This is a genomic window from Desulfobulbus rhabdoformis, assembly GCF_016919065.1.
Taxonomy (GTDB): domain Bacteria; phylum Desulfobacterota; class Desulfobulbia; order Desulfobulbales; family Desulfobulbaceae; genus Desulfobulbus; species Desulfobulbus rhabdoformis.
This window is the reverse complement of the sequence record NZ_JAFFQA010000012.1, coordinates 1-57,671: the sequence shown is the minus strand read 5'-3', so window position 1 is coordinate 57,671 and position 57,671 is coordinate 1. Positions and strand designations below refer to the sequence as shown.

The 57,671-nt window shown below is 50.7% G+C and carries 56 protein-coding genes and 1 other RNA gene (1 of these 57 running past the window's edge); 27 read left to right on the top strand and 30 right to left on the bottom strand.

Annotated features, from left to right (window positions below; all coding sequences use genetic code 11):
* Positions 1-937, top strand: the 3' portion of a protein-coding gene (locus JWJ90_RS08460) for a radical SAM family protein (RefSeq protein WP_338032306.1). 350 nt of this gene lie to the left of the window's left edge; the window shows 937 of its 1,287 coding nt (coding positions 351-1,287); the start codon falls outside the window, past its left edge; it ends in the stop codon at positions 935-937.
* On the opposite strand, the gene JWJ90_RS08455 is transcribed toward JWJ90_RS08460, so the two are convergent.
* Entirely contained in the window at positions 879-1,931 is a 1,053-nt protein-coding gene (locus JWJ90_RS08455; protein ID WP_205226778.1) for a tRNA dihydrouridine synthase, read from the bottom strand. The two genes, JWJ90_RS08460 and JWJ90_RS08455, sit on opposite strands and share 59 nt — an antisense overlap.
* 224 nt (positions 1,932-2,155) lie before the next feature.
* Here JWJ90_RS08455 and JWJ90_RS08450 point away from each other — a divergent pair, with 224 nt between their 5' ends.
* Positions 2,156-2,560 carry a Fur family transcriptional regulator gene (locus tag JWJ90_RS08450; RefSeq protein WP_205226777.1) on the top strand — a complete coding sequence of 135 codons (405 nt, stop codon included), beginning with the start codon at positions 2,156-2,158 and terminating at the stop codon, positions 2,558-2,560.
* Between the two features lie 274 nt (positions 2,561-2,834).
* Here JWJ90_RS08450 and tyrS read toward each other — a convergent pair whose 3' ends face one another.
* The 6 genes from tyrS to JWJ90_RS08420 form a co-directional block, all read right to left on the bottom strand.
* Entirely contained in the window at positions 2,835-4,049 is a 1,215-nt protein-coding gene (gene tyrS / locus JWJ90_RS08445) for a tyrosine--tRNA ligase (protein WP_205226776.1), read from the bottom strand.
* 9 nt (positions 4,050-4,058) lie between these two features.
* Positions 4,059-5,624, bottom strand: a complete 1,566-nt coding sequence (gene rny, locus JWJ90_RS08440; protein WP_205226775.1) for a ribonuclease Y — start codon at positions 5,622-5,624, stop codon at positions 4,059-4,061.
* Between the two features lie 502 nt (positions 5,625-6,126).
* A non-coding RNA gene (gene ssrS, locus JWJ90_RS08435) (6S RNA) lies at positions 6,127-6,298 on the bottom strand.
* A gap of 58 nt (positions 6,299-6,356) precedes the next feature.
* Positions 6,357-6,647, bottom strand: a complete 291-nt coding sequence (zapA, locus tag JWJ90_RS08430; RefSeq protein ID WP_205226774.1) for a cell division protein ZapA — start codon at positions 6,645-6,647, stop codon at positions 6,357-6,359.
* A 4-nt stretch (positions 6,648-6,651) separates the two neighbouring features.
* A complete protein-coding gene (gene zapB, locus JWJ90_RS08425) occupies positions 6,652-6,972 on the bottom strand; it encodes a cell division protein ZapB (protein WP_205226773.1) in 321 nt (106 codons plus the stop codon).
* Between the two features lie 513 nt (positions 6,973-7,485).
* Positions 7,486-7,992: an NUDIX domain-containing protein gene (locus tag JWJ90_RS08420; protein WP_205226772.1), complete on the bottom strand. Its 507-nt coding sequence runs from the start codon at positions 7,990-7,992 to the stop codon at positions 7,486-7,488.
* Between the two features lie 231 nt (positions 7,993-8,223).
* Here JWJ90_RS08420 and JWJ90_RS08415 point away from each other — a divergent pair, with 231 nt between their 5' ends.
* The 7 genes from JWJ90_RS08415 to JWJ90_RS08385 all read left to right on the top strand — a co-directional run bounded on the left by JWJ90_RS08415 (position 8,224) and on the right by JWJ90_RS08385 (position 16,537).
* Positions 8,224-9,432, top strand: coding sequence for a lytic transglycosylase domain-containing protein (locus JWJ90_RS08415; RefSeq protein ID WP_205226771.1), 1,209 nt, complete (start codon positions 8,224-8,226; stop codon positions 9,430-9,432).
* Positions 9,433-9,630: 198 nt separating this feature from the next.
* Positions 9,631-9,993 (top strand): molybdenum cofactor biosynthesis protein MoaE, encoded by a 363-nt coding sequence (locus JWJ90_RS08410; protein WP_205226770.1) that lies wholly within the window; start codon positions 9,631-9,633, stop codon positions 9,991-9,993.
* Positions 9,994-10,037: 44 nt separating this feature from the next.
* A complete protein-coding gene (locus JWJ90_RS08405) occupies positions 10,038-10,883 on the top strand; it encodes an HDOD domain-containing protein (RefSeq protein WP_205226769.1) in 846 nt (281 codons plus the stop codon).
* A gap of 9 nt (positions 10,884-10,892) precedes the next feature.
* Positions 10,893-13,046 carry a response regulator gene (locus tag JWJ90_RS08400; protein WP_205226768.1) on the top strand — a complete coding sequence of 718 codons (2,154 nt, stop codon included), beginning with the start codon at positions 10,893-10,895 and terminating at the stop codon, positions 13,044-13,046.
* Between the two features lie 75 nt (positions 13,047-13,121).
* Entirely contained in the window at positions 13,122-14,477 is a 1,356-nt protein-coding gene (locus JWJ90_RS08395; RefSeq protein WP_205226767.1) for a YihY/virulence factor BrkB family protein, read from the top strand.
* Positions 14,431-16,164: a ParB/RepB/Spo0J family partition protein gene (locus JWJ90_RS08390; RefSeq protein WP_205226766.1), complete on the top strand. Its 1,734-nt coding sequence runs from the start codon at positions 14,431-14,433 to the stop codon at positions 16,162-16,164. Before JWJ90_RS08395 ends, JWJ90_RS08390 begins: the two co-directional genes overlap by 47 nt.
* Positions 16,165-16,369: 205 nt before the next feature.
* On the top strand, positions 16,370-16,537 hold the full coding sequence (locus tag JWJ90_RS08385) for an ankyrin (protein WP_205226765.1): 168 nt from the start codon (positions 16,370-16,372) through the stop codon (positions 16,535-16,537).
* Between the two features lie 214 nt (positions 16,538-16,751).
* Here the strand turns inward: JWJ90_RS08385 and gap are convergent, their stop codons facing one another.
* From gap to JWJ90_RS08370, 3 genes are all read right to left on the bottom strand, one after another.
* A complete protein-coding gene (gap, locus tag JWJ90_RS08380) occupies positions 16,752-17,756 on the bottom strand; it encodes a type I glyceraldehyde-3-phosphate dehydrogenase (protein WP_205226764.1) in 1,005 nt (334 codons plus the stop codon).
* A 330-nt stretch (positions 17,757-18,086) separates the two neighbouring features.
* On the bottom strand, positions 18,087-19,706 hold the full coding sequence (locus JWJ90_RS08375; RefSeq protein WP_205226763.1) for a glycogen synthase: 1,620 nt from the start codon (positions 19,704-19,706) through the stop codon (positions 18,087-18,089).
* Positions 19,707-19,751: 45 nt separating this feature from the next.
* Positions 19,752-20,309 (bottom strand): shikimate kinase, encoded by a 558-nt coding sequence (locus JWJ90_RS08370; protein ID WP_205226762.1) that lies wholly within the window; start codon positions 20,307-20,309, stop codon positions 19,752-19,754.
* A gap of 393 nt (positions 20,310-20,702) precedes the next feature.
* Here JWJ90_RS08370 and JWJ90_RS08365 point away from each other — a divergent pair, with 393 nt between their 5' ends.
* From JWJ90_RS08365 to JWJ90_RS08325, 9 genes are all read left to right on the top strand, one after another.
* Positions 20,703-21,647 (top strand): DnaJ C-terminal domain-containing protein, encoded by a 945-nt coding sequence (locus tag JWJ90_RS08365; protein ID WP_205226761.1) that lies wholly within the window; start codon positions 20,703-20,705, stop codon positions 21,645-21,647.
* Between the two features lies 1 nt (position 21,648).
* Complete coding sequence (locus JWJ90_RS08360; protein WP_205226760.1) at positions 21,649-21,954, top strand: chaperone modulator CbpM; 306 nt, start codon at positions 21,649-21,651, stop codon at positions 21,952-21,954.
* A gap of 3 nt (positions 21,955-21,957) precedes the next feature.
* On the top strand, positions 21,958-23,334 hold the full coding sequence (locus tag JWJ90_RS08355) for a DNA recombination protein RmuC (protein WP_205226759.1): 1,377 nt from the start codon (positions 21,958-21,960) through the stop codon (positions 23,332-23,334).
* Positions 23,331-23,771: a glycine zipper domain-containing protein gene (locus tag JWJ90_RS08350; protein WP_205226758.1), complete on the top strand. Its 441-nt coding sequence runs from the start codon at positions 23,331-23,333 to the stop codon at positions 23,769-23,771. The genes JWJ90_RS08355 and JWJ90_RS08350 overlap by 4 nt, the downstream gene beginning before the upstream one ends.
* Positions 23,772-23,783: 12 nt before the next feature.
* Positions 23,784-24,185: a secondary thiamine-phosphate synthase enzyme YjbQ gene (locus tag JWJ90_RS08345; RefSeq protein WP_205226757.1), complete on the top strand. Its 402-nt coding sequence runs from the start codon at positions 23,784-23,786 to the stop codon at positions 24,183-24,185.
* Positions 24,186-24,210: 25 nt separating this feature from the next.
* Positions 24,211-24,426 carry a cytoplasmic protein gene (locus JWJ90_RS08340; RefSeq protein ID WP_205226756.1) on the top strand — a complete coding sequence of 72 codons (216 nt, stop codon included), beginning with the start codon at positions 24,211-24,213 and terminating at the stop codon, positions 24,424-24,426.
* An 81-nt stretch (positions 24,427-24,507) separates the two neighbouring features.
* A complete protein-coding gene (locus JWJ90_RS08335) occupies positions 24,508-26,280 on the top strand; it encodes a UbiD family decarboxylase (protein WP_205226755.1) in 1,773 nt (590 codons plus the stop codon).
* Between the two features lie 29 nt (positions 26,281-26,309).
* On the top strand, positions 26,310-27,053 hold the full coding sequence (locus JWJ90_RS08330; protein WP_205226754.1) for a pseudouridine synthase: 744 nt from the start codon (positions 26,310-26,312) through the stop codon (positions 27,051-27,053).
* 263 nt (positions 27,054-27,316) lie between these two features.
* Complete coding sequence (locus tag JWJ90_RS08325; protein WP_205226753.1) at positions 27,317-27,601, top strand: HU family DNA-binding protein; 285 nt, start codon at positions 27,317-27,319, stop codon at positions 27,599-27,601.
* 2 nt (positions 27,602-27,603) lie between these two features.
* On the opposite strand, the gene rimO is transcribed toward JWJ90_RS08325, so the two are convergent.
* The 7 genes from rimO to hemL form a co-directional block, all read right to left on the bottom strand.
* The gene (rimO, locus tag JWJ90_RS08320; protein ID WP_205226752.1) at positions 27,604-28,962 is read right to left on the bottom strand and encodes a 30S ribosomal protein S12 methylthiotransferase RimO; all 1,359 of its coding nucleotides are present in this window, start codon (positions 28,960-28,962) and stop codon (positions 27,604-27,606) included.
* Positions 28,962-29,672, bottom strand: coding sequence for a nucleoside phosphorylase (locus tag JWJ90_RS08315; RefSeq protein ID WP_205226751.1), 711 nt, complete (start codon positions 29,670-29,672; stop codon positions 28,962-28,964). Before JWJ90_RS08315 ends, rimO begins: the two co-directional genes overlap by 1 nt.
* Positions 29,673-29,749: 77 nt before the next feature.
* Positions 29,750-30,010 (bottom strand): ATP synthase F0 subunit C, encoded by a 261-nt coding sequence (atpE, locus tag JWJ90_RS08310; protein WP_205226750.1) that lies wholly within the window; start codon positions 30,008-30,010, stop codon positions 29,750-29,752.
* Positions 30,011-30,083: 73 nt separating this feature from the next.
* Entirely contained in the window at positions 30,084-30,806 is a 723-nt protein-coding gene (gene atpB / locus JWJ90_RS08305; RefSeq protein WP_205226749.1) for a F0F1 ATP synthase subunit A, read from the bottom strand.
* Positions 30,807-30,820: 14 nt separating this feature from the next.
* Positions 30,821-31,264 (bottom strand): ATP synthase subunit I, encoded by a 444-nt coding sequence (locus JWJ90_RS08300; RefSeq protein ID WP_205226748.1) that lies wholly within the window; start codon positions 31,262-31,264, stop codon positions 30,821-30,823.
* Positions 31,257-31,484 carry an AtpZ/AtpI family protein gene (locus JWJ90_RS08295; RefSeq protein ID WP_240194826.1) on the bottom strand — a complete coding sequence of 76 codons (228 nt, stop codon included), beginning with the start codon at positions 31,482-31,484 and terminating at the stop codon, positions 31,257-31,259. Before JWJ90_RS08295 ends, JWJ90_RS08300 begins: the two co-directional genes overlap by 8 nt.
* Before the next feature lie 84 nt (positions 31,485-31,568).
* Positions 31,569-32,858 (bottom strand): glutamate-1-semialdehyde 2,1-aminomutase, encoded by a 1,290-nt coding sequence (gene hemL, locus JWJ90_RS08290; protein ID WP_205226746.1) that lies wholly within the window; start codon positions 32,856-32,858, stop codon positions 31,569-31,571.
* A gap of 263 nt (positions 32,859-33,121) precedes the next feature.
* Here hemL and trxA point away from each other — a divergent pair, with 263 nt between their 5' ends.
* From trxA to JWJ90_RS08275, 3 genes are all read left to right on the top strand, one after another.
* Complete coding sequence (gene trxA, locus JWJ90_RS08285; RefSeq protein WP_205226745.1) at positions 33,122-33,451, top strand: thioredoxin; 330 nt, start codon at positions 33,122-33,124, stop codon at positions 33,449-33,451.
* Positions 33,452-33,523: 72 nt separating this feature from the next.
* On the top strand, positions 33,524-34,486 hold the full coding sequence (gene trxB, locus JWJ90_RS08280; RefSeq protein WP_205226744.1) for a thioredoxin-disulfide reductase: 963 nt from the start codon (positions 33,524-33,526) through the stop codon (positions 34,484-34,486).
* 9 nt (positions 34,487-34,495) lie between these two features.
* Positions 34,496-35,368 carry an outer membrane protein assembly factor BamD gene (locus JWJ90_RS08275; RefSeq protein WP_205226743.1) on the top strand — a complete coding sequence of 291 codons (873 nt, stop codon included), beginning with the start codon at positions 34,496-34,498 and terminating at the stop codon, positions 35,366-35,368.
* A 195-nt stretch (positions 35,369-35,563) separates the two neighbouring features.
* Here the strand turns inward: JWJ90_RS08275 and JWJ90_RS08270 are convergent, their stop codons facing one another.
* Both JWJ90_RS08270 and JWJ90_RS08265 read right to left on the bottom strand, forming a co-directional pair.
* Positions 35,564-36,151, bottom strand: a complete 588-nt coding sequence (locus JWJ90_RS08270) for a P-loop nucleotide/nucleoside kinase family protein (RefSeq protein ID WP_205226742.1) — start codon at positions 36,149-36,151, stop codon at positions 35,564-35,566.
* The gene (locus JWJ90_RS08265; RefSeq protein ID WP_205226741.1) at positions 36,144-37,160 is read right to left on the bottom strand and encodes a hypothetical protein; all 1,017 of its coding nucleotides are present in this window, start codon (positions 37,158-37,160) and stop codon (positions 36,144-36,146) included. The genes JWJ90_RS08270 and JWJ90_RS08265 overlap by 8 nt, the downstream gene beginning before the upstream one ends.
* 541 nt (positions 37,161-37,701) lie before the next feature.
* Here JWJ90_RS08265 and secD point away from each other — a divergent pair.
* Genes secD through JWJ90_RS08245 form a run of 4 tightly spaced genes read left to right on the top strand, consistent with a single transcriptional unit; the run spans position 37,702 to position 42,341 of the window.
* Positions 37,702-40,266 (top strand): protein translocase subunit SecD, encoded by a 2,565-nt coding sequence (gene secD, locus JWJ90_RS08260; RefSeq protein ID WP_205226740.1) that lies wholly within the window; start codon positions 37,702-37,704, stop codon positions 40,264-40,266.
* On the top strand, positions 40,263-41,006 hold the full coding sequence (locus tag JWJ90_RS08255; protein ID WP_205226739.1) for a YkgJ family cysteine cluster protein: 744 nt from the start codon (positions 40,263-40,265) through the stop codon (positions 41,004-41,006). Before secD ends, JWJ90_RS08255 begins: the two co-directional genes overlap by 4 nt.
* A 25-nt stretch (positions 41,007-41,031) precedes the next feature.
* Positions 41,032-41,700: an HD domain-containing protein gene (locus tag JWJ90_RS08250; RefSeq protein ID WP_205226738.1), complete on the top strand. Its 669-nt coding sequence runs from the start codon at positions 41,032-41,034 to the stop codon at positions 41,698-41,700.
* Positions 41,701-41,711: 11 nt separating this feature from the next.
* Complete coding sequence (locus tag JWJ90_RS08245) at positions 41,712-42,341, top strand: HAD family hydrolase (RefSeq protein WP_205226737.1); 630 nt, start codon at positions 41,712-41,714, stop codon at positions 42,339-42,341.
* A 14-nt stretch (positions 42,342-42,355) separates the two neighbouring features.
* Here the strand turns inward: JWJ90_RS08245 and JWJ90_RS08240 are convergent, their stop codons facing one another.
* The gene (locus JWJ90_RS08240) at positions 42,356-42,988 is read right to left on the bottom strand and encodes a DUF4388 domain-containing protein (RefSeq protein ID WP_205226736.1); all 633 of its coding nucleotides are present in this window, start codon (positions 42,986-42,988) and stop codon (positions 42,356-42,358) included.
* A gap of 453 nt (positions 42,989-43,441) precedes the next feature.
* Here JWJ90_RS08240 and JWJ90_RS08235 point away from each other — a divergent pair, with 453 nt between their 5' ends.
* Entirely contained in the window at positions 43,442-45,826 is a 2,385-nt protein-coding gene (locus JWJ90_RS08235) for a hypothetical protein (RefSeq protein ID WP_205226735.1), read from the top strand.
* Between the two features lie 76 nt (positions 45,827-45,902).
* Here JWJ90_RS08235 and JWJ90_RS08230 read toward each other — a convergent pair whose 3' ends face one another.
* From JWJ90_RS08230 to JWJ90_RS08185, 10 genes are all read right to left on the bottom strand, one after another.
* Entirely contained in the window at positions 45,903-46,874 is a 972-nt protein-coding gene (locus JWJ90_RS08230; protein WP_205226734.1) for a KpsF/GutQ family sugar-phosphate isomerase, read from the bottom strand.
* 2 nt (positions 46,875-46,876) lie between these two features.
* Complete coding sequence (locus tag JWJ90_RS08225; RefSeq protein WP_205226733.1) at positions 46,877-47,881, bottom strand: YhdH/YhfP family quinone oxidoreductase; 1,005 nt, start codon at positions 47,879-47,881, stop codon at positions 46,877-46,879.
* A gap of 57 nt (positions 47,882-47,938) precedes the next feature.
* Complete coding sequence (locus JWJ90_RS08220; RefSeq protein WP_205226732.1) at positions 47,939-48,676, bottom strand: biotin--[acetyl-CoA-carboxylase] ligase; 738 nt, start codon at positions 48,674-48,676, stop codon at positions 47,939-47,941.
* Between the two features lie 71 nt (positions 48,677-48,747).
* A complete protein-coding gene (locus JWJ90_RS08215) occupies positions 48,748-48,975 on the bottom strand; it encodes a dissimilatory sulfite reductase D family protein (RefSeq protein ID WP_205226731.1) in 228 nt (75 codons plus the stop codon).
* Between the two features lie 81 nt (positions 48,976-49,056).
* A complete protein-coding gene (dsrB, locus tag JWJ90_RS08210) occupies positions 49,057-50,199 on the bottom strand; it encodes a dissimilatory-type sulfite reductase subunit beta (protein ID WP_205226730.1) in 1,143 nt (380 codons plus the stop codon).
* Positions 50,200-50,252: 53 nt separating this feature from the next.
* Positions 50,253-51,539, bottom strand: coding sequence for a dissimilatory-type sulfite reductase subunit alpha (gene dsrA / locus JWJ90_RS08205; protein WP_205226729.1), 1,287 nt, complete (start codon positions 51,537-51,539; stop codon positions 50,253-50,255).
* A 209-nt stretch (positions 51,540-51,748) separates the two neighbouring features.
* Positions 51,749-53,359, bottom strand: coding sequence for a glucose-6-phosphate isomerase (locus JWJ90_RS08200; protein WP_205226728.1), 1,611 nt, complete (start codon positions 53,357-53,359; stop codon positions 51,749-51,751).
* A 204-nt stretch (positions 53,360-53,563) separates the two neighbouring features.
* On the bottom strand, positions 53,564-54,226 hold the full coding sequence (gene rpe / locus JWJ90_RS08195) for a ribulose-phosphate 3-epimerase (RefSeq protein WP_205226727.1): 663 nt from the start codon (positions 54,224-54,226) through the stop codon (positions 53,564-53,566).
* Positions 54,227-54,431: 205 nt separating this feature from the next.
* Complete coding sequence (gene dprA / locus JWJ90_RS08190; RefSeq protein ID WP_205226726.1) at positions 54,432-55,562, bottom strand: DNA-processing protein DprA; 1,131 nt, start codon at positions 55,560-55,562, stop codon at positions 54,432-54,434.
* Between the two features lie 9 nt (positions 55,563-55,571).
* Positions 55,572-57,173, bottom strand: coding sequence for a sigma-70 family RNA polymerase sigma factor (locus JWJ90_RS08185; protein ID WP_205226725.1), 1,602 nt, complete (start codon positions 57,171-57,173; stop codon positions 55,572-55,574).
* Positions 57,174-57,475: 302 nt separating this feature from the next.
* Between JWJ90_RS08185 and JWJ90_RS08180 the strand changes: the two genes are divergently transcribed.
* Positions 57,476-57,671: transposase (locus tag JWJ90_RS08180; RefSeq protein WP_205226724.1), on the top strand; the 196-nt coding region annotated here is incomplete at its 3' end.

Genomic DNA, 57,671 nt, shown 5'->3' with positions numbered 1-57,671 from the left:
TACAGCTGTTGGCTGGGCCGATGGAAAATTCTGGGTCGCAGCCTTTCGTAGCGATGCGGACTGCCGTCAGGATGCCAACCAGTTCGATTTTGACCTGCTGGAGCGTCGCACCCTGACGCACTTAAAAAAACACCGTGACAACCGTTTGATTCAACATCTTGGCAAGTGCTGCCTTACCTACGGTTGCCCGGCTGCCCGTAACTACTTTCTTGGCAGATGGGAGGCCCCACTACCAAGTTCCCCGGTGTGTAACGCGGCCTGTGTGGGCTGCATTTCCCTGCAACCCTCTGGCTGTTGCCCTTCAACCCAGGATCGCATAGCCTTTGTGCCCACTGAAAAAGAGTTGGCCGAGATAGCCATTGATCATCTGCAAACGGCACCACTGCCCATTGTCAGCTTTGGACAGGGCTGTGAAGGAGAACCGCTTCTGCAGGCAAAGGTAATGGAGAAAGCTATCCGACTGATGCGTAAGCACACAGACAAGGGTACGATCAACCTCAACACCAACGGCAGCCTCCCGGATGCGGTGGAGCGGCTGGCAACAGCTGGCCTTGATTCTATTCGTATCTCCCTGAACTCCGCCCAACGGGAAAAGCACCGTCTCTATTACCAGCCTAACGGCTTTTCCTTAGACGATGTCTGCAATTCTATTGCGGTGATGAAAAAACATGCTCGCCATGTTTCCCTGAACTATTTTATTCTGCCAGGCTTCACCGACGATCCCGATGAATTTGAAGCGCTGGCAGCCTTAGTCGAAAAATATCGCCCGGATTTTATTCAACTGCGTAACCTCAATATGGACCCAGAGTATTACCTTGAGTCCATTCAACATCAGCCATCCCGTCCTCCGCTGGGTATTGCCAGCTGGTTTGCACAACTCAAGGCTGCCTTTCCCTTTCTCGGCTTTGGCTATTACAATCCTCCTCTTCGCTCGTAAGCCCCGAAAGAGGGTAGGGAAGTACAAAGTCCGGATCACTCTTTGCAAAAAATTCGCTGGCTCGCTGCCAGGCCTCTGCAAAGGACTGACTCGACTGGACCCGTGTGGCAAGATGATGCCCAAAAAAATAGTTTTTGGCAAAATAGTGGGTGAATTCCTTAAGTCGTCCTAATCGACGCTCCGGTCGAAACCGCTCACACAAAGCTCGGGCAAAGGTTGCATACATCAGTGGCAGCTCGGGCTCTGGAGTAGCAATCTCCAATCCATAGATTTCTCGGGCGATCTCTGCAAAGATCCAGGGTTTTATCGCCGCCGCCCGCCCGATCATCAGGCCATCGGCACCACTTTGCTCAAGACAGAGCCGGGCTGATGCCACCGAATCAATACCGCCATTGACGACAACCGGTATATCGAGCCACTCTTTTACCTGCCCCCCCCACTCCCAGTGCGGTTTTCTCGAAAAAGACTCTCCCCGCAGGCGGGCGTGCACCGTCAGCATGTCTATCCCCTCGCCAGCAAGCATCAGGCAAAAATTTTTCAGTCTCTTTGCATCAAAGCTTTCGCCTAAGCGAATTTTTGCGCTCAACGGCCGAGAGGTCTGCTGCCGACTGATGGCCATGATTCGTTGCAGACGTTTACTATTTTCGGCAAGACTACTCCCGGCCCCCATACGCCTGGCCTGTGGCGCCGGGCAGCCCAGATTAAAGTCGATACAGTCTGCCTGGAGCCGATCCAGACGGCCAATAGCCGGGGATACATGCTTTTCCTGACCAACGAGTAATTGATAAGAAAGTGGCTGTTCTTCAGGTGTTTTAACCAAGTACGGTGAAATCTGTTCGTTTTCCACCGGCAAACGGGAGGCCGAGAGCATCTCGGTGGAGAGCAAACCAACTCCACCGTAGTTAAGAATGGTGGTTCGCAGAGCAGAATGGGTGAGCCCGGCCATGGGCGCAAGCAATAACGGGGGCCAGATATCAAGGGTAGAGATGCGCATCTTCTTTAAACGACAAGGTCTTCAGCCAAAACAAGCCACTTCTTGCTTGACAGTGAATTACTGTTCATGTTAATTGATGATGATTATCATTTAGTAATATATTTTCATTTTTGCTTGCAGATAAAAGCAAAGAGGCAATATTTCTCGTCCACGCCCATATCATCTTGACCGCGCAGGAGTTTTGCCTCTTCTTTAAGAACAGAACAACTACGTATGAGATGACCATGAACGCACCCGCATCAATGATTCGGCTGACCACCCAACGCCAGATCATTCTCGAAGAACTCTCCAAAGTGACCTCCCACCCTACTGCCAGCGAACTCTACGACATGGTTCGTAAACGGCTGCCACGTATCGGCCTGGGGACGGTATACCGTAATCTTGAGCTCATGGCCGAAAGCGGGATGATCCTCAAAATCGAAGTGGGGGGAACACAAAAACGTTTTGACGCGACCACGGATGAACATTACCATATCCGCTGCTCTGTCTGCGGCCGAGTCGACGACATCGATGTACCGGTGGTCAAGGAACTGGTCGCCCAGGCCAAGGAATCATCGGCCTACATGATTCAGGGACACCACGTGGAATTCACCGGAATTTGCAGCGACTGCCAAAAGAAACAGCACTGATTCGTTCTTTTACAGAAGAATCCTAGAGAAACAGCCAGGCAGCACTAGCCGACAGTTCAGCTGCATACAAAGGGACTCCAAAAAAAGAGCGGCTTCCCCTAGCCCCAAGGGAAGCCGCTCTTTTTTTATCTACGCACCGTCTCTTACTGCTCGGCTATCACTCTAGGGTGTCTTGAACAATGAGCTTTTTCAATCAAGTTTCGAAAGAGCAGCCTGCTTTAAAACGACCAAGCCCGATCTCGCAAAGTTGAGCAGAAGCTGCGATCTTACACACTTACTCAAAGACGACGCGACAAAACCTTCGTTTTCCCACCTTAAGCAGGACACTTCCGGAGGCGGGCACCGTGGCATCGACATCATCCACCTTTTCGCCTTCCAGGCTGACAGCCTTTTGCTTAATCATACGGCGTCCCTCGGAACTTGATTTCACCATGCCAGCGTCGTGCAGCAACTTGGGCAACCAGATGGGCTCATCTGCGGCAGCCATTTTCACCTCCTCGATCTCATCGGGGAGCTCATGGCGGGCAAAGACCTGCTCAAAATTCCGCTCTGCATCATCGGCCGCCTCGAAGGAATGAAAGCGGGCAACCATCTCTTTGGCCAGCTGTACCTTGACCTTTTTGGGATGCACCTCCCCCTGAGCCATACTTGCTTTCAGGGCTGCGACCTCGTCCATGGGGAGATCACTGAGCAGCTCGTAGTAACGAAACATGAGCTCATCACTGACCGACATGATCTTGCCAAAGATACTGTCCGGAGTCTCGGAGATGCCGACGTAGTTCCCCAGGGACTTGCTCATCTTGTTGACCCCGTCAAGCCCTTCCAAAAGCGGCATGGTCAGGACAACCTGAGGCTCTTGGCCACGACTTCGCTGGAGGTCACGCCCCATGAGCAGATTAAAGAGCTGGTCAGTTCCCCCAAGCTCAACATCTGATTCCATGGCCACCGAATCGTAGCCCTGCATCAGGGGGTAGAAAAACTCATGGATGGAAATCGGTTGGTTCGATTCAAATCGTTTTTTAAAGTCATCGCGCTCAAGCATACGCGCCACGGTCAGCTCGGAAGCCAGACGAATCATGTCATAAGAACTGAGCTCCCCCAACCAGGCCGAGTTGAACACGACTTTGGTCTTCTCGGGATCAAGAATCTTAAAAACCTGCTCCTTATAGGTCTCGGCATTCTGCTGAACCTCTTCCGGGGTTAAGGGAGGCCGGGTCGCAGATTTCCCTGTGGGATCACCGATCAGGCCGGTAAAATCACCGATCAAGAAATTAACCTCATGCCCCAACAACTGAAAATGACGCAATTTCTGAATCAGAACCGTATGACCCAGATGCAGATCTGGAGCGGTCGGATCAAACCCGGCTTTAATCGTCAAAGGTTTGCCCGTTTCCAGAGATCTCGTCAGTTTCTTGACAAGATCCTCCCGTGAATGGAAATCAACCGCGCCCCGTTCGATCAGGGCTATCTGCTCTTCAACCGACTTCATTCTCTCCCCCTACTTCGCGTATTCTACTGCTCTGGTTTCTCGAATGACCGTCACCCGAATCTGCCCGGGGTAGGTCAACTGTTCTTCAATCGCTTTGGCAATATCTCGACTCAGGAGCGTTGCCTCATCGTCGGTGACTTTTAAACTGTCGACAATGATACGCAGGTCACGGCCTGCCTGGATGGCGTAGGACTTATCAACACCTTTAAAGTTATTGGCTATATTTTCAAGATCTTCAAGACGCTTCACATAACTCTGCAGCATCTCTTTACGGGCTCCTGGCCGAGCACCGGAAAGAGCATCTGCCGACTGGACCAGTACATCCAGCACCGATTTGGGGGGCTGGTCTTCGTGATGCGCCCCAATGGCATAGACGATATCGTCGGGTTCACCGTATTTCTTCGCCAGATCCCGACCGATAATAGCATGCGACCCTTCGACTTCGTGATCAACCGCCTTGCCAATATCATGCAACAGGCCCGCACGTTTGGCCTTTTTCACATCCAAGCCAAGTTCGGCAGCCATAACCCCGCAAAGGAAAGCCACTTCAAGTGAGTGCTGTAAAATGTTCTGCCCATAGCTGGTACGGTATTTCAGGCGGCCTATCAGATTAATCAACTCGACATGCATGCCGTGAGCCCCGACATCAAAGGTTGCCTGTTCACCTGATTCGCGAATACCGACTTCCAGGTCCTCGGAGACTTTCTGGACCACCTCTTCGATACGGGCCGGATGAATGCGGCCATCTGAAATCAGATGCTCAAGGGCCAATCGCGCGACCTCACGCCGAATGGGGTTAAAACCGGAAAGGATGACCGCCTCCGGGGTATCATCAATGATGATATCAATACCGGTAGCCGCCTCAATGGCGCGAATATTGCGACCTTCGCGGCCAATAATGCGTCCCTTCATCTCCTCGTTGGGCAAGGGCACCATGGAAACAGTCTTATCGGCAACATAATCACCGGCATAGCGGGCAATGGCCAGAGCCAGAATATTTTTGCCCTTGCGATCAGCCTCAATCTTCATTTCATTTTCAATCCGGGAAAGCCGTTTGGCACACTCCATACGAGCCTCGCTCTCAATGGATTGCATCAATTGAACTTTGGCTTCTTCCCGGTCAATACCGGCAATTTTTTCTAATTTATACCGCTGTTCATCAACAAGAGAATTGAGTTGTTTATGCTGCGCCTCGACATCCGCTTCATTGACCTCAAGACGCTCTTCGCGATACTTCAGGCTGACCTGTTTTTCTTCAAGGATTTGAAATTCGCGCTGAATCTCGTCAAATTTACGGTTCAGCCGACGCTGATCATCTTTGAGCTCCTGCCGACTGACCTTCAGTTCACGGTCGGCTTCTTGTTTGATTTGAAAAGCTTCTTCTTTGGCCTGAAGCAGAGCCTCTTTTTTTATCTGCTCAGCTTCACTAATGGCATTTTCAATAATTTGTCGCCCCTGCAAGGCGATATTTTTTTGGTTGCCTTCGACCAACCGTTTACGAAGCAGGATACCAACAGCAAGCCCGGCAACAAGGTTGACCAAAGCCAAAAGTAATGTTGTAACGTTGAGTTCCATAGAACACACCTATCCTTTCCTATATAAAAGTAAGAGCCGTGACCGGAAAAAAACGCAGGTCAAAGCTACCTTGAACAAGAGTAGAGGTGGTTAAGAAAGGTGTGCGACAGCACAACAGGACGCCGCTTGGACAAGCGACAGGAGAGTTCTGCGCCATGAACAACGCGCAAAGCACCCCGGTGGTCTTCAGCTTGAAGAAGAGCAAGAGATGTATTGGGATCAACGACCTGGCATCCTGAAGGGCCTTCTTTTCTGCCAATTTCAGGAAAGTACGTCCCCCTGATCTTGACTGAAAAATCTCGCGCCCTGCGACACCTCACGAAGGTATGCCCGATATTTTCCCTGGTACCATCCTAGACTAAAAGATGACTCGTCTATCGTAAACCTGATCGCATCAGTGTAGTTATTCTCACTGGACCAACAACGTCCGTTTTTCAACCAGCCACCCTCTTTTATGCACGAAAATGGCACTCTATGCAAACAGCGGTGTTCCCGCTGGAAAGAGCCCCCCGCGCTGCCGTGTCAGAGAAATGATTAAACCTAATTAAATTAGGTGGGCAATGCCTTTGCCGTCTTCAGGGAATCAAAAAAGGCCCCCATCGTCCAACAAGTAGGCTACCCTTTTTTCAAGAGTTGGCTCAATCTTTCACTGATCACCAACAGAGCAGGGGGTATCTGAGTTTTTAAATAGTATAGCAGATGTTGGGCCTCTGCCACACCAGATTTTTACACTTACGGCTCGACTGTACGTAATATTTTTTCGATCAGGCCAGCCGTGAGCTGCTCCTGCGCCTGACAATAGCGTTCATGCTCGCGTTGCAGATGCATATATTTTGCTGCCATCCGAAGACAGCCAAGCACGAGAACCTTTGTTGATGGGACAGCGCTTGGCATGAACTCTTCGCCCCTCTCAAGTTCTTCGCGCAACAGTTCAAGAACAGCCACGACCTCTTCCTCTGGGGCATCAGAGTAAAAGGTATACTCTTGCCCAAAAAGAAAAAAACTGACCAGTCGTTCTTCCATGATCTTATCGGAGGGCCCCCCCGTCAGGGGGTACGGCCGAGACATCCTCTGGGCCGAAGTCGGTGTTCGCTTCCCCTTCCGTTTCTTGCGGTAGCTGGTCCTTCTCCCACTGCTCTATACGATCTAAAAGCCCGGTAACTTTTTGCCCAACCTCACGACGTTCGGCACTGAGCTCAAGAACCTGATTTTTGAGCTCAGCGCATTCATTTTCACGCTTGTGGGCGAGCTCCTGGAGAGCATGATAGTCTGCTTTTAATTGATTGTATTTCTCCAGCAATGTATCGACAAACTGCTCTAATCGAGCCATCTCCGCACTGTATTCCATATGTGATACTCCCAGGCAAAGGCGAACTGACAAAAAATGTCAGGGTATCTGCATCACTTTGGACAAACAAGCAGCTCCGGTCCCTCCCGTTGTCACCAATTCAACTATAACAAAAAACATGAAAAATGGCCGCAAACGATTTTCTTAAACCTGAATCCGTGAGCATTCATCGGGGCGTCAGTTTCGTTGTTTGTGACGTACCGATTAAAGTACACTTTATCGGTATGTTGCAGGCAATGAAAGTGACGTGCTGATGGATGCCCCAAGGGGCGGCGGGTGAAGCTGAAGGGAATCTTGAATAATTGCTTTTTCTGCCAATCTCTGCGTTATGCGAAAAATTTTATCCTCGGAATATCATGTATATGCCTGCGGTAAATTTTTTTGCATGCCTTGACCTTGATTGAAAAATCTAATTATTCAAGACACCCTGAACAACAAATGAATTAATTTAAAAATCTTTGCCCCATTAATTGGATATGCTGTTCAGTGACCACCCACCGTCACGGATTCAGGTTAAAGACGATGGTAGCTCCAGCCAGTGGGCTTGCCGTTGTCATAGGGCATATATCCATGGAAGATGCGGGGATCATCGTCAAAAACCAGGGGTAAGAAATGTCGATCCCCTTCCCACATGGGCAAATCCATTATCTCGGTAAGCGGAAACCAACTCAGTGAGCCCTCTTCATTCTCCGTGAAAGGAATCCCGGAAAAATCGGTAATGAGAAAAATGAACCCCAGCCAGTTTTCCCCATTTGGGCCAAATCCTGTCCAATTAATGGTCCCCCGCAACCGCATCCGGGTACATTCGATACCTGCCTCTTCGTAAATCTCCCGCCGCATGCAGGCGAGCACATCTTCGCCTGGTTCCATTTTTCCGCCCAGACCGTTATATTTTCCAAGATGCTGATCATCCAATCGTGCATTTCGATGGACCAGCAGTGTTTTTTGACCATCTGGAGAAAGAATATACCCCAATGTTCCGATTATAGGCTGATATAGCTGTCCCTCTTCACCGCTCACAACAATTCTCCTCCCGGGCCACAATCTGGTACCACTTTCCTCTTGTACCCTTTATAGTAGATTCCATAAAAATACCTTTGTACCTTTTCCGTGCTTGGGACCAACTCATCACCACATGCCTCTTCTCCCGCTTGAGCCCCCTACATAATTCGGAGAGGACCAGACGCATAGTCAAAAAGCATCGTCTCAAATTATCTCTTCTCCAGCTCTTTCTTGCGCCCTAACGCTCAAATGCTCAACACAAGATTTCTCTTCTCTATCAATCGTTTTATCCTGCCCACAAGTGTCGGCCGCGTGCTCTTTTTCTGCTGGCTCGGGTTCTTTCTGGCAGCTGAAGCCCAGGCGCAAACAAAAGACCTGTTTCCCCTCTACCCCTGCATTCAAGATAACGTCCAGTTTTGGGAATCCATCTACGGGAACTATTCAACCCGTCAGGCTGTTTTTCACGATGCCGAAAACCTTGGGCGCGTCTACAGCATTCTTGCACTGACCGATTGGAAATATCCCTGGGCTTCATGGCTTAATCGTGAGCGGATTCAAGCGGAAAGAGAGAGAATATCCACCCTGCTGGGCACTCTTGCTTCAGGGACTCCTCCACAAACCAAGGAGGCTCTGCGCATCGCAGCTCTTTTTCCCCCAAAAAAACCAAGTCTTCTGCGACAGGCACAGAAAACAATTCGAATGCAACTTGGCCAAAAAGACCGTTTTATGCAAGGTGTTCAGCGTTCAACCCGCTACATAAAAAATTTTCGTGAAATTTTTCGTCGCTATGGCCTTCCTCAGGAGTTAGCCTATCTGCCGCATGTGGAGTCCTCATTTACCCCAACCGCATATAGCAAGGCCGGTGCTGCCGGTTTATGGCAATTTACCCAGGCCACCGGCCAACGCTACCTCATGATCAACGCCCAAGTCGACGAACGGCTCGATCCCTTACGGGCTACAGATGCTGCCGCCCGTTTTTTACAGGAAAACTATGCAGTCCTTGACTCCTGGCCCCTTGCCCTTACGGCGTATAATTACGGCAGGGCAGGCATGGTCCGCGCAGTACAAAAACATGGAAGTTACCCCCAAATTTTCACTCACTATTCTCAGGGATATTTCAAATTTGCAGCTCGCAATTTTTACTCTGAATTCCTGGCGGCAGTACGAGTAGCCAATAGACTTGAAAATACATTGGATCTTGCGCCTGCAACACCATTCCCCCAACCAGGGTACCGTCTCTCTGAACCAACAGAGTTGCCCCTGCTGCTCTTTCATACAGGGTTGGACAAAAAGGCCTTTCTTCATCTCAACCCTGCCCTTCGCTCACCTGTCATCTCAGGGAAGATGCCAGCTCCAGCTGGCTATAGGGTTCGAATGTCGGCATCAGGGATCAATAAACGTGCCCACATTGCACCTTCTCCCAATCGTCCCATGCCACAGATCAAGCTCCAGGAGTAACCAGAGGCCAGAATACACTTTCCAAAGAGTTCTGTTGCACACTCAACAAGAGCTATTGTATGCATTAACCTAGGGTCATAAAAAACACACAATGTGGTCTTGGCTTGCGAAGACGCACATTAGGGATCATTTTTATACAATCTCTATTTTTTTCTTCCCTGACTAAATCCCACCCAACCTTAAACCGAAGAGGAACAAATGGATATCTCCAAAACTATCGCTGAAATGAAAAAAAGGCCGGATTTTACAGAAAATGTCGGCATGATACTTATTCATAACGGTACGGTTCGCGCGTGGTCTCGCGGTGATCATTCCGGTGTTACCGGCCTTGAAACGACGGTCAATGATGCAAAAGTTGAACAATTACGCCAGGAATACCTTGAACGTCCTGGAATCTATGACATAATAATTGAAACACACTCCGGCTCATTTAAACCCGGTGACGATCTCCTCTTTATCATTGTCGCCGGTGACATTCGTGAAAACATCAAACCGGTCCTTGCAGAGTTGCTCGACCGCGTCAAGGCCGAGGCTATAACCAAAAAAGAAATCAAGGGATAAGTGGGCAACACTTTTCTCTGCATCCTGTCTCAAGGAGCCTCTTCATGTCGCCAGCCGAAAAACTGATTGAGAAATTCAAAAAAATCAGAACCCTTCCTCATATAGTCACTCGGCTGGTTCAACTGGTGAATGATGAAGAATCGACCTTGCAAGATTTTGAAGAAGTTATTCGCATGGACCCGGCCCTGGTCGCCCGGTTGTTGACCCTGGTGAACAGTTCCTATTTTGGCCTCACCCGCAAAGTCGATTCCATATCTCGAGCAGTTGCACTTTTAGGTATGAAAAATCTGCATAACATCGCAGTCACCGATGCCATCCAGGGCATGTTGGGCTCCCATTCAAGTGCCCTGGAGTTTTCCCCAGAACGATTATGGCTCCACAGCGCCGCCTCTGGAATCTGCTGCAAGATGATCGCTGAACGCATCTTCTCCATCAATGGAGATGACGCATATCTATGTGGCATCCTTCACGATATTGGACTTATTGTTGAGATGCAGGCGGAACAGGAAAAGTTTCTTCAACTTATCGAGCAACTGGTTCCGGGAGGACCGTCAATAACTGAACTCGAAGAAGAAATTTTTGAAACGGACCACAGCAAAATCGGCTACACCTTAGCCAAAGAATGGCGTATTCCAGATGCAATAGCCGAGGCTATTCGTGACCATCATGCCATCAATGGGGAGTCTACACCTCAATCCCCCACTGGTATTCTCCAGATGAGCGAATACATTATACAGCAACTCAATTACCCTGCGGTCAAAGAAGACCTGCCTCTCAACCTGACTCCCAGCCTGGCGGCTCACATTCACGAAAATGTGGAGGAGTACAAGGTTTTGGCCGAGGACCTACCAGAAGAGCTTGAAAATACACAAAAAATGTATGGCGGTTAAGGAGCAACCATGGTCATGTCATCGCTGTTTGCAGACCTTGTTGATCCAACGGGGGAACTGACAACCCTCCTGACTCACCTTGAACAGGAGACTCAGGATATTCTCTATTTCTGCCTGAACCAGACAGGCAAACATACCTCCTCTACAGACTTTCCCCTTTCTTCGGACGCCGCGATTACTGCAATAGGCGCCCATGAGGCCCAATCTTCCGAGGTCAGCTTTTCCCTTGAAGAACGCCCCTACTTTTTCCTTGCTGTCCCTGATCTTCAGGGGTTTGTCCTGGCAACCACCAATCGCCAGTGCTTGGAAATCACACCTGAAATTTTAAGTACTCTTGTTCAACTCTCGGTTCGTCTTTTTCTCTCCCATCGCGAGACGACTGAAACCGTGAACCGCCTCCGAATTCAAAAAAAACAGTTTGATCGGAAATCCGCAGTCTTGGAAAAAAAATTCCAGAACATAATGGCGGAAAACGAGCAAAATTATTTAAAGATACAGGAGCAGCAACGAAGCTATTCCGAGAGGCTGCAGGCAGAAATACAGCAGCAGACTGCAGAGTTGTGGACAGCCAAAAAAGCCGCCGAGGCGGCAAACGTCGCCAAAAGTGAGTTCCTGGCTGCTATGAGCCATGAGATCCGCACTCCCATGAATGGCATCATCGGCTTCACAGATATGCTGCTTGATACCGGCCTGGACCTGGAGCAGGAAGAATTTGCCCAGACCATCAAACGCAGTGCCGATGCCCTCCTTTCTCTTATCAACGATATCCTTGATTTTTCAAAAGTAGAGGCAGGAAAGCTTGACCTTGAATGCATAAATTTCGATCCGGAAATCACAGCCCAGGATGTCTGTGACCTTGTCCGGCCGAAGGTAGCCTCACGTCCTATTGAGGTCCTATGCCGCATTGATGATGCGCTTCCTGCAAACGTGATGGGTGATCCTGGACGGTATCGACAGGTTCTGGTGAACCTCATGGGAAACTCGGCCAAGTTTACCAAAAAAGGTGAGCTGGAACTCTCCATTGATGTCGACACAGAAACTGACGCAACAATTACCCTTCATGCCCGCATTCGTGATACCGGCATTGGTATTCCAGAAGAGAAACTCGAGTCTATTTTTGAGGCATTTAGCCAAGCGGATGGTTCTACCACACGCGAATATGGCGGAACTGGCCTGGGACTTTCCATCTGCCGGAAAATTGCCGGACTGATGGATGGAAATGTCTGGGCTGAGAGTGAAATCGGCAAGGGAAGCACCTTTCACTTCACAGCCAACCTGCAAAAATCCCCGGAAGAAAAGAAGAAAAATTTCAAAAAAGTTTCTCTGGTGAACAAGCGCATTCTGGTCGTCGATGATAACCCAACAAACCTCAGTATCGTCAGTCACATTTTAAAAGCTGCCGGATTGAAAGTTGAGGCTATTGAAGACAGTTCCCAGGTCGAGGCGATGTTGCAAAAGGCCATCGCCAAGGGAACCCTGCCGGATCTCATTATTCTCGACATCCAAATGCCTGCTCCTGATGGGTATGCCCTGGCCGAACTCATCCGGCACCGAACAAAGCCCACAGCTCATATTCCGCTTTTAGCCTATACCTCAACAACTGAGCGGAATGCACAGAAATGTAAAGACGCTGGTTTCGATGCATTTCTCACCAAACCGACCAGGCGAGAAATTCTTTTTAAGACCATCGAAAAACTCATAGCCAATGAGACGCCCCCCTCCACCAATGCTGAAAACGAAAAATTCATTACTCAGTACAGTGTCCGTGAGGAAATCAAACAGTCGATCCGCATTCTCTTGGCCGAAGATAATCCGGTTAATCAAAAGCTCGCAGTCCTCATTCTCAATAAAGCCGGCTACCAGGTCGAAGTAGCCAACAATGGACGTAAGGCTGTGGATACCTTTACTGCTCAGCCAGAATCCTTTGACCTTATCTTGATGGATATTCAGATGCCAGAGCTTGATGGCCTGGAAGCCACCAAAGAGCTTCGCTCGCGCGGATATGATAAAATCCCCATTATCGCCATGACAGCCAACGCAATGAAGGGTGATCGTGAAATCTGTCTGGAAGCGGGCATGAATGATTACATTACCAAACCAGTCAAAAGAGAAATCATTTTTGAGATAATTGAAAAATGGTTACACCGGGAACTCGGGCGATAGGTTTGTGAAACATGCTGATTTCTGTCCTGTTTTTTGGAGTTTTTCTCAGTCTCTTAACGGGCAATGTCTGAGCCAATGAAACCAACCTCTCGGGAGGCCGGTTCTTCCATAGGCTCATCCCTCCTTTGCCTGCTGCGTATTTTGTACAGGGAATTTTTTCTTCACCACATCCCCATGCGCGCAGCTGCGCTCACCTTTTCCATTATTCTCTCGATGGTCCCAATCCTTGCCCTGAGTACCTCCATCGTCAAGGGGCTTGGCAACGACCAACAACTCAAAACAGGCATCAGCCACCTGATTGACCAATGGGAGCCCATTGACGCCCCCTCCCTCCCTGCAGACTCAAAAGACAGCGGAAACCTTATTCCTCCCGAGGCCGTTTTACATCGTGCGACAGCCTTCATTTTTAACTATGTCGATCAGACCAATTTTGCAGCTCTTGGCCTTTTCGGCGTTTTTGCCCTGCTCCTCGCGACGTTTTTTGTTTTCTCAGCCATTGAAGATGCCCTGAATACAATCTGGCACACGCTCAACCGACGTGAATGGCACCGAAAAATTGTCGACTACCTGGCACTCCTGCTCTTTCTTCCCCTGTCTTTCAATCTGGCCTTTGCTCTTGAAGCGCTCTTCACCAGCGAAGATATCATGCACCGCCTGAACCAGATTTTTCCAAACACCATGGTGCAACTCCTGCTGTTTCAGGTTGCCCCTTTTCTCTTTATCGTCACGACACTCACCCTGCTCTATCTCTTTGTGCCCCAAAAAAAAGTCTCGATCTGGGCCGCACTTGCCGGTGGAGCAGTGTCATCACTACTCTGGATCATTATCCAAAAAATATATTTTGTTCTCCAATTGGGCGTAGCCAACTATAATATCATTTACGGTTCTTTCGCCTCCATCCCCCTCTTTCTTATCTGGCTGTACCATGGTTGGCTCTGCATCCTTCTCGGAGCACTGCTCTCCTATGCCCTGCAGCACAGGCACGACTACCAGTTCATCGCAAATGAGGGGGCGCTTCAACATCGGCTTTCCCTGGCAACAGACATTTTGCTGTTCATTTATCAAAATTACGGACAACGTATATCGACGACGGCTCAGTCTCTGCAAAATTGCCTGCCAGCAGCCTCATTGCAGGAAATTGAATCCGTACTTCAACTCCTCATTCAAGGCAGGTATATTACAGGTGATGGTGATGGTGAAGCCACCCGTTTTTTGCCCAGCGTTTCTGCCGAGCAACTCATGGCCTCGGAAATAATCTTTTTTCTTTTAGGAGATGAAAAAGCTCCATGGACGACAGAGGGAGAAAAACTGACTGCGGGCTGGCTCAATACTCTTCAGGAGTCGTCGCATATCCCTTTCTCCCAATTACTCAGGAGTGCCACCCATGACACAAGCGCTGCCCCAAACCATTCATCGGGTACTTGGCAGTAACAACCTTTTACTGCTTGTCCCGGGCGGATATAATCCCCCCCAATCAGATCAGGCCGCAAATTATATAGCGGATCTCGCTCTTTCCCTGACCAAGCAGTTAGAGTGCTACGGTGTCATCAACACAAAATACAAAGAGCAGATCATGGATCTGACAGATCTGCAGGTCGTAGAAAATAGACCACGGGTTAAAGAAGATTTTCTCTTACCCATTATTCGCTTCCAAAAAGAAATCAGCGGTAATGGGCTCCCTCCCCTCCTGCTTATGCTGCACCCCTTACCTGCAGAAGAGCGCCCGGAGAGCATGCTGCTGCTCGGTTACGGTCAAGGGGAGAGAAGCTCCCCTCACAGACCCCATCGCCCGACAATACCAGCCTCATTACTCTCAAAAATTCGCATATCTCTCGAGGATAACCATCTGAGCACCGCTCTTGTCGATGCAGAATCTCCACGATGCGGACACCAAGACAACCACCTGAATCAACTGTTTCGCAGCCAAAGCCGACCGGATCTTTTTAATCCGGAAGTCAACTCATTGATTTGCTACCTTCGACACGACCTTATCAGCGAGCAGCAGACAGCTCTCTCCATTGCGACCATTCTCGGAGAAAGCATCAAACCGTTTCTCACGACCATGTCCCTTGTGCGCACCGTTGACATTAACAGTATCGATACGGGGAGCAGTGAGGATCTACAGTTTATTTTCCGCCTCCAGGGGGATAGCCGCTATGTCGAGCTGATGCGGGAATCCTACATTGAGGAACTCGCCCAGTCAATTGATCGCAATGGCCTGCTGCACCCTCTGGTCCTGTTGAAAAAAAATAATGGCCGCTACAAAATCCTCTGTGGCTATCGTCGGTACCAGGCACTGAAACGACTGGGAAAACATGAAGTTGAAGCCAAAGTGTACCAGGAATCGGATTTTGCCGTTGAGGATTTTTTCAATATCTCACTGGCGGAAAACACCAAACGGAGAAACCTTAACCCCATAGAAATAGGAAATTTCCTTGAATCAGCGGCCTCTTCACTCGGGCTCAACAACGCTGAACTTGCTGAACAGTTTGGCGCAACCCTGGGCATTGGCAAGCCCGGACAAAAGGTTTCCCACTCAACCATACATAAATATCGCAAGGTCAACCAGATTCGTCTTCGAGGTGAATCCCCTGAAATCATCTCCGACGTTGTGAATGAAAAGCTTCAATTCTCCATAGCCTCTGAAGTCCTTGCACCGCTCAAGAACAGCAAAGATCGTGATGCACTCTATCTCGAGGTAATCAGGCCTTTTGGCCCCACTCGCCCCCAACTGACAAAGATCATCTCGCTCCTTCGCGATGTTGATCCAGAGCTCCACCTCGCCCTTGCCCAGAAAAAGGTGCAACAGAGCCTCGCCAAAAGCCTTGAAAATGCCCAGCCTGTTATAGCTCTGCTCAAATCTCTGGCGAGTCGTTCACTCCCCTCTAAAAATGTGGCAAGAAGTGCACTTGAAGACCGGGTTTCAAATCTCCGCAGCACTATTTTCGGTGAAAAAGCGACTAAACGGGATTTCAATGCAACAGCAAGCTCTAAGACCAAAAAGGATGAGCTGATTATTCAATTCCGCCTGAAAAAAGGCCAGGAGCAGGACACTCTGCTCCGTCTTCAAAAAGCTCTCCAGCAAAATGATTTGTTTGACGAGTCTGTCTCAAAATAAACAACAAAATGACTATTTTTCGCCTGCGAAAAGATCAACAAAACAGAATCTTTTCTGCGAGAAATAATTATACAACTCTCTGTTATTTCTTTTTTTTGCGCTAAGTAAAATAATTCTCATTTTCCACTTGCCTTTTCCTCGATGACCCCTATTATTGAAGAATAGCAATTGATAACGATTATTATTTATAAAAAAAGGAGCCCCCATGAGCGAGAACGAAAAACAGCACACCTGCCCCACCTGTAATGGAAACAAAGTCATCGAGGGTATTTGTGAGACCAGTAGTGAATGGCAAGGGAAATCCCAGGACGGCCAGCTCTGTACCCCTGACCAAACCTGCCCCACCTGCAACGGATCGGGTGTTGTAAAATAAGTCTTTATTCGGCATGTACTTGAATAAAAAAGGGGGCAATCAAATGATTGCTCCCTTTTTTTGTTTTTTTTGAAGTTCTCAAAAGCTTTAGAGTGTCTTCAATACTTAGATTTTTCAATCAAGGCCAGGTAAGCGTAGACTCCGAGGATTGTGAGAAAAAGCAATTATTCAAGATTCCCTAAAGTAGATGGCGTCGCCTGGGCTGACCAGTGAGTTAGACCAGTTTATTTGCCTCCATATGCAGGACCAAATCCAGCATGCGGTTGGAATAGCCCCACTCATTGTCATACCAGCTCATCACTTTCACAGTGGTCCCCAAAACTTTGGTGCACTGGCCATCAACAATGGAAGAATGCGGATCTCCCTGAAAATCAATAGAGACCAATGGCTCATCGGTATAGCCCAAATATCGACCGGCAGCGGCCTGAAGAGCTGCGTTCACCTCTGATACGGTCGTTTCCCGCTCCACCTCTATCACGACATCCACCAGAGAGACATCGGGCGTAGGAACTCGGACAGCAAGCCCGTCAAATTTATTTTTCAACTCCGGAATCACCAAAGCCACAGCAGCTGCAGCCCCTGTCTTTGTCGGTACCATGGAAAGGGCAGCGGCTCGTGCTCTACGTAGGTCGGAATGGGGGAAATCCAGAAGGCGTTGGTCACCGGTGTAGGCATGCACGGTGGTCATGAGCCCTCTTTTAATACCGAAATTATCGAGAATAACCTGGGCAACCGGAGCTAGGCAATTGGTCGTGCAGGAAGCATTTGAAACGACATGATGCGTGGTAGGGTCATACTCGTCTTCATTAACCCCCATGACAATGGTTTTCACCTCACCCTTTGCAGGTGCGGAAATAATCACCTTTGATGCCCCCACATCAATATGAGCTTTTGCTGATTCGAAATCTCGAAAATGGCCACTGCATTCAAGAATGTACTCGGCCCCCAGTGTTCCCCAGGGAATATCCCCGGGATTGCGGTGGCTTGACAAAGGGATTGATCTACCATCCACAATGATTGCATCATCCGTATTGGAAATTTCCTGCTCAGCCCTGCCCATGACCGAATCATATTTCATCAGATGAGCGATTGTTTTCGCATCTGTCAGGTCGTTGATACCCACAATTTCAATATCAGCAAACAGTGGGTCCGTACCCAACGCACGAAAAATATTCCTGCCAATACGACCAAACCCGTTAATTCCTACTTTTATGGCCATGATGTATCACTCCTCTCGTTAAGTTGTTGTTCTTCCCAGATAGACTACTTTCAAGCAGTTGGGCCAACATCGAGTACAAAAACATACAGTACTCGCTCTTGGGATTATCCATTGAATGTGTTTGCAAAAAGTGTTCGTCCAGAAACGAGGATTTTTGTTCAAGTTCAAGGCATGTGAAAAATTTTACCGCAGGCATATAGATGATATTCCGAGGATAAAATTTTAAGCATAACGCCGAAATTGAGCAAAAAAATCGTTTCTGGATGGGCACTAGATAACAATGGAGTTTTGGATTGGGAATATACCTGTGAACTTCTCATGCCAACTTGTTTATTCAATGAGCGTGAGCGCTTGTTGGTACAACGCTCTATACGCATCCATAACCTGTTGCCAGGTATGTTTTTGGTCAATACGACGTACAGCAGCCTGCTGAATCCCACGAAAACGTTCTGGCTCTTCTCTATACATGGTCAGGGCACGCATTAAGGTGAGCGTCAAAGCCGCAGCCTTGTCCTCGTCATAGCAAAACCCTGTTTCTTCATCAATAACCTTCACCAGCCCACCAACGCGGTGCACAACGGGAACGTTTCCCAGAAGCTGTGCCATATAGTCCGTTAATCCGCAGGGTTCATACTGTGATGGTATCAAAAACAAATCGCCAGCTGCATAGATGGCATTTGCCAGCAAAGGATCAAACCCCTTGAGAAAACACACCCTGTCATAGCCCTGCCGGGCAAGTTTCTTCAGTTGCTCCTCATAGATCGCTTCGCCGGAACCAAAAACCAGAAAACGGCAGGTCGCATCGGTTGCGAGTATATTTGAGATCGATTCTATTAAGGTATCCACCCCTTTCTGAGCAGTCAACCGACCAATAAATGTGCACAGGGGTTCTCCTGGAAAAAAAGAGAGGCTTCCAAACTGCTCGACTCCCTTCCAGCCCAGCCGATTGTTCAGCCGCTCGAGCAAATCTTGTTTACACTGTACTTTTCCTTCAAAATGCCCCTTGCGGACATCAAAACCCGCCTTGAGGTGTAACTGTTCCGGCCTGGTAGGATCGAAGGTTTCCGGATCTATTCCATTGGTAACGCCAGCAAGAGTCACCCCTTTTGCAAGCAAGGCATGCCCAAGCCAACCGGTCCGTACATCTTCATCACTTTGCTGGAGTTCTCGAGCATAATTTTCACTGACGGTATTGAGAATAGCGTACGAGGCCGCCGCAATAAATGGATCAAATTTTCCCGCCAGCAGCGAATTTTCCACTACTTTTCGAGGTAAGGAGGTAATGGCCTGGGCGAAAGGTAAATCAGCGACTTCCTGATGATACCCCACGCCAGCATTGTGCATCGTCACGACGGCCGCACTTGTATGAAAATATTGGCGATACCCACTGTTTTCCCGCATCATGGCAGGTAAGGTCGCAGTATGACCATCTTGGCAGTGAATAATGTCCGGGTGCTCCCCCAACAAAATCATGGTATCCAGGGACGCCTTTTGCAGAAGAATATTCATGGCAAAATAATCGTAATGACCTTGCCCCTGCTGCCTCCAGACCTGTGCCTTTGCCTCCTCTGCGGTGTAGGTGTAGACGCCCATTTTTTCAGCAAATCGTTCCGACTCGACCAGATAGACCTGAACCCCGTTCATGTTCGCCTGCCACAAAGCCACAGACTCCCTTCGTTCCCTTTCGACATAATTCATGTCCACAAGGAACCCTCGGGGGAGGGTGGTTTCCTTGATGACAACAGACTGGGTTCCTACTCCTGCCTCAATGAACCCAAGAGCTTTGGGGTCCATAAACCCATAGCGCGGCATAATAACGCAAACGTTCGTTTCTCCTGAACCAGCCAGGGCTTCTGCAAGTTGCCGCGAAACGTCTTTGACGCCACCGGCCCCGGCAAGGCCTGCGTACTCCCGGGTTACTATCCAGACGGACTGAATCGATCGACTCATGTATTGTTCTCGCTTGATAAAATTGCCTGATTTTGTCTTATCATTCTACGCCTGTGCCTCCTGCTCTCGTGTTTCAAGCCAGGCAAGAGCTAATGTCGTCAGCTGTTCCGGAGAATTTTTGCCAGCATCCAGACGTACATCTGCCCCCAAGCGGTAGAGCGGTCGGCGACGTTCAAGTATTTTTCGGGTAGACTCTTTTGATGAACCGTCTCCAGCTGATAGGCAGGGTCGCTGCTCAGAGGAGAGCGGATCAGCCTGAACGCGCTTATCGATTATTGTTGCATCTGCATCGAGCCAGAAGACGTAACTGTTTTTTCGCAACCGCTGCCACTGCTCCTGATGTTCGATAGCCCCGCCGCCAGTGGCAATGACATAGCCTTTGAAATGAGAGAGTTCATCAAGCAAGTGGGCTTCTGCCTTGCGAAAAAATGCCCATCCATGGGCACCCACCACCTCGCTCACGCTCCCGCCAAGTCGCTTGCTCAGCTCAATGTCCATATCCATATAGTCGAGCCCAAGTCGCTGAGCAAGAAGCCGACCAACCGTGCTTTTTCCTGTGGCTCTAAATCCGGTCAAAAGGATGTTGCTTTGATTGTTTTTCATACACACCTATAAAAAAGCATAAAAGATTGGGCCAACGCTATTCAAGAGGAAAGCGGGGCCAACACTTTTTTTCTTTTCTTTTTAATGAGCTATTCTTATTTTTTACACAGATTGACTATGGCAGAATATAGGGAATGGCGCTTGCTCACTATTGAAAATTCGCACCAGACATGAAGTATTTTTATTTTCACAGCAGCTCTTGTATATTTTCCTGCAGCACCCGCTGGGTATTGCGTTCCCAATGGTACAATACCTTCAAACAACTTGCCTCCGCGTGCCACCCATAGATATTAACCGGTAAAACAAACAGTTACATTCAAAACGGCCCCACTCAGAGCCTCTTTCAGGCAATTGATGTCCTCACATGTACGTTCATCGAATTGGGGGAGTAGTATGGAATATAAAGATTATTACAAAATTTTGGGAGTCGAACGTGATGCCTCCCAGGACCAGATCAAGCAAAGTTATCGCAAACTTGCCCGCAAGTACCACCCTGATATCAACAAAGAGGCAAGCGCCGAGAACACCTTCAAAGACATCGGGGAAGCCTACGAGGTGTTGAAAGACCCGGAGAAACGTGCTGCCTATGACCAGTTTGGCGCCAACTGGCAAGAAGGTCAAAACTTTGATCCGCCGCCTAACTGGGATGCGGGATTTGAGTTCCGGGGAGCTGGCTACACAGGTGCAGATGCCTCTGAATTCAGTGATTTTTTTGAATCCCTCTTTGGCAGAACCCAACAAAGTGGCCCCAGGCAGTATACATTTCGGATGCAGGGAGAGGATCAACATGCCAAAATCCTTATCTCTTTACAGGATGCCTACGCTGGTGGTCAGCGGACCATAACCCTCAATCGCCAGGTCATCAACCAGCAAGGCCAGATACAGATGCAACCGCATACATTAAACCTCACGATCCCCAAAGGTATTCTCGAGGGGCAACGTATTCGGCTTGAAGGTCAGGGAATGCCAGGCCATGGAGGGGCCCCTGCTGGTGATTTGTACCTTGAGATTGCCTTCGAAGAAGACCGCATCTTTCATGCAGAAAAACGAGACGTGCATCTGAGTCTGCCCGTCACCCCCTGGGAGGCCGCGCTCGGGGCCTCGGTCACCGTACCAACGCTTGGGGGCAAGGTGCAGTTAAAAATTCCGGCAGGCTCGCAAGGCGGGAATAAACTACGTCTCAAGGGGCGAGGTTTGTCCACTCCCACCCAGTCGGGCGATCAGATCGTCACCCTGCGTATCGTTGTCCCCGAGGCAAAAACCGAGGAGCAACGAGCACTCTATGAAGAGATGGCTAAAAAACTGCCCACTCATCCACGAACTGAATTAGGTGTCTGATATGTCAAAACAACTCACCTGTGTCACCGGTATTGTCCTGAGCGAGGAGAGTCGTTGTTCCCTGGCGGATCTCTGCCGACTGTGCAATGTCAGCGCTGAACTCATTGAAAACCTGATAGACGAAGGTATCCTCAGCCCGGAGGGATGCTCACCCAGAGAGTGGCAATTTCCCTTTGTTGCCGTTAAACGCGTCCAGACCGTCATCCGCCTGCAACAGGATTTACGGGTGAATCTTCCAGGATGTGCCCTGGCCCTTGATCTGCTGGACGAGATTGAATCCTTGCGCCTGCGTTCCCGAAGGCGTTAAAGCGTGGAATCAGTACTCTTTACCCTGCCCCCGCTCCCGCCCCCTTTTGATCAGATCGATCCGATCTCCTTTGGACTGGGAGTCGGGTGCAGTCTACTTCTTGCCATTGTCCTGCTTTTGCTCGTGCAGATGCGGGTCCAGCGGCGCCAGCTGACCCTAGCCCTGAAACTCGAACGCTACGAGGATGAGACGGATATTCTCCGACGCGAACTCGATGAAGTACGCCATGAATATGATTTACTCATTCGCGAGTGCAGACAGCTGGAGACGGAAAACGCCTCACTACAGACTTCCTACCGGGGACTCCAGCAACAGTTGCAGGAGCGAGAAATTCTGCTTGAAGAAACACGAACCCAGATCAAACGGGATTTTCAGATCCTGGCCGGTCAGGCACTGCAGGAGAAAGGCGAATCGCTTAATCAGCAGCATACCTCGACCCTGACCCACCTGCTCCGCCCTTTCCAGGACCAGATTCTTGCTTTTAAGAGCAAGGTTGAAGACATCTATGACCGCGATTCACGCGACCGTGTTTCCATGCTCAAAGAGATCGAGCATCTCAAAGAGCTGAACCAACAGATCAGCAGTGATGCCGCCAACCTGACCCAGGCCCTGCGGGGCAGTAACAAGCTCCAGGGGCAGTGGGGAGAGATGATTCTGGCAAAACTCCTGGAAAGCTCAGGACTGAGAGGCGGCAAAGAGTTCCAGACTCAGGTGCATCACCTCAGCCAGGATGGTTCGGCCCTACGCCCGGATGTTATCGTTCATCTTCCCGACGAACGGACAGTGATCATCGATGCCAAAGTCTCGCTCAAAGCCTTTCAGGATGCCCATAACACCGAAGACGAAAAGGAAAAGGCAATTTTTGTCAAGCAACACCTGGATTCGGTGAAAAAGCAGGTCAGTCTGCTTGCCGGTAAACAGTACCAGCAACTCAGCGAGGTGGGATCGCTGGACTTTGTCTTGTTGTTTATTCCCATTGAGGGCGCCTTCCAGCTTGCGGTGGAACAGGACCCTGAGCTTTTGGTGGCCTCCATGCAGAAAAAAGTCATCCTGGCAAGCCCCTCAACCCTGCTGGCCATTCTGCGCACCATCCACCATCTCTGGCGCCTTGACGAACAAAACCGCAACAGTTTAGTCATTGCCAAACAAGCGGGGAATCTTTATGATAAATTTGTTGGTTTCGCTGAAGCATTTGAGGAGATAGGCTTTCGTCTCACCCAAGCACAACAGTCCTGGCATACGGCCAGGAATCGCCTTTCCACGGGCCAGGGCAACCTGGTTTCCCGAGCGGAAGCTCTCAAACAATTGGGAGTACAGGCCTCAAAAGAACTGCCCGATTCCCTTTCATCCACCTCTTCTCTCTCAGGAGAAACATCATGAAGTATCTGAGCATCGTCCTTGCCTGTGTTTTTCTCTTTTCGCTCTCGTCCTGCGCCACCAAAGGACAGACTGGCGCGCTCGGTGGAGCTGCGGCCGGGGCACTGATTGGTCAGGCCATTGGCCACAACACAGGAGCAACGCTCATCGGGGCCGCCGTTGGCACCATGCTGGGTAATATCGTCGGTAACGAGATGGATAAGTACGATCGCGAACAGCTCAATCACACCTATGAGCGTGGTGTCTCCTACCAGCGTTCTGCCTGGGTGAATCCGGATACAGGCAACCAGTACATGGTTTCTCCCCAGCCAGCCTACCAGAACCCCAACACCAGCCGCATTTGCCGCCGTGCAGAGATTGAAGCCATAGTCGACGGCAAACCGCAAAAAACCTACAGCACCGCCTGCCGCGATGAGTATGGATCCTGGCAGTTGCAGTAAAGGAGAGAGCTGATGGCAAACGGTTCTTTTTCTCTCTCAAGCCATACCCGGTTGGAGATGATTGATGTAACCGCCGAGTTACAGAAGATTGTGCGGGAACAAGCCATAGACAGCGGTGTGCTCTATGTGTATAACCCGCACACAACCGCTGGCCTGCTCATCAACGAAGGGGCTGATCCAGATGTGCAGCGCGATCTTTTAGGGGCGCTCCAAAAAATTGTACCTGCCAATTACCTCTACCGACATGCAGAGGGCAATTCTCCGGCCCATCTGATGACGGCCATGACCGGAACCTCTGTTCAAATTTTTATCGAACAGGGACAACTTCAGCTTGGTACCTGGCAGCGGGTCTTTTTCAGTGAATTTGACGGGCCTCGAAGCCGCAAACTCTGGTGGAAAATTCTTGCCGGATAACCTTTCTCTTGATTAAGGAAACATTATGTTTTTTGGACTCGACCGCGAGACAGATGAACGCTCGCTTGCTGAATTTCTGCAACATTTCAGTGATGAACGCCTGACCAAGGTCCTCATCCCCCGCATGAGTGAAGAGGAGATCAATCAGGTTGTCGATCTGCTGGGCATTATCATGAAAAACAACCTCAGCGAGAACGAGTACCACAGCCTTTTTCTCCATGAAGAGCATCACCATCACTGATCAGTCCAGCGCACGAAATCCAGGGGATCTTAAGTAACCCAATCATTTCAGCCCCTCCAGCTCTACAGGACACCTACTCCCATGCCACCGCTTGTTAATTTGCGTAGTTTTCTCAATCTCCTTAAGGCAAACAATCAGCTTTTAACCATTGATACGCCGGTTGATCCCCATTTGGAGATTGCAGAAATTCATCGCCGGGTCATTGCCCAGGGGGGGCCAGCCCTCCTCTTCACCAATGTACAAAACTCCCAATTCCCGGTGGTGACCAACCTTTTTGGGACTGCCGATCGACTGGAGATGGCTTTTGGTAAACGCCCGGTCAATTTTGTTCAAGGGCTCGTGGACATGGTCGAACATTCCATGCCTCCAACAGTTAAGAGCCTGTGGGAGGCGCGCGGCCTGTTCACCCAAGGGCTGAAAGTAGGCCTGAAATCCAGCAAAACGGCTCCCATTTTAGAATGCTGCCAGCGCCCTGCCCGTTTGACAGAGCTTCCCATGCTGACCTCCTGGCACTCCGATGGTGGTCCCTTTGTGACCCTGCCGCTGGTCTACACTGAGCACCCTGTAGATCATGGCCACAACCTGGGGATGTACCGTATTCAGCGCTACGATGATACCACCACCGGCATTCACTGGCAGATCCATAAGGGAGGTGGGTTCCATTATCACGCGGCTGAAAAGCTGAACCAGTCATTACCCATGACCCTCTATATCGGTGGCCCGCCTGCACTCATGCTCTCGGCCATTGCCCCCCTGCCGGAAAATATTCCGGAATTAATTCTGGCCTCGCTCCTCCAGGGGGAGAAGCTGCGCATGGCCGATGATCCCTATGGAGGACACCGGCTGGTTGCAGAGGCCGAATTTGCCATTAAAGGAGTGGTACAACCGCATATTCGTCGCCCTGAAGGGCCGTTCGGCGATCATTACGGCTACAACTCACTGCAGCACGATTACCCTGTTTTCCAGACAACGCACCTCTACCACCGGAAAGATGCCATTTACCCTGCGACTGTTGTGGGACGCCCCAGACAGGAAGATTTTTTCATTGGGGATTTTCTCCAGGAACTGCTTTCGCCGCTCTTTCCCCTGGTAATGAAGGGCGTACTCCAACTCAAGACCTTTGGTGAGACTGGCTTCCACTGTCTGGCCGCCGCCCGCGTAGCCGATCGCTATCCACGCGAGGCCTTTGCTGCGGGCCTGCGGGTTCTCGGCGAAGGACAGCTTTCGCTCACCAAATTTCTTCTGGTGACCGACGGTGAACTCAATGTCGAAGATTTCCCCCGGCTCTGGCAGCACATTCTTGAGCGCATTCACTGGGATCGAGACCTCTTTGTTTTTGCCAATGTTTCCCAGGATACGCTTGACTATACCGGCCCCTCGGTGAACAAAGGTTCCAAGGCGATGATGCTCGGTCTCGGCGAGAAGGTCCGTGAGCTCCCCAGAGAATTCACGGGCTCGCTTCCTGAGGGCTGCATCCGCCCCAATCCCTACCTCCCTGGCACCTTGGTTGTCGAAGGAAACACCTACGAGCAGGATCCGAAACTGGCTGAGAAACTGGCCCAATTTGAAGGGATCCGCCAGTGGCCGGTCATTCTCCTGGTCGATTCAACCAGTGAGGCAACCTGTTCTCTCCAGGAGTTTCTCTGGACCTTTTTCACCCGTTTTGAGCCGGCAAACGACATCCACGGCAATACACAGACACTGCACCGCTTTCATGTGGGCCTTGAGCCGCCCATCGTTTTTGACTGCCGCATGAAACCCTGGTACACGGACGTGCTTGAGGTCGATCCTGCTACTAAGGCACTGGTGGACGAAAAGATCACCACTATGCTGCCGCGGCAGTACTGGGGATAAGACAGCCTCAAAGGCTTAGAGATGGAGTAATGGAAGAACGTTTGCAAAAAATACTGGCCAAGGCCGGTATCGCCTCCCGCCGTGGTTCGGAGCAACTTATTCGAGATGGTCGTATCACGGTGAACGGGCGCCCCATAACAGAGCTTGGTTTCAAGGCTGACCCGGCAAAAGATACCATCACCTTTGACGGAAAACCGCTTACATTTGAGCACAAGGTCTATGTGCTGTTGAACAAACCAGCTGGCTACGTGACGACCCTCGCAGACCCGCAGGGACGTCCCATTGTTTCAGATCTGTTGCAGGATTTCCCAGAACGTCTCTTTCCGGTGGGGCGGCTTGATCTGGATACCGAGGGTGCCCTTTTGATGACCAACGACGGAGAACTGGGCAACACCATTCTCCATCCGCGTTATGAGGTTAAAAAGACCTATGAGGCCTGGGTAGCGGGATTTCCTTCAGCAAAGGAACTTGGTCGGCTTGAACGCGGCATTGAGATTGATGGTGTTCGTACCCGACCGGCCCAGATACGGGTGTTGAAACGAGACAAAAACCAGAGCCTTGTTGAGGTGATTATCCACGAGGGAAAAAAACGGCAAGTGCGTAAAATGTTTCAGGCTATCGATCACCGGGTCATTCATCTCAAACGAACGGCCTACGGGAAGCTCCGTTTAGGCAGCCTGGCTAGGGGAAAATACCGAATTTTGACCATAAACGATCTAAAAAAAATATTTTCACAGAAAATACCCTTTACAATCAAAAACATACTTGCTTAAATTTCAACAGCCTCCTGAAAGCAGTTCTTTTTACCGATGGCACATATGCACCATCTTTCAGGTGAGGAACCGAACCTTTTTCAGGGTATCTTGAATAATTAGATTTTTCAATCAAGGTCAAGGATTGTAAAAAATTTTACACAGGCATATAATTGATATTCCGAGGATAAAATTTTAAACATGACGCAGAAATTGGTAGAAAAAGCAATTATCCAAGATTCCCTTCAGTCAATTCTTAGTGGAGCTTGCGGGGAGAGACAGGTATGAACAAATCCGAGTTAATTGAAGCCCTGGCCGAAGCGATGAATATTCCAATTCGTGAGGCCTCCTCGATAACCAACACCATTATCGAGACGATGAGCGATGCTCTTGCCCGAGGGGAATCTATAGAAATTCGTGGATTTGGCAGCTTTGTCGTCAAAGAATACTCCTCGTACACAGGGCGTAATCCCAAGACCGGGGAGAAAATTCAGGTTAAGCCGAAAAAACTTCCCTTCTTCAAGGTCGGAAAGGACCTTCGCGAACAGGTGAATCGTCAAGGCGGATGAGTTCATCCGCCATTTTCCTCATCTTCCAGCAGATCGACTTCTTCAGCAACGAGATCATAGGTATGCGCCTCGGTGATACGAAGCTCCACAATGTCACCGGGGTTAAACTGCCCTGAGGTAATATAGACACACCCGTCTATATCCGGGGCCTGATAACGGGTTCTTCCTTCAAGCAGAAGCTCGCTCTCCTCACTGATCCCTTCCACCAGAACAGGCTCTATCCTGACGACATAGCGCTGCAATCGTTCTCTGCTGATATCAGCCTGAATCGACATAACCTGCTCATATCGAACGGCTTTTTCCTGGTCTTCAATCTTTCCAGGCAGGAGTGCGGCCGCACTCCCCTCTTCGTCCTGATATTGAAAAACACCGACATGGTCCAGCTGCCAGCGCTTAAGCGCCTCCAGCATGATCTCGACATCCTCCTTGGTTTCTCCGGGAAAACCGACCATGAGAGTCGTTCTCAGCACGCAGTCAGGAAGATAGCTGCGGATACGGGTGATTAAACCATCAAGCAATGCGGTGCCATAGGGACGATTCATATTTTGCAGGACCGAATCGCTTACATGCTGAAAGGGCACATCCAGGTAGGGAAGAATGCGTGCATTTTCGGCCATGAGCTGCAGCAGCTCATCGCTCACTCCTGAAGGGTAGGCATAGAGCAGACGCAACCAGGGTATCGAGGTCTCGCTGAGTAAGGCTTCAAGCAGTCGAACCAGGGTTTCCCCATTCTGTAAGTCTGTTCCGTAGGCGGTCAGATCCTGTGCGATCAGACACAGCTCCCGGACTCCTGTCTGTTCTAGCGCCTGAGCCTCCCTTACCAGGTCAGCAATCTCCCTACTCCTCAGTGGCCCACGAATGGAGGGAATCATGCAATAGGTGCAGCGATTATCGCAGCCTTCGGTAATTTTAAGAAAGGATCGAAAAAAAGGAGTGCTTATGCTCCGCGCATAGCTGCTGTCCATCAAAAAGTTTGCCGCACCTGGCGCGGTAATAAGGCGGGGGCCGTTCGTTTCTTCAGCAAGCAGCCTGTCGATGCCAGGGAAGTCGTCCAGCCCGATGAAGAGGTCGACCTCAGGTAGCTCCTCCAGAAGAGCTGTACCGTAACGCTGGACCATGCAGCCGGTGACAACGAGCCGGGTTCCTGGCTTTGCCTCTTTGTACTCTGCCATTTCCAGTATGGTATCAACGGCTTCTTCGACTGCAGGCTGAATGAAGCCACAGGTATTGACCACAATCACCTCGGCCTCCTCTGGCGTATCGGTCAGGATGTAGCCGGCATGCTCAAGTGAGGCAAGCATCACCTCGGTATCAACCAGATTCTTGGGGCAGCCAAGACTGACTATAAAGACATTATTCATCAGAGTGTACCTTTATGGACGGAGGAAACAAGCAGTGACAGGACCTGCCGGGAAAAACTGCGGAAGGATTTTCGCCGGTAGCCTGCCTCCCAGGTATCGCCAAAGAGTTCATCGGAGACGAGAAAGACACTCCCCAGCAGCACCTGACGATACCTGGCGACTGCTTCCAGGGCTGTGTATTCCATATCAACGGCGAACACCCCCTGTTCTGGGTACTCATGCACCTTACGGCGTGTTTCACGATACAGGGCATCAGTTGTCCAGACCCCTCCCGTTTTCGGGCTGTATTGCGCCTTTTCAAGTAGAGCCTGCAGCCGATGTCGCAGGAGCGGATCAGTGGTATGCTTTGTGGGGTAATGGGAAGACGTTCCCTCTTCACTGAGCCCGAATTCGGGGAGGAAGAGCTCTCCAATGCGAAGCTTTGGGGAGAGCGCCCCGCACCATCCATAGACTACAATCCTACGTGCTCCAAGGGCAATGAGTTTTTCCAGGCAGATGGCAGCCATGGGAGCACCGACAGCAGGTCCTGCCAGAAAAAACTGATCGTTATAAAAGAGTTGGGAGTTAAAGAAAAATTGACGTTTCAAGCCATATTCTTTGACAAGGCCGGGGATTGTTGCCTGCTCGGAAGGGTTGGGAAGGAGAAGACCGGTCGGCGGCAACATGGGCTCATTTTTTTCGCGGCGTGGTGAAATGAGGACATCATCCATAGAGCAGCACCAATAAAAAAAGGGCTGCGGCATAGAACCGCAGCCCTTTACAGGGATAAATCCCTAACGACTTTTTATTACAGTCCGAGCGCAGCCTTGAAGGGGTTTGCGTAGAGCAGAATAAAAGCGATAACCAGACCATAAATGGCGATGGACTCACAAAGGGCCATACCAAGGATCATGGTGGTGGTGATAGCACCTTTTGCTTCCGGGTTGCGAGCAACACCGTCACAAGCGCCACGCAGACCGTTACCCATACCGATACCTGCACCGAAACCGGCCAGACCGATGGAAAGAGCTGCGCCGATACAAATCAGACCGAAAGTAATTGTATTCATTTTTGTGTCCTCCGTACTACTTTAGTTTATATGTTGGCCTTCTTCTCCGTTGGAACGGAACTTTATAAGCAAATTAATGGGCGTGTTCCATGGAACCTGCGCAGTAAAGCAGGGCCAGCAGAACAAAAACCACCGCCTGAATCAGGGAAACCAGCACACCCAGGCAGAGGATTGGCAACGGCGCAAAGAATGCACCGGCCAGCATGAACAGAACACCAAGCAGAACCTCTTTGGCAAGGATGTTACCAAAAAGACGCATGGAGAGTGAAATCAGACGGGCAAAGTTACTGATAACCTCAAGCAGGAACATGAACGGTGCCAGTACCGGGCTCGGCCCCATGAAATGTTTGTAGTACTTGAATCCGTGATATTTGAACCCCAGGAAGTGGTGGGTCAACCAGACGATAATGGTCATCGCCAGGGTAATATTCAAGCTGGAGGTCGGAGACATGAAACCGGGAATCAAACCGATCATGTTGGCGATAACGATGTAGAAAAAGAAAGTTGCCATCATGGGAAACAGCATTTTCGCACCTTTCTCACCAAGGTTCTCGGTGCAGAAGTCCATTACGCCGCCCACGGTTACTTCCCAGAAGTTCTGCCCGCTCCCCGGGACCATTTCCAACTTGCCCATGGTCAACTTGGGAACGATGATCAGAAACGCCATGACCATCCATGTATAGGTCATATAGGGTTCACAGATCTTTTCCAGGAGGGTAGCTCCAACCGGTGTATGGGGTACCGGCAGCCCTAACGCCTCAAGAATTAATGAAATAAATAATATCGGATGTTCCATGACCTACACTCTCCTCACGCTTTGCTTGGCAACCAGCACTTGTATGTGCTCAAGCCGATAATGACAACACTAACCATAACCGTGGTAAGCCCCAGAGTCAGCCCGATCACGTTGATCGGTACTCTGCCAGCCACCGCGAATAACAACAACCCAAGAACAATCAGCCTGGCAAACGAACGCAGAAAAAAACGTGTTTTTTCCGTATGCACAACCATGCCAGCCTCTGCCTGACTTATTTTCTGCATCAGCCGCTGCGTATCCCTTTTCAGGAGCCAGAAGCTCCCGTTGACAAGGATGCCGCCTAGTAGCATTGATTGCGCAAATTGCCAGTTATAGAGCCACCAGCCGACAGCAGCCATGGCTCCCAGCAGCAGCCAGCTCAGCGCCATCACCTGGCGCAGCATTCCATCTTCTGGCTCTGCCTGGGAAGAACTGGTTGTTGGTACGTGCTCATTCATCTTCTATTTTCCGGGTCAGTTCCCAGAGATTTTTGAATCCGGCTGTAATGCCAAGGCCCAAAAATATAAACGTTAAGTAGGGAGAGGTTTTTCCCCCAAACACCTTGTTATCAAGAGCCCAACCAATGCCAAAGCCAATAATGATGGAAAAAGCAAAGGTCATTCCGACTTGGGAGTAGACGGCCAGTTGCCTGAACATCTCCCTACGCTCGTCTGACATGGTACGCCTCACGAACATTCACCGGGACTTGACAATCGCAGCTACAGGTAGCATGCGCAACCGGCAAACGCAATAATTTTTTAACTAATCCATCAATTTTTTGAATGATGATTCAGTCAGATTCAATGCTTTTTCCAGATGGCTCCGTTCGTGGGCCGCAGAAACAAAGGATGCCTCGAACTGTGATGGAGCCAGCCAGACCCCACCAGCCAGCATTTCCCTGTAATATTTTCCATAGAGCTGGGTGTCTGCTGTCATGGCAGAGGTAAAATCGCAAACCGGCTGATCGGTAAAGAAGCAGGTCATCAGCGAGCCAATGCGGTTCAGGGTGAGAGGAACGGGCGCCTGAGCGACCAGCCGCTCCATCTCCGCACCAAACCAGGCGCTGGTCTCTTCCAGTTTTTCGTAAAATCCTGGGGTACGAATGATTTTGAGCATGGCCACCCCCGCAGCCATGGCCAGCGGGTTGCCCGAGAGGGTACCAGCCTGATAGACAGGCCCATCAGGCGCTACCATCTCCATGATCTCTCGTTTGCCACCGTACGCCCCCACAGGCAGCCCACCGCCGATAATTTTTCCCAGGCAGGTCAGATCCGGCAAAATGCCAAAACGCTCCTGGGCACCGCCCAGGGCCATACGGAAGCCTGTGATGACCTCATCAAAGATAAGAACAATGCCAAGCTCTGCGGTAAGCTCGCGCAGTCGCGTAAGAAAGGCCATCTCAGGGACGACAACACCCATGTTTCCGGCAACCGGCTCGACAATGACGCAGGCGATATCAAGCTCTCCGTCTCGCAGGGTTTTCTCAAGCACCTCGATGTCATTGTAAGGGATGGAAAGCGTGTTTTTAACGATATCCTCCGGCACCCCAGGGCTACCCGGTATACCAAGAGTAATGACCCCGGAACCGGCCTTCACGAGGAAAGAGTCGGCATGCCCATGGTAACAGCCATCAAATTTGATGACCATTTTTCGCCCGGTATATCCGCGCGCAAGGCGGATAGCACTCATGGTCGCCTCGGTACCGGAGTTGACAAAACGTACTTTTTCAAGGGACGGCACACTTGCACAAACCAGTTCCGCCAGTTCTATTTCCTGGGCACAGGGCGCGCCAAAGCTGGTTCCAAGCGGGGCCGCCTCAGTGATTGCGGCAACGACCTCAGGCCTGGCATGCCCGGCGATCATCGGCCCCCAGGAGCCAACAAAATCAATAAATTCATTCCCATCCACATCGGTGACCGTACACCCTGTTGCTTTTTGCACAAAGAGAGGATCACATCCCACAGATCGGCAGGCACGCACCGGCGAGTTGACGCCTCCGGGAATAAGCGTTTTGGCTTGAATAAAGAGTTTGGCCGAACGATCTGTTTTCATGGGGTGCCTCCAGCGGGTCATGGGCATATGGACGAGTTATTCTCTAAGCGGTCTTATATAGCACGGTCTTTTTTTGAATGTCAAAAGCAAAAAGTTTCATGGCTTTTGAGCCTTGACAGGAGACTATTGATGTCCATTTTTTTCCTTGTCACTAGGATAGAGGCAAGGTAGAATGGTTGCCGATGCAACTAACCATTACATAACCATTGAAAATTTCATCGATTTTCCCCTCTTTCAATGGACGCCCAAAAGGAGAATAAAAGATGGCAAGTGAAAAGGTAGTGCACATTTCCGACAGTGAGTTTGACAGTGATATCGTAGGCAATTCGCTTCCCTGTCTGGTTGATTTCTGGGCGCCCTGGTGCGGACCCTGTAAAGCTATCGGTCCGGTTATAGAAGAGTTGGCTGAAGAATTTGATGGTAAGGTCGTCATTGCCAAGATGAATGTTGATGACAACCCTTCCACCCCAGGGAAATTTGGCATTCGTGCCATCCCGACCCTTATCCTGTTCAAGGGCGGGGAAGTCGTTGATCAAATCACTGGAGCAGTCGGGAAATCCCAGCTGCAGGACCTGATCAATAAAGCCCTCTAATTTTTTTTCCTACTCGGCACGTCCCTTTCTTGCAATGCATCGGGGGACGTGTCTTCTTTTTTCGGTCTACACATGCAACAGGCACAGTATCAGCTGATTATTGTAGGCGGTGGTCCGGCTGGCCTGACGGCCGGGTTGTATGCGGCCCGTGGTCGGCTCAGCGTTCTTCTCGTGGAAAAAGGCGCCACCGGTGGTCAGGTTCTGGTTACCGACTGGGTCGATAATTACCCGGGCTTTGCCGACGGGGTTTCTGGCTTTGACTTGATGGATAAAATGACGGCTCATGCCGATCGTTTTGGTCTTGAAAAACGTTTTGCCACGATTGCCTCACTGGATCTTGCCGGTGATATTAAAACCATCACCCTGGAAAACGGGGAGCAACTGACGGCAAAAAGTGTCATTATCTGTACCGGTGCAAAACCCCGCAAACTTGGCATTCCAGGTGAGTACGAATATGCAGGCCGGGGAGTTTCCTACTGCGCCACCTGTGATGGCCCCTTTTACCGCAATCAGGAGATCGCCGTTGTCGGTGGGGGCAACACTGCCATACAGGAAGCACTGCACCTCACCAAGTTCGCCTCCAAGGTGACAGTTATTCATCGACGCGGTGAACTGCGGGCCACAAAAATTCTGCAGGAAAAAGCGTTTTGCAACGAAAAAATCGAGTTCCTCTGGAATACCCAGGTTCTTGAAATTCACGGATCGAAAAACACAGGTGTGGAAGATCTGGTGCTCCAACACTTCAATAATGACCAGTCTATCCTGAAGGTTACCGGTATCTTTGTCCTCATTGGCATCGCCCCGAACACCGAGATCCTGCCCATGCGACAACTCAAAAGTGACGAATCGGGCTTTCTGATCACCGACGAAGAGATGGCAACCTCCATTCCCGGGGTTTTTGCGGCCGGTGATATTCGCAGCAAACGCTCCCGCCAAATCGTCAATGCCGCCGGTGAAGGTGCAGTTGCCGAGCTCTCTGTCGAGCATTACCTTGGCAACCAGGCCCCGGATCAACCTTTAAATTGCAGCGAATAGAGGACTTATATGCCCGTGTCGCCACCATCATCCAGAAACCACGCATCCCTCTCACAGCTTGTGCTAAGCGCGTTGCTTGTTACCACACTTCTGCTCTCTGGCTGTTCAACTTTCAGCGGCATGTTCAGCAAGGTGACCTTTGGCGAAGAGGAAGAGCCCAAGTCCCTGCCTCCCGAAACACTCATCACCCAGGGGATGAATGCCTATAACACGGGAGAGTACCAGGAAGCACTGGAGCGTTTTAAAAAGATTCTGGACGAGCACCCTTTCAGCTCTCAGGCCATGCTCGCCGAGTTGAAGGCGGCGGATGCGCATTACTACAATAAACAATATGCGGAGGCCAAAGTACTCTACAAGGCCTTCGGGGAGCACCATCCCACCAACGAGGCCATCCCCTATGTTATGTTTCAGATCGGCATGTGTGATTACAATCGCTCCGATCGCATTGACCGCGATATTTCCGGTCCCCAGGATGCGATCAAATCATTTACTCGCTTGATCAATGCCTACCCTCAGTCTCCTTATGCCAAGGAGGCAAAGACTAAAATTCATGATGCCAAAGAATTTCTCGTCAACCATGAGTATATGGTCGCGGTCTTCTACACTCGGACAGAGCGTTACGATCAAGCCATGCATCGTCTCAAATATTTGCTGGCCATGTATCCTGATTCCGCACTGGCCCCCAAGGCTAAATCATTGCTGAAAAAACTGGAGGCAGGCGAGCCCCCTTCCTGGGGAATGAGCCGCTGGCTGCCTGAGTTCATGACCAAGTCTCCCGACGAGCGTCTCCAGGAAGCGCAGGAACGTGAGGAGGCCGAGGCTCAGGAAAACATCAGCCAGCAGCAGGAAGAAAAACAGCGAGGGCCTGATATAGCCCAGTAAAGCAGGTATTTTTTCCAAGAACTTTAGGGAATTTTGAATAATTGCTTTTTCTTCCAATCTCCCGGAGTCTGACGCTTACCTCGTTGTGCTCAAAATTTTATCCTCGGAATATCAGGTATATACCTGTGGTAAAATTTTGAACATGCCTTGACCTTGATTGAAAAATCTAATTATTCAAGACACCCTTTATATGGCTCAACCCGCAATCGCGAGTTGGGCCATAACTTTTTCAAGCAACTCAGGCAGCTCTCCTTCGTTCAGGAACAAACAGCAGTCAGCCCGCTCATCCTCCTGCGGACGTTCAAAACTTGTCTGCTGATGGACATAAATTTCCCAACGGCCATCAGAGACGGCCCCTCTGTCCGCAGCACGAATGGCAAGACGTCTCTTGGTCTCTTCCTCGGAACAATAACAGTAGAAAAAAAGAGCCTCAGCCCCTATCTGCTCGGCGGCCTGACGAACAGCGTCCCTATCAGCCCGCTTTGCATAGGAGCCGTCAAGAACCACCATACCCGCTCCACCAGCAATGTCTTTTTGAGCGCGCTCAAGCATGGCCGCATAGGTTTTTGCTGAGAGTTCCGGAGAGTAGATCCCCTGATCAATACCATCGGGACGTTTATCCGTTACCTCCAACCCGGCAAGTTCTTTCCGTACCCGGTCAGTGTTATAATACGGGAGTCCCTGTTGCTCTGCCCATCGCATGGCTAGCGTCGATTTGCCCGAGGCGGTCATTCCCAAAAAAATGACCAGCCTCGGCTTCCGGATTGTTTGTGTCTCACTCATGGGTATAGCGTTCCGCCAGACGGAAATACTGAGCGGCCTGCTCGGTACAGCTTTTTTGTACCTCAGCGGGTACGGCAGGGTCAGCAGCGGTGAACAACCCTATTTTGCCGCGCACATAGGCCCGGTAACATTTGTAAAAATTAAGCATCCCGGGCAACCCTTCATCCCCGGTGCGTGCACAGAACTCCTGGATGAAGAAGGCGGAGAGTTCTTCAAGCCCATTAAGATCCAGGTCCATGGCGAGGAAGGCGACATCGCTGGTCACATCACTGTAGCGAAAACGCTGGTTAAACTCGATGCAGTCAAAAACATAGATATTGTCAGCCAGGCAGATATTTGCCGAATAGAGATCACCGTGACAATCACGGATATAACCACCATCAATTCTCTTTTGGAACAACTCAGGCTGGTCAAGGATCCCACGCGCATAGGTTGAGATGGCGTCAAACTGTTCTTGAGTCAGAGCCCCCTGGCCGATAAAGCCTTCAGTCTGTTCAAAATTTTCAAGTACGTTCACGCCCACGGCATCGGCCGTCCCGAATTGGGCAATCTCTGAACCGCCTTCGGCTTTTTGATAAAAATCAGCGAGGATATCGACCAGGGCACGGAGGTGTTCACGGCTGAGTTCTCCACGTTTCATCACCTTTTGCATCATCTGTTCTTCGGGCATGCGGGCCATCTTGACCCCATATTCAACAACCTCTCCGCTCCCGTTCAGTGCGAAGTTTCCCCCACCCTCATCGGTCACCGTGACCAGATCCAGATAAATATCCGGGCAAAGCCTGCGATTAAGCAACAGCTCCTGTTCACAGCAATGGTGACGTTTGCTCAAATCGGAAAAATCCAAAAATCCAAAGTTGACCGGTTTCTTGAATTTATAGACAAAATCACCTGCAAGCAGAACAGAGGAAATATGCGTCTGAACCAGTTCGACCTTTTCTACTGGATGCTCATAACATTCGGGCTTTAAGAGTGTTTGAATAAATTGCGGTAGGCTTTCGTTACTCATTGCGAATTCTCCAGCCACCAACGACGGCAGCATATTGTATAGATGAACTTTCAGCGGGGCGACAAATTGGTTTCAGACGCGAGCGCGAGCGTTTTTTCGGCTGTTGCGCCAACCCGCCAGTTTCAAGGGACGTTCCCATACACTCCAAGGCTTCGCCTCGTTGGGGAGACCTTGGTTGTAGCGACGTGTGGGATCAAGAAAAGAAGCTTGATCAAATCCTAATGGATTTGTAACACAGCACACGATGAGGGGAGGGAATGACACAATATTTCATTCAACATCCTCCTCTGCGGTGAAAGGGGCTTCTATAAAAACAATAAGTTAGAATCGATGCAAGTCCGTTTTTTCGTTTTTCCGGCATGCCCCACCCTGTTTCATTTTGCCACTATCTTGATGATTCGCTGACTTAACCGTAGGCTTTTTTTGCATAAAAATAGCCTCTCACCGTTGCAACACGCGCCTCGGCGACGTATATTCTCTACCATTTTGCACAAACTCTCAACTTATCCATTCTTTTTTCTCAGCCACAGGTACAGCAGTCATGAACTCCAGCTTGAAGCTAAAAATCGGGCTAGTCATCTCCCTCCTCTTCTTTTCGGCCTTGGCATTGCTGCCATCGGTCACCAATGATCTGCCCAGTTGGTGGAAAAAATACATGGCCCCGGCCGGACTGAAACTTGGTCTGGATCTGCAGGGTGGCATGCACATCGTGTTACAGGTCGATCTGGAAAAGGCTGCGGAGAACTCGCTCGACCTTGCCGCCTCCGACTTTAAGGCCGCCCTTGCCGATAAAAATATCAATGCGGTACGCATGGATTCGGCAGATGCCAAGTCTGTACTCTTCACCCTGCCCAATACAGGTGCGGTCACTGCGGTCGAGGACATCCTGGCAGACAAATTTCCTAATCTCGATGCCCAGGTTCAGGCCGAGGAAGGCAGTTTTCCCCGTGTCACCCTGAAACTCAAGCAGGACGAAATTGATTTCATTCGCAAGAATGCGGTCAACCAGTCGCTGGAGATCATCCGCAACCGTATAGATCAGTTTGGTGTTTCAGAGCCAGTCGTCGTCCGTCAGGGGGATAACCAGATCGTTGTCCAGCTCCCAGGGGTGAAAGATCCCAAGCGTGCCATGAGCCTCATTGGTCAGACAGCGCAGCTTGAGTTTAAACTGGTTGCCGATACCTCGAGCATTAACCTGGGACAACTTATTGCCGAAGCTAAAGATGCAGGCCAGTGGCAGGACGGAGAGAGCCGCAAACAACTCAACCTTGCCCTGCAAAATCGCCTGCCTCAGGGGACGGAAATCTACTTTGAGCGGGTCATCAACGAGCAGACCAAACGTGAGACCAAGGTGCCGATCCTGCTGGAGAGCCCGATTCTCATGACCGGCGAGATGGTGAAAAATGCGCAGGTTCGTATCGGCGGCACCTTCAATGAGCCCTATGTCAGCTTGGACCTTACCTCTCGTGGAGGCCAGGCCTTTGCCACGATCACCGAAAAAAACGTCCATCGTCGCCTGGCCATCGTGCTTGACAACATCGTGCGTTCCGCTCCGGTCATCCGCGAAAAAATTCTAGGCGGCAGTGCCCAGATCTCGGGTAATTTTACCCATAACGAGGCAACTGATCTTGCCATTGTCCTGCGTGTCGGCGCCCTGCCCGCACCGGTTGATATCATCCAAAACCTGACCGTTGGGGCCAGCCTCGGCCAGGATTCGATCAATAAGGGCATGTTCTCAGGCCTCCTTGGAGCCTGCCTGGTTATCGTCTTTATGATGTTTTACTACCGACTCTCCGGAGTGATAGCCAATGTGGGCCTGACGCTCAACATTCTGCTTCTCTTTGTCGGCCTGGCCATGCTCGGCTCTACGCTGACCCTGCCCGGTATTGCCGGTATCATCCTTTCCATTGGTATGGCGGTGGATGCCAACGTCCTTATTTATGAACGTATGCGTGATGAACTGACATTGGGTAAATCTGCGCGTGCAGGAGTTGACGGTGGCTTCACCAAAGCATTCTGGTCGGTCGTTGATGCCCAGGTAACGACCCTGATCACCGCTCTGGTCCTCTTTCTCTTTGGTACCGGACCAATCAAGGGCTTCGCCATTACCCTGACTCTGGGTATTATCTTCAACCTCTTCGCGGTCTTCTTTGTCTGCCGCCTGATCTACGATTCACTCTTCAGCCTCAAGAAGATCAAGAAACTCCATTTCCTCCAGCTCCTGCCAAAAACCAATATCGACTTCATGGGGCTGCGAAAAATCGCCTTTACCGTCTCAGGCGTTCTGGTGCTTCTTGGGCTTGTCGCCTTTGTCCAGATCTTCCGCGGTCATGCCAACATGGGCATCGACTTTTCCGGCGGCACCATGCTGCAATATAAAACCGAGCAGAATTTTGCCCTGCACGATGTGCGTACCGCTCTGAGCGAGGCGGGCTATGAAGGGATTGACCTGCAGCAGGTGACCAGCGAAAATCGTCTGATTGTCAAAATTAAAAAATCTGTTGCGAAAATCGGTGACCTCAGTGACCGAATCACCGATACCCTGCAGACCAAGGTTTCCAATGTCGGCTTTTCACTTGAGAGTAAATCAGAGATCGGCGCCTCGGTATCAGCAAACCTGCGGAGCAAGGCCATCATCTCCATTGGCCTCTCCATGCTCGGTGTTATTTTGTATCTCTGGCTCCGTTTTGATTTTCAGTTTGGTCTTGCAGCTACGGCAGCCACCTTTCATGATGTCTTGATCGTTCTGGGTATCTGTTGGCTGATGGATTTGGAGCTGACCCTGCTTATTGTCACCGCCCTTTTGACCCTGGCGGGCTATTCACTCAACGACACGGTTGTTATCTTTGATCGTATTCGTGAGAATATGGGAAAATTTGAAGACATGGAGCTGCATGAGCTTATCAACCTTTCCACCAACCAGGTGCTGGCACGCTCCATTATTACGGTGCTCACGGTCCTGATCACGGTTACCTGTCTCTACCTCTTTGGTGGGGCCAGTATCCATGACTTCTCGTTTGCCCTCTTGATTGGCCTTCTTGTTGGTACCTACTCTTCTATCTTTGTAGCCAGCCCCCTCTTATCCGTTGGGAGATCCCATACATGAGTTCTACACCGCAGTTACCTGAAAATTTTCAGCCCATCTCCGGCGAGCAAAAGATGAGCTTTGCCTGTCATCCCGGGGTGAGCTGTTTTACCGAGTGTTGTCGCGAGCTGGATTTAGCCCTGACCCCCTACGATGCCCTGCGCTTAAAAAACCATCTGGGAATCAAGTCAGCACAGTTTCTTGACCAGTACGTCATCATCGAATGGGAAGAAGGTCAGCTTTTTCCCACCTATTACCTGACCATGGTCGATGATGGCCGTGCCTCCTGTGTGTTTGTAAAGAACAACGGCTGCACCGTCTATGAGCACCGTCCTGGCAGCTGCCGCGCCTATCCGGTTGGAAGGGGTGCTGGTCGCCAGTCAAACGGGGAGACCATCGAATCGCTGGTCCTGATACAGGAGCCGCACTGCAAAGGCTTTGCTGAAGACCAGGTGCAAAGTGTCAGCGACTACCTCAAAGGCCAGGGACTTGAAACCTACAACCGCTTCAACGACGCGCTGCTGCCACTCATACAGCATCCAACAATTCAGAATGGCTCCTTTCGGCCATCACGCAAACAACTCGACCAGTACACCCTGGCGCTCTATGATCTGGATCAATTCCGCACCGATATGGCCGAAGGGATTATCAGCCTCAATAAGCCCCTCAATCCCCAACAGCTCGCTGCCCTCACTGGTGACGATGAAGAGTTGCTTCTCCTGGGGATTCGTTGGCTGATGCAGGAATTCTACGGCGAATAAGCGGGTCTTACGGGGAGTTCTCTGCTTGTCCTTGTTAAACGCAACACGTATAGAGCGAATTCGAAGGTTGAGCCATGCCCTGGCCATTACCGAAGGAGGCTCTCATGGTCCTGATCATTCAGAACGTGTTCTGGCAACAGCCTTGACAATCGGAAAACAGATGCAGGCACGGCTGGATATTCTTCTTCCAGCCGCGCTGCTTCATGATATCGGTCGCAAGGAAGAGAGCGCAAGTAAGGGAAAGATCTGCCATGCCCAGCGCGGAGCCGAATTAGCACAACCGATCCTACGAGAATTAGGTTTTGGCGAAGATGACATCAAGGCGGTCTGTCACTGCATAGCAAGCCACCGCTATCGACGGGGGCTGGCCCCTCAAAGCCTTGAGGCGAAGATTCTCTTTGATGCGGACAAACTCGACTCCATCGGAGCGGTAGGGATAGGCCGCGCCTTTCTCTTTGCCGGTCAGATCGGGGCACGGCTGCATAACCCTGAGGTAGACTGCAGTGCTACCCTGCCCTACTCCCTTGAAGATACAGCTTACCGTGAGTTTCAGGTAAAAATGAGCAAGGTCCGGGAGCAGATGCTGACCCCGGTTGGCCGTCTGCTGGCTGAAGAACGCCACGCCTTCATGCTCACCTTCTTTGACCAGCTCACCCGTGAAAGCACTCTCTCAATCCCCAAACAACTCTCCTGAGACTTTCTCCCATGCTTAAACTCGTTGTTTTTGACTGCGATGGCGTCATGTTCAGTTCGAAAGAGTCCAATCGGGCTTTTTACAATCATATTCTTGCCCACTTTGGTTATCCGCCCATGGATGCCGATGAGCTCGAGTACGCTCATATCCACAACGTCAAAGACTCCATCAGCCATCTTTTTCGTCACCACGACACGCCCATTGATGAAGTCAACCGCTTTCGGGAGAGCCTTGATTACACTCCGTACCTGCAATACATGGAAATGGAGCCGGACCTGATTGATTTTTTGAAAACGATCAAACCCAAGGTGCATATCGCCATTTCCACCAACCGGATGGACACCATGGATACCATCCTTGATACCTTTGGCATCCGTCCCTGGTTTGACATGGTGGTCACCGCATCCAATGCGCCGCGCCCCAAGCCGGCACCGGATGGTTTGCAGATGATTCTGGACCGTTTTTCGGTCCTGGCAGAAGAGACTCTCTATATTGGGGATTCGGTAATTGATCAGGAACACTGTGCAAGTGTGGGGGTCGATCTGATCGCCTTTCGTAACCCGGCACTTCAGGCCCGCTTTTGGGTGGACTCATTTATGGAGATACTTGAGCTGGAACCTTTTCAGCAATATCGCTTGTAATAATACGGTTGGCTTTACGCCTCTTCATCAAGCCGACGCAACCCTTCCATAAGAATCATCATAAAATCGCCAATCTCACGGGCCTGCATCAGGGCTTCAGGCAGCCCAGGGAGAAAATAAAACGATCCACTTTTTTCAGGAAGCATGGCATAAATAGCCTCCTGGTTGTCAAGATCATCATAGCGCGCGGCAAGTAAGCCCCCTTCTCGAAAGGTTACCCGCGCACTCCTGCTCTCTTCAAACTCCATAATCAGCCGACCTGTCTTCTGATGCATGTGAAAAACCTGCAACAGCTCCGCCGGGACAATGGCTTCGATCCGCCCGGAAACAACCGCATCTTTATTTTCTTTTGCAGAAGCAAGAATCTCTTTATTTTCGGGCAGTGGTTTGCTGGTGAGTTTAAATTTAATCAACCCTGTGCATCCTCCACAGGTAAAGACCGTTTCGCGCTGCTCGGCAAAATCACTCTCGGCATGAGGCATGAGTGAAAAAAGTAAACTGGTGAGTTCACGGACAAGAATCAGGCAAGAAGGTCGGGCAAGGGGGAGTTCCACCGCCCTTTCAGTGAGGGCAAAGCACTCATCCTGGTTATACAGCGGGCAATTGCGCGCATTGATAATTTCAAAAACAGCTTTAAAGGATTTCATGACCTCTGATCAAGCAGAAGGGGAAATGTTGGCTTTGTTTCCAGTGTACATGCGAATTGAATAGGCCTCAATTGATTCTTTCCAGCATCGTAAAAAGTTAAAAATCTATAAGTTACGAATCATTAAATCGATCAGCCAGAAAGCTGGCAACGTATTCTTCTGGCAATCTTCGCACGAGACGCTCTTTTCCGTGATTGAGGAAAACAACTTTTTACAGCCCTTTCCAAAGCCGTCTTGTTTCCTTGCAGCAAATATTATACAGTAAGCAAAATCATGATGACTTCGCAAAAAGTCAGGAATTCAACAGTCCACACAAAGTAAAATCAATAGGTTACAATACTTTACCCATCGATCTCGAGGCTTTTTACGAAGTAGACACTCATGTTAAGCGGCTTTTTCCCCCTTTGATCCATTTATAGGCGCAGCCCTAACAGCACACAGTAGGTTATTTATATGGCCATGGGTTCCCAGCAACTTGCTGATGATTACGCTCAACTTAAAGACTTTTTAGAGCTATATCCAAATATCGTCATCCTCAAAGCCGAAGGGCAGCCCCCTGACAATTACGATATCGAATATAAGCTTCGTGGTTACTGCCGGGATGAAGACAATAATGTAACCATCTGCTCGAATCACCAAGTGCGTATCAGCCTCCCCTTTGGCTATCCCCACTTTGCCCCTATTGCCAAGCCTCTCAGCCCTATTTTTCATCCAGACTTTGACCCTGCGGCCATTCGTATTGCTGAGCAATGGCAGGCAAACCCCTCTTTGCCGGAACTCGTCCTCCATATCGGTGAGATGATCAGCGGCAATATTTTTAATCTGGAGGATCCTTTTCATCAGGAGGCTGCAGATTGGTACAAAGATCACAGAGAACAGCTGCCCCTGGATACCCTCAGCCTTGCCGACATACAGGAAACTGATGAGCATCTTGATGATCTGATCGACGATACATTTGCTTCCCTTGGACTGGAAGAAGACGACTTCCTTTCGCCGGAAAAAACTGTTGATCCTTCTGAAATAGACTATATACGTGACTTAGTCGCTGAAAATAAAATTTTTGCGGCCAACAAATTGCTCTCGGACCTCCCGGAAAGCGCCGACTTCCCTGACCGGGAGGAAATCCAGCAAACCATCGGTAAAATACTCCGCAAGACTGACCAACTCTTCAAACTGGCCGAACAGCTTGAGGATATGGGGAAATTCGATGAGGCCATTGAGGTAACCGAAAATCTTCTGGCCATAGCTGTAGATGCCCCAGGCATAGACACCCTGCGTGAACGCATTGAGCAATCGTACCAAAGTTTTTTGAAAGCAGGACCGCAAAAAGAGGAAGAGGAAGTGATTGTACAATCTTCCCAGAGCCCCCCTCCGCCACCTCCCAGTGGCGCAACCTCTCGAAAATCATCCCCCAGCCGCCCTCGCTTAGGCAGTTCCATTCCGCTTAAGCCCATTCTCTTTGCTATGCTCTTTCTCGGACTCTGTGTAGGAACTATCTCTTTATACTTCAAAGATCAGAATACGCTGAGTCAATCCCAGGCCAACTTACTCAAAGGGCAGCTACTGCTCGATAAAAATCAATTTGATGCAGCCCTTGATGCCCTTGAGTCCGCCAAACAATCGCTCTCAAATCTCACTATTCTTCGTTTCCGTAAAGGCACCTATGAAGAGGGCATCGTCAAACTCATAGCATCTCCTGAACTCCAGGAAGGGCTCAAGGGCCGGATTCTTTACCAAGGCGAATACATGCCGGCTGATACCGCCTCAGCCTTGAAGCAACTCAACGTCCTCACCAGCCAGGGAGAGGCTCTGAGTAATCAAAATAAGGTAGCCGATGCATTAACCCTGTACCGTCAGGCCCTGCAGTTTGCTCAGGAACATAACCTAGGTATGCAGCAGGAGCCCATACTGGAAATCATTCAGTCACTGGAGCTGCAACAAACGCTCAGCCTTGCCGAACGCGCCGAACAAAACAACAACTGGGAAGAGGCTGCAGAGGCCTATAGAAAAGCACTCACGCTCTCCTCCAATATTCATTCACTGGGTACCATCGGCGATATAACCCACCGGTTAACCGCAGCCACCTTTCGCCACGACCTGGATCAGTCTAAAAAAGCCTTTACCCAGTCACAGTGGGAAGAAACCATCAACTACCTGGAGAAGGCGCAGGCAACCATTGATGCCAACCCCAGCGTTGTCTCAAAGAAAGAACGACAGGATCTGCATAAACTTCTAGTCAACGCACGCCTGTACCTCATGCTGACCAAGGCCCGAGAGGCCTATGAAGGGAAGAATTGGGATAAGGCTATAAACCAGTACCAAAATGCCTTAGAACTCCTGAATAACGAACCGGATACCACCGACGAGCTGGTTGGCGATTCGGTCAAAAAAATTGCACGTACTCTTCTCATGGTCCGCATAGCGCGAATGCAGGATAAAGTGCTGATGAAGGAAGGAAATGAGGACAGCTCAGGTGTCATTGCTGAAAGCCGCAAAATTCTGCGCCTCATCGACAACAGTACCTTTTCCAAGGACACCTCTGTTCTTGAGGTAAGGGACAAAGTTGGCAAAAAAATCGCCGAGCATCAGGGTATTTTAGATCGGATTGAAAAAATAAGCTGGCTGGAAACAAATTTTGAATCTATTTTTCGCAATAATTACCCGACATTTCGTGGATCAAAACTGTCTCAGCCCAAGGCAGTCTTCACCAAAAAAATCGGCAGCAAGAGCCTCTTCACGCTGACCTGTATCGAGAAGTCCCAAGGAGCAGCCTCCAAACTCGAGCTGGCCTACCTCTATAACCCGGCGACCGGCAAATGGTCGGTCCCGCGGGAGTAGTCGCCAGGTGCCAAAACGCTTCGTTATCCCCTGTTCGCTCAACAGGGGATAACTGTAGGGCACACGGGGTTGTGCATCAGATTAAAAAGCGAAACTCTCCCTTACCCAACAGATCATGCAGGTGGAGGATCCCCAAGAGGCTGCCCTTATCGCTGACCACAGCCAGGACCGTAATCTCGTGTTGCTGCATGATGGACAGGGCATCTGCTGCCATCAGATCGCTAGAGATGGCCAGGGGACTTCTGGTCATTGCCTCGGCAAGCGAAATCTCCGCATGGCTCTTCCCCGAAGAAAGCATACGCCGGAGGTCACCATCGGTGACAATCCCCATGAGGGTGTCTTTCTCATCAGTGACAAAAACAGCGCCCAGATTCTGAGCATTCAGCTCCTCAATCGCTTCAGCCACCGTTGCGGTGGTGGCGACTCGGGGCACCTTATCTCCCGTGAGCATGACCTCGCCAATGGCCACTTTCAGGCGTGCGCCCAAACTGCCACCGGGATGATTTTTCCGAAAATCCTCGGCCTTAAACTGTTTCCGGTTCAAAAGGGCCACCGCCAAGGCATCCCCCATGGCCAGGGTCGCCGTGGTCGAGGTGGTAGGTGCGAGCCCCAGAGGACAGGCCTCTCTGGGGATGGCGACATTTAAGGTTTCACGTGCATGATGAGCCAAGGTTGAGTCATTTCGACCACAGATAGCGATAATAGGGATATTTCGCTCCTTAATGGACGAGAGTAGACCATTGAGTTCGGTGGTCTCCCCGGAGTAGGAAATGGCCAACACCACATCGGTGGATGCAACCATGCCCAGATCCCCATGCATGGCTTCAACAGGATGAAGAAAAAGTGAGGGAGTCCCTGTAGAGTTTAAAGTTGCAGAAATCTTCTGACCAACAAGACCGGATTTACCAATCCCCGTGACCACCAGGCGACTGGGACAGTCCATGATCAGGTCAACGGCACGCTCAAACTCGGGTCCGATATTATCACGGATGGCCTGAATGCCTTCCGCCTCAATTGTTAGCACTTCCTTGGCTAATGTACAGCTCACAATCAATCTCCTAATTGAACAACACAACGGCCTTTACTTTTTCCGGCCAACATTTGGGTAATTTCCCCGTCCAGATCACGCAGTCGTATACGGCGACATAGTGCGTCAAGACGCTCAAGCTTCCATTCTTTGCTCAGTTTTGACCAAACCAGTAATCGTTTTTCCATGGGACAGTTGGCAGCATAGATGCCAACCAAATGGACCCCGCGTAAAATGAAGGGATACACATTCAAAGGCAAATCACCAGAGGCCGCATTGCCACAGCTGGTGACAACACCATCAAAACCTGTCCCCTTGATGGCTGTTGCAAGTATATCCCCGCCAACTGTGTCGACAACACCGGCCCAGGTGGCAGGTAGCAACCCCTTCTCTTTATTCGCCAAAAAACTTACCCGATCGATAACCTCATCAGCCCCAAAGCTCTGCAGGAAATCACGAGCTTCGCTTTTTCCTGAAACCGCAACCACCTTGTAACCAAGGCCAGCCAGTATCTGCAGGGCGATAGTTCCCACTCCGCCCGTGGCGCCGGTGATAAGAATGGGCCCGTTTTCCGGTTTGACACCGTTTGATTCCAGCGCAAGCACACAGAGGGCAGCGGTAAATCCGGCGGTACCCAACTGCATGGACTCCAGCAGACTCATATTGACCGGTTTAGGGACGACCCAGGAATGGGGTACCCGAATGTAACGGGCAAACCCGCCATCGGTATTCATGCCCAGATCATACCCCGAGCAGATAACCTCGTCGCCTGGCTGCCAGGCAGGTACAGATGATTCAACCACGACTCCTGCCGCGTCAATCCCCGGAGTATGCGGGTAATGCTTTGTGACTCCACGGTTTCCGTTGGCTGACAGGGCATCCTTATAGTTCAGTGAGGAGTACTGTACCTCTATGAGGACATCACCAGGTGGCAGGTCATTGAATGTTTTTTGCTGGATTTCTCGCTGAATTTTCTGTGAACCCTTCTCTTCGGAAACAACAAAAGCAGGAAACGTGGGTGATGTCATTTTCTCCCCCCTAGTCTGCACAGCGTTATTAAGATATCCCTTGGTTGTACGCTCCGCTCATTGGTCGACAGGCCGAAGCTGCCCCCCTATGATGGCATGGGGTGCTCCACTCGCATCAACGATCCGATAGCGACCATCAGGGGCAAGCCCCCGGCCGGTACCCAGGATTATTTGTTCGCCGTTAATGTAGCGAAGTGATCTGTTGAGTAAGTAATCATAGTTTTGCCAACGGTCGAGAAGAGAGTCCCGATTTATCGCCAACTCATCAACAAAAGTACCGATTTTTTTGATCAGCTGCTCAAGGAGCGCTTCCAACTCAACCTTTCTCCCCGTCGCATCAAGGACCGTGGTCACGATGGAGTGCAGCTCCCGAGGAAAGTCTGTGACCTGAGAGTTGATGTTAAGCCCGACCCCGATAATGACGGTTGCCGTACACTCACCCTGCCGGGCATCTATTGAATTTTCGCAAAGAATGCCGCCCACCTTTTTGCCGTCGACATAGAGATCATTAGGCCACTTGATCTGGGCGTGGACGGAACATACTTCAGAGAGCACATCACGGCAGGCAAGACCGGTTGCCAGTGTAATCAGGGGCAAGGCCTCAAAAGGCAACTGTGGCCGTAAAATAAGGCTAAAATAGAGCCCTCCCAACGGCGAGGCAAAGACGCGACCATACTGCCCCTGGCCTGACTGCTGTTGCAACGCCCAGATGACGGTCTGCTCCTCTGCGCCTTCTGCAGCCCGCTCTTTGGCAACACGATTGGTTGAATCGGTCTGTTCTAACTGTATCTTCATAGTCCTTAAAATAAAAAAGCAGAGGCCCTTTCAGGAACCTCTGCCTCAGCAACGTACGATGTAAGAAAAACTCAATCGTCGTTCTGAATACGATCAGGACGTGCGTACATGGTGGTAGATCCAGAGGACCAGAACATCAACTCACCTTTGGTTACCAATGCATTGGCAACTTTTTTGATCTCACGCGGCTTTGCATCCGGGTCGCATGCATAGAAATCTTTGATGTACAGCTGTGGTTTCGGAGACTTTTTAGCCTTCTCGATGATGGCTGCTTCTAATTCTTCAATGCTTAGTGCCATAATGCGCTCCTTGGAATATGTGTGAAACACATAACTCGATCGGCCCTGAGAGTGTCAGGGCCGATCGAAGATGGGTAAAAATTACTTGGTGTAGGCGGCAGTATGACTGGTGTATTTGAACTGGGTGGTGGTCCGCCAAGTATCGTACGCCAGACGATAGTCGTCGATGGATTTCTCGGTAAAAGGAATACCGGTTTTCTCGAAGAATTTCTCCCAACCAATACGCTCAGCCCACTCGCCAAGACGCTCGTATTTGTTCGCATCCTTGGCATACGCCTCAAGGATCTGACGAACACAGGCGACGGTCTCAGGCCAACGCGGGGTGGTGTTCGGCAGGAAGGGAACAATCAGTTTAGAGAATTTCGGTGCAGATTTCCGGTTGGAAACCTTACCACCAACGAGGATGGCAATACCGTCACCTTCAGGATCAGCCAGCGGCATAGCCGGGCACATGGTGTAGCAGTTACCGCAGAACATACAACGATCAGCGTTAACTTTTACAGATTTAACCTCTTCGCCAGCGGAGTTGGTAGCCTTGTTCGGCTTAACAGCACCCAGCGGACAGGAAGCGATTGCCAGCGGAATCTCGCAAACGCCACTGATACGATCGTTGTCGATCATCGGCGGCTTACGATGGATACCGAGGATGGCGATATCGGAGGCATGTACAGCACCACACATGTTCAGGCAGCAAGCCAGAGCGATACGTACCTGTGCAGGCAGGGTCATGGAACCAAAGTACTCGAACAGGTCATCCATAACGGCCTTAACCGGACCGGAAGCGTCAGTAGCCGGAGTATGGCAATGAACCCAACCCTGGGTATGAACGATGTTGGTTACACAAGCACCGGTACCACCGATGGGCAGCTCTGCTTTGTGGTTGGCGAGCTCGGCTTTCAGTGCAGCAAGACCTTCCTCACTGTCGCACATGAACTCTACGTTGTTACGGGTGGTGAAACGCAGGAAACCACCGCAGCATTTGTCAGCGATATCGCAATATAAACGTACACGATTAACGGTGATCAGACGAGCGGAACCGCAACGAACGGTATACACTTTTGCACCACTCTCAGCCACGTGTACCAGGACACCCGGCTCAAGGATCTCATGATACACCCATTTACCTTTGTTTTCCTTGATGTAAGGTGGCAGGAAGTCTCCGTAGTAGCGCGGTCCTAAGTCGGTAATCCGACCTTCCATTGGATTATTCGGATCGTAACCCATTGTAAAATCTCCTTATATAGTAATTCCGTTAGAGTAAATATCGAAGAGAGTTATCAGGCTGCGTGTTTCTTTCTAAACTCGACGACATCACGCTCCCAGCCACCAGGTACTTCCTCTTCCTTCCAGAAGACGTAGGGGTTAGAACGCGGCTCTTTAACGTGCTGCGGAATGGGCTCAACTTCCATAACGCTGAGGAAGGTCGGCAGACCGATACGCTGCATGGTCTCACCCACGCGCTCGCGGTTTTTACCAACTTCCATCCACCAGTCCCAAACCTTCTCGATCACGTCGATGACTTCGCCGAATTCGTCTTCTGCGGAAACCTCGATAAACGGAATAACCAATGTAGCGAACTGAGCACCATCAAGGATCGGAGCTTTAGCACCGATACAGATGGAAGCACCTTTCTCAACACCGGGGCGCAGAGCGCGCGGCATTACGTTGATGCAGTGCATACAACGGGTACACTCAGAGTTGTCGATTTTCAACTCATCGCCTTCCATCCACATACAGTTGGTCGGGCACAGGTCGACAACCTCTTTCTGGATGTCAAATGCACCCCAGTTACCACCTTTGTGCGAACCACCGTTTGCAGGATAGCCTTCAGCGCCTGCCATATACTGTTTTACAGCGGCCTGATCGATGCGGATATCATCTTTCCAGGTACCGATAACAGCAAAGTCGGAACGAGCGATAGCAGCAACACAGTCGTTCGGACAAGCGGAGAATTTGAATTTAAACTTGTAGGGGAAAGCAGGACGATGGATCTCATCCTGATAGTGCTGGGTCAGGGCGTTACAGATTTCCTGAGCATCGTAACAAGCCCACTCACAGCGGGACTCACCAAGACAGCATGCAGGGGTACGCAGGTTGGAGCCGGAACCACCAAGATCCTGATTCAGGTCATGGGTCAGATCCCAGAACAGGGGCTCCAGGTTCTCGGTACGGGTGCCGAGGAAAATCATGTCACCGGTAGAACCGTGCATGTTGGTAACACCGGAACCGTATTTCTCCCACAGATCCATGAGAGCGCGGAGGTTCTCGGTGGAGTAGTAGAGACCGGAAGGCTGAGCAATACGAACAGTATGGAAGTGCTCTACGCCGGGGAACTTGTCAGGCACGTCGGAATAACGACCAACAATACCACCACCATAACCGAAAACACCTACGATACCACCGTGTTTCCAATGGGTGATCCGATCTACGTATGAAAGCTCAAGCTGACCAAGGATGTCCCAGCACTCAGGCTTGGTCTCAGCCTGCTGCTTGAGGTCGGTGACGAAACTCGGCCATGGACCTTTTTCCAATTCGTCCAAGAGAGGCGTTTCATGCTTTGCCATCAGTGTTCCTCCTAGAGATTATCTGGTTTAAATTACCTGTCAATTAGAGTTGCCCGAACGAGAATTGCACGTTAATACAGGCAAGAACGCACAATACTTATCTGAATGCTCATTCAGGAAGCGAGAATAAACGCACGGAATGCCTTTGTCAACAAAAAACCATAAGCCATTGTTGCACCAACAAAACCGCCCCAATGCCCCTGGCCAAATCACCCCACTTGTGCCTGTTTTAAAAGGGCCTGCTCCGTACTTTCTTCCTCCTGAGCCCCCCCCGCAGAAGCTGACGATCCCTGCATCAGGCTCAGCAGCCTGGTGGCCAGCACCTTGCCGAGCTGCACGCCCTCCTGATCGAACGAGTTGATGTTCCAACAAAATCCCTGAAAGGCGATCTTGTTTTCATAGAGGGCCAGCAAGGCGCCCATGGCTTTGGGAGTCAACTGATCAGCAAGCAGGACCGAGTTGGGACGGTTACCTTGAAAAACCCGGGCCGGGTTGTCACTGGTCTGCCCCTGGGCCAGCGCCATGGATTGTGCCAGCATATTGGCAATCAACTTTTGCTGGGATGTGGTCCCTTTGACTTCTAGATCAATCTGATACTGCGATTTTCGAAAGCCGATAAACTCGACGGGGACGATCTCGGTTCCCTGGTGAATAAGCTGATAAAAGGCATGCTGTCCATTGGTCCCCGGCTCTCCCCAGACAATAGGCCCTGTTTGCCAGCACACCCGGCTGCCATTCCGGGTAACCGACTTGCCGTTACTCTCCATATCACATTGCTGGAGATGTGCTGGAAAACGAGAGAGAGGCTGGGAATACGGCAAAACTGCCACCGAGGGATAGCCAAGAAAATTATGGTTCCAAATTCCCAGAAGAGCCAGAAGCAAGGGGAGGTTTTTTGTCACCTCCGGCTCTTCGGCTGCCAGGTCCATGGCATGAGCTCCGGCAAGGAACTCCATGACCGGTTGGATGCCCAAGGCAAATCCCAGAGTGACCAGACCGACCATGGAGGTTGCGGAATAGCGTCCGCCGATATAATCAAACATATAAAAGGAGGCCAGATACTTATCGGGATCATCCATAGGACTCCCCTCGCCGGTCACCGCTATCATATGCCTGCTCGGATCAAGCCCGGCCTGCAGCAGCGCCCTCTTGACCAGCTGCTCGTTTGTCAGCGTCTCCAGGGTTGTGCCACTTTTGGAGACGATATTGAACAAGGTTCGCGAGAGATCAATGCCGGAGAGAACTTCAGCGGCATCATCAGGATCGACATTGGCGATAAATCTGGCCGACCGCACCGAAGGACAGGCTCCCTGCAAGGCAAGATACATGGCCCGTGGGCCCAGATCGGAGCCGCCGATCCCGACCTGAACCATGGTGGTGAAGGGTTTCCCCTGGGCATTGGTGAGCGTACCGGATTCCAGCTTTTCTAAAAAAAGACGCAGCTTCTCCAGCTCTTCTTTTGCCCGCCCCGATGCCTCTGGCTCCAGCGGAGCATCTGAAAAGACGTCGCGACAGGCGGTATGCAGGACCTGGCGGTTTTCACTTGCATACCCATCGATACGGTTGACGACAGCCCCCTGTTTCATTTCCTGAAAGGCAGCGATCAATCCCGCCTCGTCGGCCAGATCCTGCAGAGCGGCCAGCACCGCATCGTCCACTCGCTGGGTCGCATACAACAGGTCGAAACCACAACTTGAGCAGGTGTAACGGCCGATGCGCGTAGCGCTCAGCCCTTTGCCCCCCGTGAGGTCGTAGGGTTGCTGAGCCAGTGAACTGAGCCGGGCGACAGCCTTGTAGGTCGTAAAATCCTGTAGATGCATTACAGCCCTCCGAAAGTTGTTGGATTTATGGGTGTCTTGAATAATTAGATTTTTCAATCAAGGCCAGATAAGCGCAGACTTCGAGGATTGCGTAAAATTTTACCGCAGGCATATAGTTGATATCGGAGTCTTCGCTTACCTCCGAGGATAAAATTTTACGTATGACGCAGGGATTGGCAGAAAAAGCAATTATTCAAGATGCCCTTATGCGCCTGCCAGTCGTTTCATTTCCGTAATCACTGCCTGGTAATCCGGCGCTCCGTAGACGGCAGACCCGGCAACAAAAATATTGGCACCGGCCTTTGCAACCCGCTCAATGGTTTTTGGACTGATGCCTCCATCGACCTCGATTCCGGCCTCAGGATTCACCGCATCGAGCATCTGCCGCAACTTGGTTATTTTTTCCAGGGACGATTCAATAAAAGACTGGCCGCCAAAGCCGGGATTTACGCTCATCAGCATAACCAGGTCCAGCTCATCCAACACGTATTCAAGGGTGGAGAGTGAGGTCGCTGGATTCAATACCGCACCGGCCTTCTTCCCCTGCCCGCGAATATAGGAGAGCGTACGGTGCAGGTGCGTACAAGCCTCGACATGCACGGTCACCCAATCAGCTCCGGCATCAATAAAATCCTGAATGTAACGGTCGGGCGAGGTGATCATGAGGTGCACATCAAGAGGCAAATCGGTCACCTGCCTGGCCGCCTTCACCACCAGGGGGCCGATGGTGATATTGGGGACAAAATGGCCATCCATCACATCAATGTGAATGACCTCGGCGCCTGCGGCTTCAACAGCCTGTATCTCTGCACCGAGGCGAGAAAAATCCGCGGAAAGAATGGAAGGGGCAATCATGACTGATCTCATTGTGTTCTCCTCTTCAAGGCCTCGGCCTGTGTGCGCACTTGAGGCCCTCAACAAATAGAAACAGGGCTCACCGACATATGGAGTGATCCCTGCGAAAAACAAAACTGCGGATTCGTATCTGCCTCACCATAGCAAATTATCCAGCAAGCCGCAAAATCCATAAGAAGAAGGCAGACGGATTTTTTCATCCTCTGGTATTGCCCGTTTAGGCCGTATCTACCCGCTCATAGATCTGTCCTGGTAACTGCCGCACCCTGCCCGCAAGCTCAAGCTGTAAGAGTATCGCCTGAAGCTCGACAACCGAGCGTTCTGTACGGCGCGCCAGGGTATCGATATCCTGCCCGTAGGTTTCCAACACCTCAAGCACCCTCCGTTCGACCTCACTCAGGGGTTGCTCCACGGCATTTGTTTCGGCAGCAACCTCCACAGACGCAACAGGGGCTGTCTTCCAGGCAAGTGCTTCAAAAATATCACCGGCATTGCGGACCAGCTGCGCCCCTTGGCGAATCAGCAGGTGGGAGCCATCGCTTTTAGGGGAATCTATACGCCCGGGGACAGCCATGATCTCTTTGCCCTGATCCAATCCTAGAGCTGCGGTGATCAGTGAGCCTGATTTTTCTGTGGCCTCCACCACCACGACACCATCGGCAAGTCCGCTAATGAGACGATTTCGAGCGGGAAAACGAAAGGGTTCCGGCCTGGTTCCAAGGGGATATTCTGAGACGAGCACACCCTGTTCAGCTATCTGAGCAAGTAACGGTGCGTGCGTTTTGGGGTAGGCGACATCAATTCCACACCCAAGTACGGCAATTGTTTTTCCTCCGCTTTCCAGAGCTCCGGCATGGGCAGCAGCATCAACACCATAGGCCGCGCCGGAGACCACCACAAGCCCATGCTGGCTTACATCTCGGCCCAATTGCTTAGCCACCCGGCGACCATATTCGGTTGCCGCACGTGAGCCGATCAGAGCGACCGCAGATTGCCTCAGAAGCGAAAGATCGCCCTGACAAAAGAGAACCGCTGGAGGATCAGGGATAGAAAGAAGAGAAGGCGGGAATTCCGGACTCTGGGGACACAGCAGAACAGCCTTGAGCCGCTCCAGCCGCTCCAGCTCCTCTTCTGCTTCCTGCCGCACCTTGGCAAGCGCAGAAGTATCAGAGAGGAGCCTTAGAACTTTAGGGCCCAGGCCACGGTGAAATGCGCTGTCACGCCCCGGATGTTGGAGTACAGCAGATCCACTCCCCCAATGCTCAACCAATCGGTGGACAAGGGTACACCCCAGCCCTGGCAAAAGGGAGAGGGTGAGCCAATGGACCGCTTCCGGATGAACGGGCAAGAGCTTGTATTATTCCTGGATAAAGGCCTGCAAATCCTGACTGCGTGCGGGGTGGCGCAACTTCTTCAGCGCCTGCGCCTCAATCTGACGGATACGCTCACGGGTTACGGAGAAGCACTGTCCCACCTCTTCGAGCGTATGATCACAGCCAATCTCGATCCCGTAACGCATACGCAGCACTTTTTCTTCGCGGGGCGTCAAGGAGCCCATCACTTTGCACAGACAGCGCTTCAGACTCTCGGTGATTGAATTTTCCTGGGGATCGGGGTGGGCATGATCTTCAATGAAGTCGCTTAAGAGGGTATCCTCTTCGTCGTTCACCGGTGCATCCAGAGAGATTGCATCCTTTGCGGTTTTCAGCGCGATCTGCACTTTTTCCACGTCGGTCCCCAGCTGTTTGGCCATCTCTTCTGGGGTAGGCTCGCGACTTTCGATCCGCTGAAAATCCTTAGAGAAGCGCAGCATCCGATTTATGGTTTCAATCATATGCACCGGCAGACGAATAGTCCTGCCCTGGTCTGCAATGCCGCGGGTTACCGCCTGGCGAATCCACCAGGTGGCATAGGTGGAGAACTTATAGCCGCGCTTATAATCGTACTTTTCCACGGCCTTCATCAGGCCGATATTGCCCTCCTGAATCAGGTCGGGCAACTGCATACCGCGGTTCATGAATTTCTTCGAAACAGAGATAACCAGGCGCAGATTCGCCCTTACCAGCGTTTCCTTCGCCTGCTTGGCCATCTCCCGACCAATCTCGATTTCCTCTTGTACTTCGGCAAATGCAGGCCAGGAAAGGCCTATGGATTCGGCCAGCTCCAGCGTGACCCTTCGCTCAACATCAGCAGGATTGACTTCCGGATCGGAGCCATCCTCCCGATGACGCCGGGCCGCCTCCAACAACTCCTGTTGCCGGGCAACGACACGCACCTTATTGAATTTATGGGCCAGCTCTTTGACCGCATCGGCAACAGAGAGAATACCTTTGGAGCACATGCGATATTCAAGAAATAATCTGGAGATGGCGTCGCCAACATCCAAAATTTCCGCTACCAGCGCCGTCTGCCGTTTGGGGTTGTCTGCATTCTTTTTGAGCTCGGCAAAGAGTTCCCTGCGTTTGCCGTCAAGCTCATTGGCGATTTCAACCTGATCGAGGAAGGCGTCACGGACTGCTTTTAACTCACCGTCATCGTTATCCGAAAGACCACGTATTACCGAGTTAATCCGCAAATTACCGCGCAACAGACTCTCGGCCAGATCATTTAAGGCGGTTATCCCCAGAGTCAGCCGTAAGACAGCAGATTGAATCCGGGTCTCCCCATCCTCGATCATGCGGGCGAGTTCGATCTCTTCTTCATGGCTGAGCAGGCGCTGATTGCCCATCTCCCGAAGATAGATGTTCATCGGATCAATGCTGCTGCCCATTCCTCGACGATCACCTGTCCGCCGATCTTCACCGGCACGACGATCTAAAGAGGAACGACGCTCAATCCCGTTACGAACTGCCCAATCATCTTCGCTCAAAGCCGGGTCACGATGCCAACTGGACCGAGCAGGATTTTTGCTCTTGTTTTGTACCATGTTGCCATTTTTTGCCTTTTGCTCCGAAGCCATCTTCCCTCCCTCAACATGCTGTCAAATTTTTTTTACCGGCTCCATTGTATTAAACCCAGAAAACATTTGCCCTGTCCAGGAAAATTTTTAGAGCTATTTTCTGTGGATAAAGCCTCCCTCATTGGACTATCCTCATGGAACGGCGCTCTGACGCAATGCTTCGCCTTATAAAAAATACAATTTTTTGAATCTATCCGATTACCATCTTTTTTCAATAAGTTAATATGGCTCTGAACAATTCTCAGTAAATGCTTATATTAGTTGCAAGATCAAAAGGTTAATCAAAAACTGGAGGTCTTGTCATGAAAATGCTGCAAATGTCTCTTTTGGAATGGCAGAACAAATTTGGATCCGAAGATGCCTGTATCGACGCCCTGATCAAAACAAGGTGGCCCGATGGCTTCGTTTGCCCTGAATGTTCGAGTAGAGAATACAGTTTCATAACATCAAGAAATTCCTACCAGTGTAGCCACTGTCATCATCAAACCAGCGTCACAT

Bases quoted from the DNA above. Each gene is read 5' to 3' on its own strand.
- zapA (WP_205226774.1), bottom strand. From the start codon at position 6,647: ATGGAAGAACGACTGGTCAGTTTTTTTCTTTTTGGGCAAGAGTATACC.
- JWJ90_RS08455 (WP_205226778.1), bottom strand. From the start codon at position 1,931: ATGCGCATCTCTACCCTTGATATCTGGCCCCCGTTATTGCTTGCGCCC.
- JWJ90_RS08245 (WP_205226737.1), top strand. From the start codon at position 41,712: ATGCTTAAACTCGTTGTTTTTGACTGCGATGGCGTCATGTTCAGTTCG.
- JWJ90_RS08345 (WP_205226757.1), top strand. From the start codon at position 23,784: ATGGCAAACGGTTCTTTTTCTCTCTCAAGCCATACCCGGTTGGAGATG.
- JWJ90_RS08270 (WP_205226742.1), bottom strand. From the start codon at position 36,151: ATGAGTGAGACACAAACAATCCGGAAGCCGAGGCTGGTCATTTTTTTG.
- JWJ90_RS08225 (WP_205226733.1), bottom strand. From the start codon at position 47,881: ATGACATCACCCACGTTTCCTGCTTTTGTTGTTTCCGAAGAGAAGGGT.
- rny (WP_205226775.1), bottom strand. From the start codon at position 5,624: ATGGAACTCAACGTTACAACATTACTTTTGGCTTTGGTCAACCTTGTT.
- rpe (WP_205226727.1), bottom strand. From the start codon at position 54,226: ATGAGATCAGTCATGATTGCCCCTTCCATTCTTTCCGCGGATTTTTCT.
- JWJ90_RS08350 (WP_205226758.1), top strand. From the start codon at position 23,331: ATGAAGTATCTGAGCATCGTCCTTGCCTGTGTTTTTCTCTTTTCGCTC.
- JWJ90_RS08275 (WP_205226743.1), top strand. From the start codon at position 34,496: ATGCCCGTGTCGCCACCATCATCCAGAAACCACGCATCCCTCTCACAG.
- JWJ90_RS08235 (WP_205226735.1), top strand. From the start codon at position 43,442: ATGGCCATGGGTTCCCAGCAACTTGCTGATGATTACGCTCAACTTAAA.
- hemL (WP_205226746.1), bottom strand. From the start codon at position 32,858: ATGAAAACAGATCGTTCGGCCAAACTCTTTATTCAAGCCAAAACGCTT.
- JWJ90_RS08385 (WP_205226765.1), top strand. From the start codon at position 16,370: ATGAGCGAGAACGAAAAACAGCACACCTGCCCCACCTGTAATGGAAAC.
- JWJ90_RS08390 (WP_205226766.1), top strand. From the start codon at position 14,431: ATGACACAAGCGCTGCCCCAAACCATTCATCGGGTACTTGGCAGTAAC.
- tyrS (WP_205226776.1), bottom strand. From the start codon at position 4,049: ATGAAGTCGGTTGAAGAGCAGATAGCCCTGATCGAACGGGGCGCGGTT.
- JWJ90_RS08415 (WP_205226771.1), top strand. From the start codon at position 8,224: ATGCTCAACACAAGATTTCTCTTCTCTATCAATCGTTTTATCCTGCCC.
- JWJ90_RS08200 (WP_205226728.1), bottom strand. From the start codon at position 53,359: ATGCATCTACAGGATTTTACGACCTACAAGGCTGTCGCCCGGCTCAGT.
- JWJ90_RS08300 (WP_205226748.1), bottom strand. From the start codon at position 31,264: ATGAATGAGCACGTACCAACAACCAGTTCTTCCCAGGCAGAGCCAGAA.
- secD (WP_205226740.1), top strand. From the start codon at position 37,702: ATGAACTCCAGCTTGAAGCTAAAAATCGGGCTAGTCATCTCCCTCCTC.
- JWJ90_RS08330 (WP_205226754.1), top strand. From the start codon at position 26,310: ATGGAAGAACGTTTGCAAAAAATACTGGCCAAGGCCGGTATCGCCTCC.
- JWJ90_RS08400 (WP_205226768.1), top strand. From the start codon at position 10,893: ATGGTCATGTCATCGCTGTTTGCAGACCTTGTTGATCCAACGGGGGAA.
- JWJ90_RS08365 (WP_205226761.1), top strand. From the start codon at position 20,703: ATGGAATATAAAGATTATTACAAAATTTTGGGAGTCGAACGTGATGCC.
- JWJ90_RS08220 (WP_205226732.1), bottom strand. From the start codon at position 48,676: ATGAAGATACAGTTAGAACAGACCGATTCAACCAATCGTGTTGCCAAA.
- JWJ90_RS08315 (WP_205226751.1), bottom strand. From the start codon at position 29,672: ATGGATGATGTCCTCATTTCACCACGCCGCGAAAAAAATGAGCCCATG.
- JWJ90_RS08395 (WP_205226767.1), top strand. From the start codon at position 13,122: ATGAAACCAACCTCTCGGGAGGCCGGTTCTTCCATAGGCTCATCCCTC.
- JWJ90_RS08340 (WP_205226756.1), top strand. From the start codon at position 24,211: ATGTTTTTTGGACTCGACCGCGAGACAGATGAACGCTCGCTTGCTGAA.
- trxB (WP_205226744.1), top strand. From the start codon at position 33,524: ATGCAACAGGCACAGTATCAGCTGATTATTGTAGGCGGTGGTCCGGCT.
- JWJ90_RS08375 (WP_205226763.1), bottom strand. From the start codon at position 19,706: ATGAGTCGATCGATTCAGTCCGTCTGGATAGTAACCCGGGAGTACGCA.
- zapB (WP_205226773.1), bottom strand. From the start codon at position 6,972: ATGGAATACAGTGCGGAGATGGCTCGATTAGAGCAGTTTGTCGATACA.
- JWJ90_RS08295 (WP_240194826.1), bottom strand. From the start codon at position 31,484: ATGTCAGACGAGCGTAGGGAGATGTTCAGGCAACTGGCCGTCTACTCC.
- JWJ90_RS08255 (WP_205226739.1), top strand. From the start codon at position 40,263: ATGAGTTCTACACCGCAGTTACCTGAAAATTTTCAGCCCATCTCCGGC.
- JWJ90_RS08360 (WP_205226760.1), top strand. From the start codon at position 21,649: ATGTCAAAACAACTCACCTGTGTCACCGGTATTGTCCTGAGCGAGGAG.
- JWJ90_RS08215 (WP_205226731.1), bottom strand. From the start codon at position 48,975: ATGGCACTAAGCATTGAAGAATTAGAAGCAGCCATCATCGAGAAGGCT.
- atpB (WP_205226749.1), bottom strand. From the start codon at position 30,806: ATGGAACATCCGATATTATTTATTTCATTAATTCTTGAGGCGTTAGGG.
- JWJ90_RS08405 (WP_205226769.1), top strand. From the start codon at position 10,038: ATGTCGCCAGCCGAAAAACTGATTGAGAAATTCAAAAAAATCAGAACC.
- JWJ90_RS08370 (WP_205226762.1), bottom strand. From the start codon at position 20,309: ATGAAAAACAATCAAAGCAACATCCTTTTGACCGGATTTAGAGCCACA.
- JWJ90_RS08335 (WP_205226755.1), top strand. From the start codon at position 24,508: ATGCCACCGCTTGTTAATTTGCGTAGTTTTCTCAATCTCCTTAAGGCA.
- rimO (WP_205226752.1), bottom strand. From the start codon at position 28,962: ATGAATAATGTCTTTATAGTCAGTCTTGGCTGCCCCAAGAATCTGGTT.
- JWJ90_RS08185 (WP_205226725.1), bottom strand. From the start codon at position 57,173: ATGGCTTCGGAGCAAAAGGCAAAAAATGGCAACATGGTACAAAACAAG.
- JWJ90_RS08240 (WP_205226736.1), bottom strand. From the start codon at position 42,988: ATGAAATCCTTTAAAGCTGTTTTTGAAATTATCAATGCGCGCAATTGC.
- atpE (WP_205226750.1), bottom strand. From the start codon at position 30,010: ATGAATACAATTACTTTCGGTCTGATTTGTATCGGCGCAGCTCTTTCC.
- JWJ90_RS08410 (WP_205226770.1), top strand. From the start codon at position 9,631: ATGGATATCTCCAAAACTATCGCTGAAATGAAAAAAAGGCCGGATTTT.
- dsrB (WP_205226730.1), bottom strand. From the start codon at position 50,199: ATGGGTTACGATCCGAATAATCCAATGGAAGGTCGGATTACCGACTTA.
- trxA (WP_205226745.1), top strand. From the start codon at position 33,122: ATGGCAAGTGAAAAGGTAGTGCACATTTCCGACAGTGAGTTTGACAGT.
- gap (WP_205226764.1), bottom strand. From the start codon at position 17,756: ATGGCCATAAAAGTAGGAATTAACGGGTTTGGTCGTATTGGCAGGAAT.
- JWJ90_RS08265 (WP_205226741.1), bottom strand. From the start codon at position 37,160: ATGAGTAACGAAAGCCTACCGCAATTTATTCAAACACTCTTAAAGCCC.
- dsrA (WP_205226729.1), bottom strand. From the start codon at position 51,539: ATGGCAAAGCATGAAACGCCTCTCTTGGACGAATTGGAAAAAGGTCCA.
- JWJ90_RS08450 (WP_205226777.1), top strand. From the start codon at position 2,156: ATGAACGCACCCGCATCAATGATTCGGCTGACCACCCAACGCCAGATC.
- JWJ90_RS08325 (WP_205226753.1), top strand. From the start codon at position 27,317: ATGAACAAATCCGAGTTAATTGAAGCCCTGGCCGAAGCGATGAATATT.